This is a genomic window from Rhodopseudomonas sp. (genome assembly GCF_036404135.1).
In the GTDB taxonomy this organism is placed as follows: Bacteria; Pseudomonadota; Alphaproteobacteria; order Rhizobiales; family Xanthobacteraceae; genus Rhodopseudomonas_A.
In genome coordinates this window covers 1-56857 of sequence record NZ_DASWPE010000030.1, presented here as the reverse complement: position 1 = coordinate 56857, position 56857 = coordinate 1, and the positions used below count along the sequence as shown (strand labels likewise).

Sequence of the window (56857 nt, the reverse complement as noted above, 5' to 3'; positions counted from 1 at the left end):
GGCCCCGGGGCTCCGTCGCAGAAGCCGGCTCAACCAGGATCGGCGGCTATCGCCGTCCGCCGCAAGGCGGTAAGGTCAAAACCCCGCCGAGCCACCAGCCCAAGAGAGACCGGATGACCCAGAGTCGCGATCGCCACACCCCGCCTGCCGCCCCGGTGGCGCCGCGACGCCCGCATCAATTCACCACCCACGGGATCACGCTCACCGACGACTATGCCTGGCTGAAGGATCCGAACTGGCAGGAGGTGCTGCGGGATTCCTCCGTGCTCGATCCCGACATCAGGAGCTATCTCGAGGCCGAGAACGCCTATACCGAGAGCCTGCTCGGCCACACCGCCGGCCTGCAGAAGACCCTGGTCGCCGAGATGCGCGGGCGCATCAAGGAGGACGACTCCAGCGTGCCGTCGCCGGACGGTCCCTACGCCTATATGCGCAAGTTCCGCGAGGGCGGCCAGCACGAGATGATCGCGCGCACCCCGCGCGACGGCGGCGAGCCGCATGTGGTGCTGGACGGCGACGAACTCGCCAAGGCCTCGGACTATTTTCGCTTCGGCGGCGCGCGGCATTCGCCGGATCACAGGCTCGAAGCCTGGAGCGCCGACGCCAGCGGCTCGGAATATTTTTCGATAAGGGTGCGCGACTGGGCGAGCGGCCTCGACCACGCCGAGGTGGTCGAGGCTAGCGACGGCGGCGTGGTGTGGAGTCTGGACTCCTCGGCGTTCTTCTATGTGAAGCTCGACGACAACCACCGCCCGATGCAGGTCTGGCGCCACAAGCTCGGCACGCTGCAATCCGACGACGCGCTGGTCTATGAGGAGGTGGACTCCGGCTGGTTCACCCATATTCATGAGAGCTCCTCCGGCCGGTTCTGCGTGATCGCCGGCGGCGACCACGAGACCTCCGAGCACTGGCTGATCGATCTCGCCGATCCCGCCGTAAAACCGCGGCTGGTCGCTGCGCGGCAAAGCGGCGTGCAATATTCGGTCGCCGATCGCGGCGAGCAATTATACATCCTGACCAATGCCGACGACGCCATCGACTTCAAGGTGGTCGTTGCGCCGCTGGCAGCACCGGCGCGCGCCAACTGGCGCGACCTGATCCCGCACCGCGCCGGGATCTACATTCTCGACGTCGAACTCTATGCCGGACACATGGTGCGGCTGCAGCGCGAGGGCGCGCTGCCCTCGATCGTGATCCGCGATCTCGCCAATGGCGAAGAACACGCCATCGCCTTCGACGAGGCGGCCTATTCGCTCGACACCATGGGTTCCTACGAATTCGACACCAGCACTCTGCGGTTTTCCTATTCGTCGATGACCACGCCATCGGAGGTCTACGACTACGACATGGCGACGCGCGAGCGGGCGCTGCGCAAGCGCCAGGAGATTCCCTCCGGCCACAATCCGGCCGACTACGTCACCACCCGGATCATGGCGACGGCGCATGACGGCGCCGAAGTGCCGGTGTCGATCCTGCACCGCAAGGACCTTGCGCGCGACGGCAGCGCGCCGCTGCTGCTCTATGGTTATGGCTCATATGGCATGGCGATGCCGGCGTCGTTCTCCGCGAATAGATTATCGCTGGTCGATCGCGGCTTCGTCTATGCGATCGCGCATATCCGCGGCGGCGCCGACAAGGGCTGGGGCTGGTATCTCGACGGCAAGCGCGAGAAGAAGACCAATTCGTTCGACGATTTCGCCGCCAGCGCGAAGGCGCTGATCGCCGCCAACTACACATCGGAAAAACGCATCGTCGGCCATGGCGGCAGCGCCGGCGGCATGTTGATGGGCGCGATCGCCAACCGCGCCGGCGACTTGTTCACCGGCATCGTCGCCGAAGTGCCCTTTGTTGATGTGCTGAATACCATGCTCGACGACACGCTGCCGCTGACGCCGCCGGAATGGCCGGAGTGGGGCAACCCGATCGCCAGCCAAGCCGACTTCAAGACGATTCTGTCCTACTCGCCCTACGACAATGTCGCGGCGAAAATCTATCCGGCAATTCTGGCGATGGGCGGATTGAGCGATCCGCGCGTCACTTATTGGGAGCCGGCGAAATGGATCGCGCGATTGCGCGCCACCATGACCGGCGGCGGTCCGGTGCTGCTGCGCACCAATATGGGCGCCGGCCACGGCGGCGCGTCGGGGCGTTTCAACCGGCTCGACGAGGTCGCGATCGTCTACGGCTTCGCGTTGTGGGCGGTGGGATTGGCCGATCAGCCGGCGTAAACACTGCCCCAGGTTTGCCGCAAGTTTTTTTGCACGAGTTTTGCCGATGCCCGCACCCAAACCACCCGGTTTCGAGACCCTCAGCCTGCACGCCGGCCAGCGCCCCGACCCGCTCACCGGCTCGCGCGCCGTGCCGATCTATCAGACCACGTCCTATGTGTTTCAGGACGCCGATCACGCCGCGGCGCTGTTCAACCTCGAGCGCCCCGGTCACATCTACACCCGCATCTCCAATCCAACGACCGCAGTGCTAGAAGAAAGGCTCGCCGCGCTGGAAGCCGGCGTCGGCGCGGTCTGCACCGCGAGCGGCATGGCGGCGCTGCATCTGGCCATCGCCACGCTGCTCAATGCAGGCGATCACATCGTCGCCTCCTCATCGCTCTATGGCGGCACCATCAACCTGCTCGCGCATACGCTGCCGCGCTTCGGCATCACCACGACGTTCGTGAAGCCGCGCGACCTCGACGGCCTCGCCGCGGCGATCAAACCGAATACCAGGCTCGTGATCGGCGAGACCATCGGCAATCCCGGCCTTGAAGTGCTGGACATTCCGCGCGTGTCCGCGATCGCGCATGAGGTGAAGATCCCGCTACTCATCGACAACACTTTCGCCACGCCCTATCTGTGCCGGCCGATCGAGCACGGCGCCGACATCGTGATGAACTCCGCGACCAAATGGATCGGCGGCCACGGCATCGCGATCGGCGGCGCGATCGTCGACGGCGGCCGCTTCGACTGGCACGGCTCCGGCAAATTCCCGACGTTGACCGAGCCTTATGCCGGCTATCACGACATCGTCTTTGACGAGCAGTTCGGCCCGCCGGCCTTCATCATGCGGGCGCGGATGGAAGGGCTGCGCGATTTCGGCGCGTGCCTGTCGCCGACCAACGCCTTTCAATTGCTGCAGGGCGTCGAAACGCTGGGACTGCGGATGGATCGCCACATCGCCAACACCCAAGCGGTGATTGCGTTTCTTGCCGCGCACAAGGCGGTCGACTGGGTGCTGCATCCCTCGCTCGACACTCACCCCGATTACGAACTGGCGAAGCAATTGCTGCCGAACGGCGCCGGCTCGATCGTGTCGTTCGGCATCAAGGGCGGCCGCGCCGCCGGCAAGAAGTTCATCGAGGCGCTGCGGCTGACCAGCCACCTCGCCAATGTCGGCGACGCCAAGACGCTGGTGATTCATCCGGCCTCGACCACTCACCAGCAGATGAGTGCCGAGCAGTTGCAAGCCGCCGGCGTCGGCGAGGAGTTAGTTCGGCTGTCGGTCGGGCTGGAGTCGGCGGCCGACATCACCGACGACCTCGGCCAGGCGCTGCGCGCCTCGCAGAAAGGTTGAGCGATGCGGATTGAGGTCAACGGCATCGACACTTTCGTGGCCACCGGCGGCGCGCCGTTCGATGCCGCGTTGCCCGCGGTGGTGCTGCTGCACGGCGCCGGCTTCGATCATTCGGTGTGGGCGCTGCACAGCCGCTGGTTCGCGCATCACGGCTTCAGCGTGCTGGCGCCCGACCTGCCCGGCCACGGCCGCTCGGCCGGCGCGGCGCTGACCAGCATCGGCGAGATGGCGGACTGGACCGCGGCGCTGATCGCCGCCGCTGGTGCGACGACCGCCGAACTGATCGGCCACTCGATGGGCTCGCTGATCGCGCTCGACACCGCGGCGCGGCACCCGGCGCGGGTCTCGGCGCTGGCGCTGATCAGCACCACCAGCGCGATGACGGTCGGACCCGATCTGTTGAAGGCCGCCGAAGCCGACAGCCGCGACGCCATCGCCATGATGACGATCTGGGGGCTCGGCTATGCCGCCGAGCTCGGCGGCAATCTCGCGCCCGGGCTGTGGATGCATGGCGGCGCGCTGCGCGTATTAGAAAACAACAAGCCTGGCGTGCTGTTCGCCGATCTGTCGGCCTGCAACAATTATCACGGCGCGCTCGAGGCGGCGGCCAAAGTCAGCGTTCCGGTCACGCTGATTCTCGGCGAACGCGACATGATGACGCCGCTCAAGTACGGCAAGGCGCTGGCGGCGGCATTGCCGCAGGCGCGCGTGGAAGTGCTGCGCGGCGCCGGGCATTCGATGATGGTCGAGCGACCGGACGAGGTGCTGATGGCGCTGCGGGGCTGACGCGCGAAACCCGCATTTCTGCAGTGAGTCCGAATTGGTCATTCCGGGGCGCGCGTGGCGAAGCTGGAAGCGGACCCGGAATCTTGCTCCGGGTGTTTGAGTTAAGCGTGCGTTGCAGATTCCGGGTTCGCTCGGGCTGCCGCCCTTGCGCCCCGGAATGACAGCGTATGGCGCGGGGCTCGGCATGTGGTGCGGGCTGAGCTTACGTCTCCCCCATGCCCTTCTCGAACACCCGGCTCGCCAGCACGTCGGAAGCCTCCAGCGTCATGATGTCGTCGGCGGTGAGCACGCGATCGAGATCGGAGACCAGCCGGTTGGCCTGGCGCAGGCGGATCCGGTCGAGCGCGTTGCGGATCGAGCGGGCGTTGGAGAACAACGGCTGGGTTTTGCGCAGGGCGATGTAGCGCACGAACGCCGCCTCAGCGTCGGCAGAGAACTTGTAGTTCTGCTCGGTCAGCATCAGTTCGGCGATCGACAACAGTTCGTCGTCGGAATAATCCGGGAAATCGATGTGATGCGCGATCCGCGAGCGAAAGCCGGGATTGGAGGCGAAGAATTTGTCCATCCGGTCGCCGTAACCGGCGAGAATCACGACAAGATCGTCGCGCTGGTTTTCCATCACCTGCAGCAGGATCTCGATCGCTTCCTGACCGTAGTCGCGCTCGTTGTCGGGGCGATACAGATAATACGCCTCGTCGATGAACAGCACGCCGCCCATCGCCTTTTTCAGCACCTCCTTGGTCTTCGGCGCGGTGTGGCCGATATATTGCCCGACCAATTCGTCGCGCGTCACCGACACCACATGGCCGCGGCGCACGAAGCCGAGCTTGTGCAGGATCGCCGCGATGCGCAGCGCCACCGTGGTCTTGCCGGTGCCGGGATTGCCGGTGAACGACATGTGCAGCGTCGGATTGCCGGTCGCCAACCCCATCCGCTTGCGCAGCCGCTCGATCAACAACAGCGCGGCGATCTCGCGAATTCGCGTCTTCACCGGCTTCAGCCCGATCAATTCGCGATCGAGCTGATCGAGCACCTCGCCGATGCCGACCTCGTTGAATTCCTTTCGGAGATCGACCGCGGTTTGCACCGCGGCCGTAGTGTCGGGGATCGCGGCCTCGTTCATGATCCACCGTAGCGTCGGCCCTCGGGACGATCGACTGCGTAGGCCTTGGTGGTGTAGCGCATGTTGCGGCCGTCGGATTCCTGGCGCTCGAGCCGGAAGCCCGGCTCTTCCTTCGGCCGGTTGACGATGAACGACAGCCGCACCGATTCCCAGCCGTGGCTGGAATCGAACGCTGACAGCCGGATGTAACGGTCGCCATAGATCTTGCGGCACTCGTTCAATTCCATCAGCACGCCGGCGGCGTCCTGCAAGTCGAACATCGGCAGCCCCCACATTTCCCAATAGGTGTTGCGGGGGTGCGGATCGTCGGTGAATTCGATGTTCACCGCCCAGCCCTTGCCGAGCGCGTATTGCACCTGCGCGGTGATCTGCTCATCGGTGAGATCGGGCAGGAACGAAAAACAACCCTGGGTCACTCGCATGGTCCTGCTCCTTACATCGAGACGCTGGGGGTGGGCGCGTAGTCGGGCATGTCGGTGGATTCGTAGTTGAAAGTGACGTTCTTCCAGGTCTCCAGCGCCGCCTTCAGCGGCGTGCAAGTCTGCGCCGCCTTGGCCAGAATCTCCGGGCCCTCGTGCAGATAATCGCGGCCTTCGTTGCGGGCGAGGATCATCGCTTCCAACGCCACGCGGTTGGCGGTGGCCCCCGCCTGAATGCCCATCGGATGGCCGATGGTGCCGCCGCCGAACTGCAGCACCACGTCCTCGCCGAGATGATCGAGCAGCTGGTGCATCTGGCCGGCATGGATGCCGCCCGAGGCCACCGGCATCAGCTTGTTCAGGCTCGCCCAGTTCTGGTCGAAGAACACGCCGTGTTCGAGCTGCGCCGGATTGAAGTCCTCGCGGCAGATGTCGTAATAGCCGCGGGTGGTCGCCGGATCGCCTTCCAGCTTGCCGACCACGGTGCCGGCGTGGATGTGATCGACGCCCGCGAGCCGCATCCATTTGGCGATGATGCGGAACGAGACGCCGTGGTTGCGCTGCCGCGTGTAGGTCGAGTGGCCGGCGCGGTGCAGGTGCAGGATCATGTCGTTCTTGCGCGCCCATTTCGCCATCGACTGGATCGCGGTGTAGCCGATCACCAGGTCGATCATGATGATCACCGAGCCGAGCTGCTTGGCGAATTCGGCGCGCTCGTACATGTCCTCCATGGTGCCGGCGGTGACGTTGAGATAGGTGCCCTTGATCTCGCCGGACGCCGCCTGCGCCTTGTTGACGGCTTCCATGCAATACAGGAAGCGCTCGCGCCAATGCATGAACGGCTGCGAATTGATGTTCTCGTCGTCCTTGGTGAAGTCGAGACCACCTTTGAGCGCCTCGTACACCACGCGGCCGTAATTGCGCCCGGACAGCCCGAGCTTCGGCTTCACGGTGGCGCCGAGCAGCGGCCGGCCGAACTTGTCCATGCGCTCGCGCTCGACCACGATGCCGGTGGCCGGGCCCTGAAACGTCTTCACGTAGGCAACCGGCAGCCGCATGTCTTCGAGCCGCAGCGCCTTCAGCGGCTTGAAGCCGAACACGTTGCCGATGATCGAGGCCGACAGATTGGCGATCGAGCCGTTCTCGAACAGATCGAGGTCATAGGCGATGTAGGCGAAATACTGCCCGGGCGAATTCGGCACCGGATCGACGCGATAGCATTTGGCGCGATATTTTTCCGCCGCGGTCAGCCGGTCGGTCCACACCACTGTCCAGGTCGCGGTGGAGGATTCGCCGGCGACCGCCGCGGACGCCTCGATCGGATCGACGCCGTCCTGCGGCGTGACCCGGAACAGCGCGATGATGTCGGTGTCCTTCGGCTCGTAGTCGGGCTCCCAATAGCCCATTTTCTTGTATTCCATCACCCCGGACTTGTAGCGGTCCTTGCCACGTATCGTGACTGACTCGTTCATGGCGCTCTCCTCTGTGGCGTTTCTGGCGGTCCTGCGGATCGGGGATCGTCGTCGCGGTGGGCTGCCGCGACGGCGGTTGCAATCCGGCGGGATGGGTTGGGAGGAGATTGACGCGCTCCGCTAAATAAGGGAAATTTCTTTATCTTCGGCTTCGTGAAAGTTTATCTTATGGCAAAGCTGTTCCGCACGGTTTCCATCCGGCAGTTGCGGGCGCTGGCGGCGCTGGCCGGCAGCGGCAGCATCACCGCCGCCGCCAACAAGCTGCACCTCACCCAGCCGGCGGTGACGCTGCAGCTGCGCAACCTGCAGGCGCTGGCCGGGCTGCCGCTGATCCAGCGCAAGAGCGACGGCATGAGTTTGACCGACGCCGGGGTCGAGGTGCTGGCGTTGTGCGACCGCATCGAGGCGGCGATCGCCGCCTGCGAAACCTCGCTCGACATGATCGCCGGCAAGACCGCCGGGCGGATCTCGATCGGCGCGGTCTCCACCGCGAAGTACTTCGTGCCGTTCGCGATCTCCGGGTTTCAGAAGCTGCACCCGCATATCGACGTCAAGCTGTCGATCGGCAACCGCCAGGAGATCGGCAACGCGCTGAAGGGCTATGAGCTCGACATCGCGATCATGGGCCGGCCGCCGATCGGCATCGACATGGACGTGCATCTGATCGGCGACCATCCGCACGTCATCATCGCGCCGACCGCGCATCGGCTGGCGCGCAAGCATCGCATCGAACTCGCCGAGTTGGCCAAGGAGACCTTCCTGACCCGCGAGCCGGGCTCGGGCACCCGCAGCCTGATGGAGCAATTGTTCGAATCCGCCGGCATTCGTCCCACCATCGGCATGGAGATGAGCAGCAACGAGACCATCAAGCAGGCGGTGATCGCCGGGCTCGGCATCGCCTTCCTATCGGCGCACACCGTGGCCACCGAACTCGACGAGCGCCGGCTGGTGATCCTCGACGTGGTCGGGCTGCCGGTGGTGCGGCAATGGTTCGTGCTCAGCCGCAAGGACAAGGTGCTGCTGCCTCCGGCGCGCGCGATGCAGGAGTTCCTCAGCGCCAAGGGCGCGCAGTTTCTGCCGCGCACCCAGGGCCGGATGCGGCTGACCCGAACCTCAGCCAAGCCGAAGCGGGGTTGAAGCCGCGCGGCAAGGTCCCGTCTGAGCATATGACCGCACGCAAAAACAAGCGTCCCCGACAGCGGCGGCTGTCGGGGACGCTTTTGCTTGACGACGGGCGGCGCCGCAGCGCCGCGCGAAAAAACTTACGCGGCTTTGGCGAGCCCGAGTTCGGCCCAGATTTCGGTCAGCGCCTGCACCAGATTCTCAATGTCAGCGTCGGTGTGATGCGGCGACGGCGTGATCCGCAGCCGCTCGGTGCCGCGCGGCACGGTCGGATAATTGATCGGCTGCACATAGATGCGGTAACGGCTGATCAGGGTGTCACTGATCTGCTTGCAGCGCACCGCGTCGCCGACCATCACCGGGACGATGTGGCTGGGATTGGCGATATGCGCCACGCCGGCCTGGTCGAGCCGCTTGCGCAGCCGCGCCACGCGGTCCTGGTGCCGCTCGCGCTCCGCCGAGCTCGCCTTGAGATGGCGGATGCTGGCCAAGGCGCCCGCCGCCACCGACGGCGGCAGCGAGGTGGTGAAGATGAAGCCGGAGGCGAAGCTGCGGATGAAATCGCAAATCGTCGCGGAGCCGGCGACGTAGCCGCCGACCACGCCGAACGCCTTCGCCAGCGTGCCTTCGATCACGGTGAGCCGATCGCTGAGGCCCTCGCGGTCGGAGACGCCGCCGCCGCGCGGGCCATAAAGCCCGACGCCGTGGACTTCGTCGAGATAGGTCATGGCGTGATATTTGTCGGCGACGTCGCAGATGTCGGCGATCGGCGCGATGTCGCCGTCCATCGAATACACCGACTCGAAGGCCACCAGTTTCGGCGCCTGCGGATCGAGCTCGGCGAGCTTGCGCTCGAGGTCCTTGACGTCGTTATGGGCGAAGATCTTGGTTTCGGCGCGGCTGTGCCGGATGCCCTCGATCATCGAGGCGTGGTTGAGCTCGTCCGAAAGGATCACGCAGCCCGGCATCCGCGACGCCAGCGTCGACAGCGAGGCCATGTTGGAGACGTAGCCGGAGGTGAACAGCAGCGCCGATTCCTTGTGGTGCAGGTCGGCGAGCTCGCGCTCCAACAGCACGTGGTAGTGGTTGGTGCCGGCGATGTTGCGCGTGCCGCCGGCGCCGGCGCCGCATTGCTCGAGCGCCTCGTGCATCGCGGCCAGCACCGCCGGGTGCTGCCCCATGCCGAGGTAGTCGTTCGAACACCACACCGTCACATCGCCGACGCCGTCATGGCCGTGATGCTTGGCGTGCGGAAAATTGCCGGCCTCGCGTTCGAGGTCGGCGAACACCCGATACCGCCCCTCGCGGTGCAGGCCGTCGAGCTGCCGGCGGAAATACGCTTCGTAATTCATGAAGTCCTCCCGTTGACCGTTACCGCTGGCTCCGTGGCAAGCCCGATGCGCGCCGTCGCCAGCTCGCCGCGGGGATGTTGCTCCAGAAAGGTCTGGCGGAACTGATCCTCGAGGCGCTGTCGGGCGCAGGCGCTCTTGGCCTTGGCCGGAAGCTCTTCTTTTCTGACGTTGGGAACCACCACCAGTTGCGGCTGGCCCGTCCTGCTCTCGGGGCTGGCCTGCGGCACCTCCGCGACCTCCACGGCGGCGCGATGAACGGGCGGGACGGCAGTGTTATTGACGGGATTCGGTTCCATGATGTTGTTCTCCGGCGGAAAACTCGACCGCATGCCCCAGCCCCACAGCGTCATCGCAGGCAGCGGCAGCAGCATAAACCAATGCTCGACAACGCCGAGCGCGAACAGCGTGGACACCAGCGTCAGGCCGACGACGTCGGCGGGCGTCGTCGACACTTCGACGATCCGCTGGATCATGATCACCAGCACGGCGGTGGACAGCGTGACGGAGATCGGGAAGAACGCACTCACCGGCTTGCGCGCAAAATAGGTTCGCAAGAACTGCACGGCATCCGGCATCAACTCCGCATTGGTGACCGGAACCCCGAGAAACAGATTGATCTTGGCGCTCTGCCGCAGCACCAGAAGTGCGGCATAGGTCCACAGCCCGACCTGGTTCGGCGCGCTCCAGGTGATCGCCAGCACCAGACCGCCGCAGGTCAGCAACGACACTTCGTGATAGATGATGGCCTGCAGCGCGCGGCCGAACCGATGCAGGCCGGTGGCGCCGGCCGGACAGGGTTCAGGCCGCGGCCCGGTCAGCCAGCCCGACAAGAACACGATCTCCTGCGCCGCCCACAGGCAGATGATGCAGCTGAAGGCCATATAGGCCGCAGCGACGCTGGTATCGGTCGCGGTCACCGAGAGCCCGCACAGGCCGATGGTCAAGAGGCCGCCGGCGCAGACCCCGCGCAAACTCCGGGAATTTCCCAGGCTGCCGACGAGCAGCAACACGGCCCCAGTGCTGAACCACCAGACAAACGCCGCGAAAACTGGTGGACCAAGGTACAGAGCCATGTCCGCGCTCCCTCACCAAGCCGGCCGCAGGCCGATTTCGCGAGGCAATTCGTTCCGCTTGGCCGGCAGCAGGAACATCCGGCCGAAAGTCAAGGCCGCCGCTGCCGCCAACAGCGGCCGCTTCAGCCTGCCGATCAGCCCGCGCTGCGCCCGGCTGTCTTCGATCTTGGTCGCAATCCGGTACAGCCGGTCGAGTCCCGCCATGAACCGCGGATCGTCGAGATTGAGCGTCACCGGGAACACCTGCCGGGAGATCTCGGTGGTGATACGGAACACCTGCATGTCGTAGTCCGACGGCTCCATGCCGAGCGCCTCGTGGAACGCCGGGCGCATGTGATCGCGCACATACATCGTGGCGAACACCGCCAACACGAAGAACCGGATCCACAGCTTGTTGACGCCGCGCAGCAGCGACGGATCGGCGCGCATCAACAGTGCGAAGGCTTCGCCGTGGCGGAACTCGTCGTTGCACCAGCTTTCGAACCAGCGGAAGATCGGATGGAACTGGCGTTCTGGATGCCGCTCCATCTGCCGGAAGATGGTGATGTAGCGGGCGTAGCCGATCTTCTCCGACAGATAGGTGGCGTAGAAGATGAACTTCGGGCGGAAGTAGGTGTACTTCTTCACCTTGGTGAGGAAGCTGAGATCGACGCCGATGCCGTGATCTTTCAGGATCTCGTTGATGAAGCCGGCGTGGCGCGCCTCGTCGCGGCTGAGATAGCCGAACAGCTCCTGGATTTCCTTGTTCTTGATGCGCTTCTTGATTTCCGAATACAAAACGCAGCCGGAGAATTCCGCGGTCAGCGAGGAGACCAGAAAGTCCTTGAATTCCTTGCGCAGTTCCGGCGGCAGCCGGTCCAGATCGTAGTTGAACTCGTCCTGCTTCTTGAAGTGCGATTTGTTGTAGTCGGCGCGCAGCTCCTTGATCATCGCGTTCCACTCGGAACGCACCAGGCTGACGTCGAGGCGGTCCATCGCCTTGTAATCGGTGGTGTAGAATCGCGGCGTCAGGATGGTGTCTTCGCGCGCGATGTTGAGGCTGTCTTCGCTGCCTTTGATCGCCGGCCGGGAGCTGGGTCGGAGACCGCCTTGGGTGCCGCCTTCCATTGGAATCATCAAACCCTCCCGTTTGAAAAACTGACTTCGTATAACTCGGTCAATTCCAGGTAGCCTTCGAGTCGCGCGCGCAGACCTTCGAACAAGCCGGCGCGAACCACCGTCGCCGTGCGTCGCACGACGATGCGTTCGCCGAATCCGATGGCGGTCGGCGCGTCATGCACGGTGACCTCGTCACCGGGCCGAATCTCGATGTCGCCGTCAAGAATGACGTGGGCATGCAGCGATTCCGACGTCTGCTCGATTTCCACCGTGCAGGGAACCTCGAAGCTTGTGCGTTTCCCGAACAGGCTCATTTCGAGCCTTCCTTTTTATTCATTAAGCGCGCGAAGGCGGCCAGATTGCTGGAGCCGAACGCGTTGAGATCGATCTGCTTGTTGTTGGAAGTATCGGTCAAAGTGATCTGGCCGTTGACGTGGCGGGCCAGCTGAAACGGCGGCTGCCGGCCGACATTGGCCAGATGCCGCTCGCGGGCCAACCCGCGCATCACCACGCGGACGAAGCCGTTGCTGCCCGGCGGAAGCGAGTCGAGCAGCTGGTGATCGGCCGCGTTGTAGACCAGGACGGAGCCGTCCTGGCCGTCTTCGAACTGCAGATCGAGGCTCTCCACAATCGCCGGAGGCGTCATCTGGACCCGGCCGATCCCGGTGACGCGCGATGCCGTCGCGGCAAACAGCGCAAACACCACGAGTGCGCCGGCTGCGACCAGCGCCCCCTTCGGAATTTTCAGATCGTGAGCGGCGTCGTCCATGGGCGTCTCCGGTTCAGGCCGCCACGGGGGCGGTCGGATTTCCCAGCGGATCTTTCGACGTTCCGCTGTTAGCAACTTGAACGAGAGATTTGACTGACGGACCAGGCTGGCCGGCCAGCGCTTCGGCGAGCTTGGCCGCAACTTGGGCGGCCTCCGGCACCGAATTCAGCATCGGCTCCGGCGCGCGCGTCCGCCACGGGCGAATGTGCGGCCACAGCAGCAGATAGGAAACCCGTTTGGTATCGGCGAGCTGCAGCGGGATGTCGCCGGTGCCATCGCGATGGGTTTTCAGATCGACGTTGGCGATCTTGCTCAGGGGAATGTTCATCGACATCGGCAGCGCGACGCCGAATTGAACCAGGACGCGTTTACTGGTGATGGTGTAGGTCGTCGCACGGCGGAATAGCCATGCCAGCAGGGCAAGCAGAGCGATGCCCCCCAGGCAGGGGACGAGGAGCACCACGGCGGATCCCACCGCGTCGCTCGCCGCCATTCCATTGGCCCAATACGACCAGAGCTTCCAGGCCAGGAAGAGGCCGACATAAATGCCGGCCTCCCTGATATGGAAAGACCTCACAGCAAGCCCTTTGAACGACGGCTTGCCTTGCCAGATCACGCGCTCCCCCTCCGCTAACGAAGAGGGAAGTTCATGACGCTGACTGGGGTCTTGGTTCATACGATCGGCTCCTGGCGGTCCGGGGTGGCGTACAGCGTACCGGCGCCGAAGTAGCCGACGATGCGGTCTTCCTCGCGCTTGGTGACCTGGTCCGGCTTGGCCAGGGTCGGCGCGTCGGCGAACTGGCTGCCGAGGATGGCGTCGACCGACACATAGCCCTTCGGACGATCGACCAGAGCGAACGGCAGCGGCAGCAAGATGCGCTTGGTGCCCCGGGCGCCCTTCACTTCGACTTCCAGATAGCGGATCAGCGCTTCGGCGCGGTCCACCCAGGCTTCGACCACGGTGCCGGCGACCTCGCGGTCGGCGCCGATCACCTTCATGCCGCGCGGATCCGGGTCACGCGGATCGAGCGTGATGCCCTTGGCGACGCGCAGCGGAACGATGACGGGAAGGTCGTCCAGCGTCAGCTCCGGAACGTCTTCGCGATCCGCATAGGAGCCGGGGCCGACGCCGTCGAGGAACGGATTGCCGGTCGGAACGAACGGCGCACCGGGCCACGGCGCGGTGGAGGCGACCGCCGGGTTCGGACGATCGTTCTTGTGGTTGGGAACGGTGGCGACCTTGCCGCCGCGCAGCAGATATTTTTTGTCTTCCGGCGGATGCGGAATGCCGTAACCGGGACGACGTCCGCCGCTGTCGGAGACCAGCGGATATCCCTCACGTTTGTCTTCGCGGCGGAGATAGAAGATCAACGCGGCAAAGAAGATCCAAAATACGTAGAGAGTGACTTGTGCTACGTCCAAATAGGCACCGGCTTGCATGGGACCGACCTCGCTCTAGTTAGTTAACCTGGAAATTCGGCTAAGCCGAATTTTGATGAAGATTGCGAGAAATTCGTTCGTGCTGAACGCACGAGCGGACCGATCGCAATCAGAGTAGCGAACAGCAGCGCAATTTCGATTTGATATACGACGCTGTATCCTGTCGACGCACTCGTCAGAGTGTTGCCGAACATTCCGTTGGCGGCCAAGGACGACACCGCATCGCGAATGCCGCCGGCCACCGCAATTCCGCCGCCGGCCGCGGTCGCCTGAACGGCGCCCCAGGTGCCGAGCGCCAATCCGCTCTCGCCGTCCTTGGCGATCGCCATCGCCGCGGTCAGCGTGCCGGCCGCAAACAGCCCGCCGCCGAATCCGATCAGCGCGGTACCGAACCGCAGCAGCATCGCCGACTGCGCCGGCCCGGCGATGATCACCGCGGCGAACGCGAACATGCCGGCGACGACGCCAAAGCCGGCGACGCGATAGGGATCCGCATTGCGGCCGAGCCTGCGCGCCGCAAGGCCGAAGCCGGCCAGCGTGCCGAGCGCGAAGAACGCCGTCAGCGCCGTGGTCTGGCCGACGGTGAGCCGCAGCACCTCGGCGCCGTAAGGCTCCAGCAGAATGTCCTGCATCGAGAACGCCGCGGTGCCGAGCCCGACCGCGGCCAGCATTCGGGTCGAGCCGCCGGCCTCGCGGAATTTGGCCCAGGATTCCTGGAACTGGGGCCGCTCGCGGCTCGCCGAGGTCAGGCTCGGGTTGCGGACCTCCTGCTTCCACAGCGCGATCACGTTGAGCGCGAACTGCACCACCGCGACGCCCTGGATCACCTGGATCAGCCGCATCTCGCTGAAGTCCTTCAGCAGCTGGCTGAACACCAAGGCGCTGCCGACCATCCCGACCAGCAGCATGACATAGAGGAACGCCACCACGCGGGGCCGCGAATGCTCCGGCGCGATATCGGTGGCCAGCGCCAGCCCGGCGGTCTGGGTGGTGTGCAACCCGGCGCCGACCAGCAGGAACGCCAAGGCGGCGCCGAACTGACCGTACACCGCCGGCGCCTCGCCGGTGCCGGACAGCACCAACAGCGCGAACGGCATGATCGCGAGACCGCCGAACTGCAGCAGCGTTCCCATCCAGATATACGGCACCCGACGCCAGCCGAGCACCGAACGGTGATTGTCCGACTTGAAGCCAATCAGCACGCGGAACGGCGCGAACACCAGCGGCAGCGACACCATCAGCGACACCAGCAAGGTGGAGACGCCGAGTTCGACGATCATCACCCGGTTCAGCGTGCCGTTCAGCAGCACGATGGCGATGCCGACCGAGACCTGGAACAGCGACAGCCGCAACAAGCGGCCGAGCGGCAATTCCTTGGTGGCGGCGTCGGCGAACGGCAGAAAACGGCTGCCGAGCCGCATCCACCCCTTCACCAATGTCGCCGCCATCTGGCTCATCGACGAATCATCTCCAAAGCCTGCGAGGTGTAGAAGCCGCGGGCGACGCGATGGGTGCGGCCGATCTGCCATTGCTGCAGCGCCTGATCCGCCGTCAGCAGCTTGCGGAGTTTCTGCTCGGCGACCGGCTCGATCGCCGGCGCCCGATCGCCGCGCGGGAAGAAGCCGCCGACGAAATGCATCAGCGCCAGCGCCGGGGTCTTCGGCGCAAACGTCACCAGCAGCCCCTGGCTGGTGCGCGCGGCGAGCCCGGCCATGATCTTGCAGATGTCGTGCGGCAGGTAGTGGATCAGCGAATCCATCGCCACCACGAAATCGAATTCGCCGGCCTTCGGGTCGAGCATGTCGCCGGAACGGAAATCGATCGCGGCGGGATCGATATCGGCGGGAATCCGTTCGCGCGCCACATCGACCAGGGTTGGCGACAGATCGATGGCGACGACATGGGCGCCGCGCCGCGCCACTTCGATCGACAGCGCGCCGGTGCCGCAGCCGGCATCGAGCAGGCGCATCCCGGTCATGTCCGCGGGAAGCCATGATAGCAAGGTGTTGCGCATCTCGTCGCGGCCCGCCCGCACCGTGGCGCGGATGCCGCTCACCGGCGCATCGGAGGTGAGACGAGCCCAATTATCGGCCGCGGTGCGGTCGAAATAGGTCTTCAGTTCTCCACGCCGTTCGAGATAATTGGCCACGGGCATCAATCAAATCCCAGCAGGTCAAAGATATCGCGGTCCTTAAGCGGCTTGCCGTCAATCGGCGGCTCCTTGCCCTCGAGCATTTCGGTAGCAAGCCGAAGATACTCTTGTTGCACGGCTAGAATTTCGTCGGTGTGATCCATCTCAAAAAGTGTCATCTTTTTCAGACGGCTCTTGCGAATGACATCGAGATCGGGGAGATGCGCGATCCGCCGGATCCCGGTGCGTTCGCCGAATTTATCGATCTGATCGGTCTCGCGGGAGCGGTTGGCGATGATACCGCCGAGCCGCACGCCGTAATTCTTCGACTTCGCGGCGATCGCGGCGGCGATGCGGTTGGCCGCGAAGATCGAATCGAAATCATTGGCGGCGACGATCATCGCCCGTTCGGAATGCTGCAACGGTGCGGCAAATCCGCCGCACACCACGTCGCCGAGCACGTCGAAGATCACCACGTCGGTATCTTCGAGCAGGTGATGCTCCTTCAACAGCTTCACGGTCTGGCCGACCACGTAGCCGCCGCAGCCGGTGCCGGCCGGCGGGCCGCCCGCCTCCAGGCACATCACGCCGTTGTAGCCTTCGAACACGAAGTCTTCCGGACGCAGCTCCTCGGAGTGGAAGTTCACCGATTCCAGCACGTCGATCACGGTCGGCACCAGCCGCTTGGTCAGCGTGAAGGTGGAATCGTGCTTCGGATCGCAGCCGATCTGCAGCACCCGCTTGCCGAGCTTGGAAAACGCCACCGACAGGTTCGACGAGGTGGTGCTCTTGCCGATGCCGCCCTTGCCGTAGATCGAGAACACCTTGGCGGTGCCGATCTTCAGGTTGGGATCGAGCTGCACCTGGACGCTGCCCTCGCCGTCGCCCTCGCTGCATTTCGACGCGTTGGTGTCGGCGCAACCGGCGGTCTTCAGCTTGGAAGGATCGGTCAGAATGTTCATGCGGCAACTCCTACGCCTTCGAGGCGATCCTCAAGCTCTTCGCCTGCCTTGCGCAGGACTTCGAGCATTTCCGGGTCGGGAGACCAGTAATTGCGTTCGTGTGCCTCGATCAGGCGGTTGGCGACTTTCGCCGACGCCACCGGATTGAGGGCCGCAAGACGCGCGCGCATTTCGGGGTCGAGAACGAAGGTTTCGGTGAGCTGGCGATACACCCAGGGCGCCACTTCGCCGGTGGTCGCCGACCAGCCCATGGTGTTGGTGACGTGCTCCTCGATCTGCCGCACGCCTTCATAGCCGTGCTTCAGCATGCCTTCGTACCATTTCGGATTGAGCATGCGGGTGCGCGTTTCCAGCGCCACCTGCTCCGACAAGGTGCGCACCGTGCCGGCGCCGCGGGTCTGGTCGCCGATATAGACCGGCGCCGCGGTGCCGCCCTTGGCGCGGCGCACCGCGCGGCTGATGCCGCCCAGCGTGTCGAAATAGTGATCGACCGTGGTGACGCCGAGCTCGACCGAGTCGAGATTCTGATACGCCAGATCGACGTCGGCCAGCGCGCTCTTCAAGAGGTCGGCCTGCTGCACCGGCTGACCCTTCATGCCGTAAGCAAAGCTCTTGCGGCGGGTGTAGGTCTCGGCGAGTTCGTCCTCGTCTTCCCAGCGGCTGTTCTCAACCAGATGGTTGACGTTGGAGCCGTAAGCGCCGTCGGCGTTGCCGAACACCCGCAGCGACGCGGTCTCCATGTCGCATTTGTGCTGTTCCATGTAGGCCAGCGAATGCCTCCGCACGAAGTTGAAGTCGGAGGGCTCGTCGGCCGACGCCGCGAGGAAGCAGGCCTCCGCCAACAGCTTGATCTGCAGCGGCAACAGGTCGCGGAAGATGCCCGACATGGTGATGATGACGTCGATGCGCGGGCGGCCGAGTTCGCCGAGCGGGATCAGTTCGGCGCCGGTGAGGCGGCCGTAGCTGTCGAATTTCGGCTTGGCGCCGAGCAAGGCCAAAGCCTGGCCGATCGGCGCGCCTTCATTCTTCAGGTTGTCGGTGCCCCACAACACGATGGCGACCGATTCCGGCAGGCCGTTGCCGCCCGCCATGTGCTTTTCGATCAGCCGCTGCGCCTGCGCAGCACCATCCTGCACCGCGAAGGCCGAGGGAATCCGGAACGGATCGAAGCCGTGCAGGTTGCGGCCGGTCGGCAGGATCGCCGGCGTCCGCAGCAGGTCGCCGCCGGGCGCCGGACGGATGAATTTGCCGTCGAGCGCGTGGATCAGGCTGGGGATCTCGTGATCCTCGGCCAGCAGCCGGTCGGTGGCGGCCAGTTCCTTGTAGATCGCGATATTGGCTTCGGCTTCCGGACCCGAGCCCACCACGACGTGTTCAGGCCGTTCGCCGCGCACCAGCCCTTCGAGCACCGCCTGTTCGGGGCGAACGCCGTGCGAAGCATCGGCGACCGCCTGCAGCATTTCCACCCGCTGTTCGAACGACGGCACTTCGCCGACCACGTGCAGGCCGTGCGGGATCAGCGCGTATTCCATCTCGAGCACGTCGTCGGACAATTTGGCGATGGTGGCGACGGCGGCATCGCCCCAGGCCGGCTCCGCGGCCGCAAGGTCGAGCGCGCTGGCCTGCGCCTGGATCAGCACCGCAAGATCGGCGCGCTCCAATTCCTCATCCGGCGACAGGCCGCGCCAGCGCTCGATCGACGACTTCAGTTCGACCAGCCCGCGATACAGGCCGGCATGCGCCACCGGCGGGGTCAGGTAGCTGATCAAGGTCGCCGCGGAGCGCCGCTTGGCGATCGCGCCTTCCGACGGATTGTTCGAGGCATAGAGATAGACGTTTGGCAGATCGCCGATCATGCGGTCGGGCCAGCAGGCGCCGGACAGGCCGGTCTGCTTGCCGGGCATGAATTCCAGCGCGCCGTGAGTGCCGAAATGCAGCACCGCGTGGGCGCCGAAATCTTCCTTCAGCCAGCGATAGAACGCCGAGAACGCGTGTGTGGGCGCAAAGCCCTTTTCGAACAATAGGCGCATCGGGTCGCCTTCGTAGCCGAACGCCGGCTGCACGCCGACGAACACGTTGCCGAAGCGCTCGCCGAGCACGAAGATCGAGCTGCCGTCGCTCTGCTGCTTGCCCGGTGCCGGACCCCACTGGCCTTCGATCTCGCGCAGCCAGCGCTCGTTCTTGACGTGATCGCCGGCCATCACCCGCGCGTGCACGTTGGCGTCGGCGCCGAACCGCTGCGCGTTGCCGGTGATGATCCGCTCGCGCAATTCGTCGACGGTCTCCGGCACCTCGACCTGGTAGCCCTCGCGCTTCATCGCCTGCAGCGTGCGATGCAGCGATTCGAACACGCCGAGGAACGCGGCGGTGCCGGTGTTGCCGGCATTCGGCGGGAAGTTGAACAGCACCACCGCGACCTTGCGGTCCTTGCGCTCGCTGCGCCGCAACGCCACCAGCTTGGCGGTGCGCGCCGCCAGCACTTCGGCGCGTTCGCTGCAGGTGTACATGTCGCCGCCGTTTTCCGAGCGGGTGAATTTGCAGGCGCGATCGCAGCCCGCGCACGGCACCTCGCCGGCGTCGGAGCGACCGCCATAGACCATCGGGCCGGTGCAGCCGTCGAGCTCGGGGATCGCCACCATGATGGTGCTCTCCACCGGCATCAGGCCGCGGTCGGACGCGCCCCATTGTTCGAGGGTCTGGAATTCCACCGGATGCGCCGACAAATAAGGCACGTCAAGCGTCGCCAAAATATCTTCCGCGGCCTTGGAGTCGTTGTAGGCCGGGCCGCCGACCAGCGAGAATCCGGTCAGCGACACCACCGCGTCGACGGCGCTGCGGCCGTCTTTCATGAAGAACTTTTCGATCGCCGGGCGCTGATCGAGACCGCTGGCGAACGCCGCGATGACGCGCAGCCCCTTGGCCTCGAACGCCTCGATCATGCCGTCATAGTGCCCGGAATTGCCGGCCAGCAAATAGGAGCGCAACAGCAGCACGCCGACCGTGCCCTGCTGATCGGGCACGCTCGCCGGCAATTTGTCGACCGATTCGGCGATCCTTCCCTTCATCCGCGGGTGATAGACGCCGATATCGGCGTATTCGACCGGCGGTTCGGCCTTTGCGAGGCCGCGCAGGCCCTTGCGCGGACCGCTGGCATAGCGGTCGACCAAGAGGCGCACCATATTGGCGATGTTCTGCTCGGACCCGGCCAGCCAATATTGCAGCGTCAGGAAATAGGCGCGCATGTCCTGCGCGGTGCCGGGAATGAAGCGCAGCAGCTTCGGCAGCTGCCGCAGCATCTTCATCTCGCCCTTGCCGGCCGGACCGGATTCCTTCTTGCCGCGCAGCTTCTTCAGCCAACTGATCGCGCCGAGTGCCTCGGCGCTCATATCGAACTTGCCGACCCGGGTCAGCTTCACCACCTCGGCCGCCGACATGCAGCAGATCATGGCATCGCAATCCAGGCGGCGGGCCAACAGCGCCGGCATCACCGCGCGGACGTGATCGTCGAGGAACAGCATGGTGGCGATGACGATGTCGCCGCTGGCGATATCGGCGTAGCAGCGGCCAAGCGCGCCCTCGTCGGTGCCCCACTCGTCGGCGGAATGCACCGTCAGCTCGATCCCGGGATAATCCCGCCGCAACAGATTACGCGCGCGGGCGGCTGCGCCGGACAGATGACTGTCCATCGTAACGATGACGACACGTAACGGCGTAGCGTCAGCGGGAGAAGTGCGCTTTGGCATCGTACAATGTCTCGACGGTTATGGTGGCGACGCCATTTTCGTTGGCGAATCGCTCGGTATTACGGCGGGCCTTTCCGCGAACAAAGAACGGGATCTTGCGGAGTTCTTTTTCCGCATCGGCAGCCCAGACCGCCGTGGTCTCTGACGCCGCGGTGGTCGAGGTCTCGACGGCGGATGGCTCGGGCTCGGCCGGCGCCAACTGCACCGCGGGCGCCGCATGGCCGACGCCGAGATGCGACGGCACCGCGCCGTCCTTGAATTCGAAATCGTCCTTGAACATCGCCAGCAGATGCTCTTCCAGACCCATCATCAACGGATGCACCCAGGTATCGAAGATCACATTGGCGCCTTCGAAACCCATCTGCGGCGCGTAGCGCGCGGGGTAATCCTGGATATGCACCGGCGCCGAAATCACCGCGCAGGGAATCCCCAGGCGCTTGGAAATATGCCGTTCCATCTGCGTGCCGAGCACCAGCTCGACCTGCAGCTCGGCGATATGCGCCTCGACCTCGAGGTAATCGTCGGTGACCAGCGGCTCGACGTCATAGAGCTTGGCGGCCTCGCGGATCTCGCGGCCGAATTCGCGGCTGTAAGTGCCGATGCCGACCACCTTGAAGCCGATTTCATCCGACGCAATCCGCGCCGCGGCGACGACATGGGTGGCGTCGCCGAAGATGAACACCCGCTTGCCGGTGAGGTAGGTGGAGTCGACCGAATGCGAGAACCAGGTCAGCCGGCTGGAATTGGCTTTCAGCACCGGCGCCGCGTCGACGCCGGCCAGCGCGGCGACTTCCGTGATGAATTCGCGGGTCGCGGAAACGCCGATCGGAATCGTCTTGGTAAACGGCTGATGGAAGATCCGATGCAGCCAGGACGCCGCCTGCGAGGCGATTTCCGGATACAGCACGACGTTGAAATCGGCGTCGCCGAGCCGGGTCAGATCGGCCGGCGTCGCGCCCATCGGCGCGGTGACGTTGACGTCGATGCCGAGCTTGCCAAGCAGCGCGGTGATTTCGATGACGTCATCGCGATGCCGGAAGCCGAGCGCGGTCGGTCCGAGAATGTTGCACCTCGGCCGCACGCCGGGCGCGCGCTCGGCACGCTTGCTGCCGGGCGGCGGCGCCGACGGGCCGGCCAGAGCGCGCACCAGCTGATAGAAGGTCTCGGCAGCGCCCCAGTTCTCTTTGCGCTGATAGGCCGGCAGATCGATGGTGATCACCGGGACCGGCAGCCCCATCCCCTTCGCCAACCCGCCCGGATCATCCTGGATCAACGAGCCGGTGCAGGACGCGCCGACGATCATCGCCTGCGGCTGGAAGCGCTCATAGGCGTTCTGCACCGCCGTCTTGAACAGCTCCGCGGTGTCGCCGCCGAGGTCGCGCGCGGCAAAGGTGGTGTAGGTCACCGGCGGACGGCGGTCGCGGCGCTCGATCATGGTGAACAGCAGATCGGCGTAGGTGTCGCCCTGCGGCGCATGCAGCACGTAGTGCAGGCCTTCCATACCCGTGGCGACGCGCATCGCGCCGACATGGGGAGGCCCCTCATATGTCCAAACTGTCAGCTGCATCTCAGGCCACCAGTTTCGCGCGCCGCACCAGCGGACGCGCAAACAATTCCGCAAGGTCAGATGCCTGTTCGTACCCCTGGATCGGCGTGAACACGAGTTCGATCGCCCATTTCGTCGTCATACCTTCGGCTTCCAACGGATTGGCTAGGCCGAGTCCGCAAACCACCAGATCGGGACGAGCAAGGCGGCAACGATCGAGCTGCAGATCGACGTCCTGGCCTTCGGTGAGCTGAACGTCGGGCGGCAGCAGCTTGAGCTCTTCCGCGAGATGCTCGCGGTGCAGATAGGGCGTCCCCACCTCGACGAGCTGCATGCCCAATTCGCGCGACAGGAATCGCGCCAGCGGAATTTCCAGCTGAGAATCCGGGAACAGGAAGATGCGGCGGCCGGACAACTCCTTGCGGTAATTGTCGAGCGCGCGTTCGGCGCGCAGCCGCGCCGGCTGCGTCACCTGGTCGAACAATGCAGTGTCGATGCCGAACGCATCGGCCGCGGCGCGCAACCACGCCGTGGTGCCTTCGACGCCGAGCGGGAACGGCGCCACCAGTCGCCGCGCGCCGCGATTTTCCAGCTCGCGCGCGGTCTCGGCGAGGAAGGGTTGCGCCAGCAGAAACCTGGTGTTGGGGCCGACCGTCGGCATGGTGTTGGAATTTCGCGGCGGCAGGAATTGCACCGGACCGATGCCGAGCGCGTCGAACATGCGGACGAACTGATCTTCGACCACGTCGGCCATCGATCCCACCACCAACAGCGAGGCTTCCTTGCGCTGGTCGACGGGCAGCCCTGGCACCAGCGAGGCCAAACAGGCGTCCTCGCCCTGGGTGAAGGTGGTTTCGATGCCGCTGCCGGTATAGCTGAGGATGCGAACTCCCGGCGAGAAGGTCTGCGACAGCCGCAATGCGGCACGCGACAGATCGAGCTTGATCACTTCCGAGGGGCAGGAGCCGACCAGAAACAGCAGCTTGATATCCGGACGCCGGGTCAGCAATTGCGTGACGATGCGATCGAGTTCGGTATTGGCATCGGTCAGACCGGCAAGGTCTTTCTCTTCCATGATCGCGGTGGCAAAGCGCGGCTCGGCGAAGATCATCACCCCCGCGGCCGACTGGATCAGATGCGCGCAGGTTCGCGACCCGACCACCAGGAAGAACGCGTCCTGAATCTTGCGATGCAACCAGACGATTCCGGTGAGCCCGCAAAACACTTCGCGCTGGCCGCTCTCGCGACGCACCGACCGGGTCAGATTGTTCGACGGGGCAACGTCGCAGCCCTGAACCTGCACGGTCATGCGCGGCTCCCGGAAATGCTGGACACCGCCAGGGCTCTGTTGCGCTCGTCGAGGCGCGCGGCACGAAGCTTCAGAATGAACTGGGTGGCATTGATGACGTAGGAGGCGTAAGCGGCCAGCGCCACGAACATCTGCTGCTGCGGATCGCCGAGGCCGCCGAACAGCATCACCAGATAGGTGGTGTGCAGCGCCAGCACCAAGAAGCTGAACACGTCTTCCCAAAAGAACGCCGGCGCAAACAGATAGCAGCCGAACACTTCACGTTCCCAAATCGCGCCCGTGATCATGATTGTGTAAAGCACCAGTGTTTTAATGACGACCGAAGCGGTCGCGACCGCAAAGCCGTCGCCACTAACTAGGTAGCGGATCACCAAGCCGAGACTTATGAGGAAGATCAAAAACTGGACGGGAGCGAGAATCCCTTGAACTAAAGTCCATTTCGTTGCATCACGACGGATCCGCTGCTCTGGCGTGTAGAGCGACTTAAATGCTTGGTCCGCTACAGAAATGTGCGAAGGCGCAACGCCGTCAGCAGGCGTTTTTGCGCTTACTGACGCAATCACCGAACCGCTTGCGTCGGAGTTCGAGTTGTAAAGAGTGTTTGACAGAGAAGCATCACGGTGATGCGATACCGAGCCTGCGGACAATAACGGGCGCTCACCGCCCCCAGCTTGATCCTGTTCTGAATCGTCTCGACGGTGCACCGCGCCACTCCTACTGCGGCTAATGCGAGGAAAACTAGACTCCGATCCAGCGACTGTCAACCAAACCATACGTAAATTAAACTTGACGGTTCGCGCCATGTCGACGCGAATAAGTGTTCGGGAGGGGTATCCAGATGGGTAACGGAAACGAACATCAACTCTCGACGAGCTCCCGCAACGACGTCCTCGGTCCTGCTTATCAGCCGGACCGCCCCCCGCCGGCCCCGATCTGGCGGTTCCGGCCCGCTGAGCCGCCGCTCAGCATGGTTCGCGCCATCAAGGCCCAGATCATCCCGCGGATCGCCTGGGCATTCAGAGCGACGCCGCCGCCGAAGGTCGCGCCGCCGGCGGTAAAGCCCGCCGAGCTGGAGAAATTCGTCGCGCTGCTCCAGTGCAATGACGAGGCCGCGCCGTTGCTATTCGTCGATGCGCTGCTCGCCAACGGCGCCTCGGTCGACACCATCTTCTTGCAGTGGTTCGCCCCGGCCGCCCGGCAACTCGGCGACATGTGGGAGAAGGATACTACCGACTTCGCCTGCGTGACGCTGGCCGTGGGGCGGATGCAGCGGATCATGCGCCACCTCGGCGAGAGATTTGCCAAGGGCGGCTGGCGGGGCGCCGGAGAGTCCGCACTGCTGACTACCCTTCCGGGCGAGCAGCACAGCTTCGGACTCGCGATGGTCGCTGAATTCTTCCGGCGCGGCGGCTGGAATCTGGCGACCGGCCCGTTTCAGTCTGCGACGGAATTGACCGAACTGGTGCGGGAGCGCTGGTTCGACATCGTCGGCTTTTCGGTAATGTCGGATCGCAAGCTGGATGAACTGGAACGAAACATCCGCGACGTCCGTCGCGACTCCCGCAACCGGCGGGTGGTCATCATCCTGGGCGGACCGATGCTGCAAAGCCTCCCCGGGCTTGCGAGGACGGTCAAAGCCGATATGGTGGTCGGCGATGTCATCGCCGCGCCCCATCAGGCCCGCACGCTCGTCCAGTCGATGAAGCGCCACGGCTGACGGGACAGAGCCTCGTCGACTTTCAGCTTCCTCGTGGTGCTGACCCGCAGGAGACAGCAACATGACGGCTGCAGTGCCGACCGGCTCCGTCCCGTTCGACATCACCACTTCACTGTATCACCGCACCCGAACCCTGCACCTCGAGGCCGAAAAATCCGGCATCATCGCCGCACTGCTGCGTGGACAGGCGACGCGAGACGGCTATGCGCTGTTGCTCCGCAACCTGTTTCCCGCCTATCGCGAACTCGAGAACGGTCTCGATCGCCACCAGGGCAGCGGCGGTCTCGATCAACTGAAGCCGTTCAGGCTTGCCCGCGCGCCGGCCATCGAATCCGATCTCGTCGCCTTGTGCGGCCGCGACTGGGCCACCGCCATCCCGTGGCTTGCGGCCGGCCAAGCCTACGCGAACAGGATCGCGCAAGCCGCCGAGGGCGACGGGATGCTGCTGATCGCTCACGCCTATACCCGCTATCTCGGCGACCTCAATGGCGGCCAGATCGTGCGGCGGCTGTTGGCGAATACATATCAGCTGCGGGCTTGCGAGCTGTCGCATTATGATTTTTCGGGTTTCCCGGACGCGGCCGCGCTGAAGCACAGCTATCGCGCGGCGCTGAATCGCGCCGCGGCGATGGCGCCCGCTCCCGATCGCATCATCGAGGAAGGCGCGACGGCCTTCTCGTTGAACATCGAGCTGTCGGTTGCCGTGCAGGATCACGTCGCCGACAGCGCGGCCATCGCCGGATAGAGCTATAGCGTTTTCGAGCGAAGTGGATCCCGGTTCGCGTGGAGAAAACGCATCAAAATAACAAGCTAGAGCTCCGATTCTGATCCTATCAGAACCGGAACGGCTCTAGTTGCGCACCGTCCCGCGGATCTCGTCGCTGATTTTTTCCGCGACCGGCTCAGCGTTGCGGATCATGTCCGCGACGCCGAACCTGCGATGCCGAACATGCCCCCGCGCCTGTCATTTCTCGTCGCTGGAGGTCCGCGACGAATGCCAGATCAGATGTTGCAGCACTTCGGCGGTTCGCAAGGTCGAATTGCGGACGCTTTCGAGCATGCCGGCGATACGGCTGGTCTCCACGCCGTAGGTAATTTCGAGCGCGGCGAGCTGCGCGTTCTCGACCACCGAGGACAGCAGGTTCTGGTAGATCAGATCGGTCTTGCTATCGAGCCGCACGCTGCCGACCCGGTGGCTCTTGATGATGCCTTCCTGCAGCCGGCTCCGCGCCGCCTCCGCCGCCTTGCGATCGGTCACGTCGACGAAGATCAGCACAAACCCCAAGACGCGGTCCTTGGAGGGAAACACCGGATCGGCGCGCACCAGCAGCGGCTTTGAATCGTTACCGGCGCCGCGCAACAGCATCTCGCCGCGCCAAGGCCGCCGATAGGTGACGAGGTCGTGGATGCGCTGCAGAAAGTCCTCCGGATCGCAGAACGCGCCCGCCAGATTGTCGAGCCGCTGCGACGGCACGTGATCCTGCGGCAACAGCGAACGAAACGCGTCGTTGATCAACAGAATCTTGCCTTCGATGTCGGCGATGATCACCGGCTGATCCGAGATGCCGACCTGGCTGCTGAATTTCTCCAGCTGGTCCTGCGCGATCAAGGTCCGCACCGCGCGAAACTGCAGCACGATGTCGGCGACGGCAGCACCGATCGCGCGCGCCGCGGCGACGTCGGCGGGGCCCCACGGCTCCGACGTGCCTTCTACCAGCTGATGCCACTGCGCAAAGGAGCGGCGCGGCGACAGATCCGAGGGATTGTCGCCGATCACAAACGGCTTCAGCGGATCGCCGCCCCAGGTCACGGTGCGAATCCGCTCCGGGCGAAACCAGATCAGATATTCGCCGGGATTGCTGGAGACCGGGATGGCGACGATGCCGCTGGCGACTTTGGTCAGCGGGGCGAATTCGGGGACGTCGATTCCCAGCGCCGCGGTGTAAATCACGGCGGCGCGGGGTTGGCGATCCAGCCAGCCGCCGATCTCGCGGACATCCTGGGTGCCCGGCACCTCGCCGGCGCTGGTGACCTGCCCCTCATAGATCAGCGCAGCGCCGCTGGCGGCGAGCGGTTGCAGGATGGACTGCGCGGTGTCGAACACGCCGGCGCGCCAGTCGCCCTCGCGCGAAATCGCCTCGATCATGCGCTGCTCGAGCCGCTGCACGAAGATTTCCGACTGGCTTTGCGCAAAGCTTTCCAGCGCCACGATTCGGGTGGCGATCGCCTCGGCCAAGAGCTCGCACACCGCCCGCGATTCGAAGTGGATGAAGCGCGGCTCGTAGTGATGGCAGGCAATCAGCCCCCACAGCTTTCCGCCGACCATCAGCGACACCACCAGCGTGGCGCGGACCCCCATGTTCTTGAGATATTGCAGATGAATCGGCGACATGCTGCGCAGGAAGCACAGCGACATGTCGAGTTCGCGCCCGGTCAAGGGCGATAACCTCGGCTGCAACGGCACCGGCTCGTAATTCACGTCAACCAGCACCCGGACGCGGGTCCGCTCGTAGAGCCGCCTTGCAATCTGCGGGATGTCGGAGGCCGGATAGCGATTGCCGAGATAGGCTTCCAGGTCCGATCTGCAGCGCTCCGAGAACACCTCGCCGTGGCCCTCGTCGTCGAACCGATAGACCATCACGCGGTCGTAGCCGGTGCGCTCACGGTATAAACTTGCCGCCTGATCGCACAACGCGCCGAGCGAGGTCGCCGAGCGAATCGCCTCGAGCGCGGTCGCGATCTGGTCCAACAGATCCAGCGAAGGGCCGGCGCGTTCGAGTTCGATGATCAATCCGCCTTCGGCCGGCCGGTGCAGCAGGCAATCGTATTCCGCCGCGGGATTGCCGAGACGGCAGCGCACCGCAATCGGCATGCCTTCCGCGGTCGGATCGAGATGCGGCAGGATTTGCATGAGAAGATCGCCGTCGAGGTCGGCCAACGGCATTCCCAGAACCTGCCGGAGGTTCAGGAACTCGGCGGCATTGGCGCTGGCCTGAATGACGCAATGGTCCGGCTCACTGACCACCAGCAACGCGCCATGCGGCTGAATCGAGCCCGCGAGATGAATTTCCTCCCGCTCGCAATTCGAAAGGTCCGCCTTTCCGAACGCAGTGGGCGCGTGGGCATAAACCAACTCAGTCCTCTGAGGTATCCTGTGAGTCCGTTTCCCGGTCGTCGAGACCGTAGCGATTCAGCTTTGCATAAAGGCTTTGCCGGCTCAATCCCAGAAGCTCGGCTGTCGCGGTCCGGTTGCCTCCGGCATGCTCCAGGGCCTCCTTGACGTAGTGCTGTTCGACGATGCTAACGGTATCCTTGACCAGCTTGCGCAGTGACGATCTGCCGAGTTGCTCGCTGATCGGGCCGAGCGCCAGCCGCAAGGCGTCGCCTTCCAACGGCTCGTTGAAACGGCGCGAGACGTTGCGCAGCAGCACGCCGATGTAGCTTTGCTGATCGCTATCGACGTCGACCGCCGAAATTTCCACCTCGGTCTCGGTTCCAAGTTCGCCACGCAGCGTGGTCCGGAACAATCTGACCGATTTGTAGCGCCGCAACTGCGACAGCAACGCGCTCCAGTCCGCGCCGGGCTGCGACAGCCAGCGCCGCAAGGATTCACCGATCACCGGCCCCTTCGAACCGACCTGCACCAGATCGAGAAACGCCTGGTTGGCGTGTTGGATCACGCCGTCGGCATCGAGCGCCACGAAGCCGTCGGGAACGCGATCGATCAGTTCCTTGATCGCCGAATGCTCGAGCTGCTCGGGGCTCGGCGCGGCGATCGTCGCGGGCGTAAAATGCAAGAGCAGGATCTGGTCCGGCTCCGACGGCATCAAGGCGCCGCGCAGCATCCAGGGCTGCGCCGAGGAGCCGAGATGCACCAGAATGCTCAACGCCTTGCCGCGCTCGCTGACCCGGGCCAGCAGCGCGCGGACCGCCTCGCGGTCCTTCGGCGCGATATCGAGCAGGAATTCCCGGCCGGCGAGATCTTCATTGCCACGCCGCAGTCCGGTCAGCGCCTGAACCGCGGCGGCGTTGGCCTCGACGATCCGGAGCTCGGTGGCGGAGACGATCAGCACGGCTTCGTTCGATGCGTCGAACACCAGCCGATAGCGGGTTTCGACCTCGCGCAGCCTCCAATAGTCGCGCTCCATGGTCTGCTGGGCGGCGATCAGCCGCGCATGCAGTTCGGCGACGGCCTGCAGGTTCTTGCCGAGAACCAGCATGCCGGTCCGGTCGCCGAGCAGCATCGTCGTGAATTCCATGGGAATTTCAACGCCGCTGGGAAATCTCTGATTGATCTGGCGGAATGCGGAGAACCCGCTGGAACGGGCGTCCTCGACCATCCTCTTGATCTTGTCACCGCCGGACTCGCCGGACACCTCGGTCCAAGGCCGCCCGAGCCAACTATCAATGCGCTCATTGGCCATCGCAGCAGACAGGGTGGCATCGCGGATAATGCCGTCCATATCCAGCAACAGGGTCAGATCAGGCTGCCCCGTCGGTCTCGCGGCCATCTCGGCCACCACCTTGCCAGCTTCTGTCATTTCTGAACCAACCGACGCCAAGCGCTGTTCCAACGGAGTTGGAGATAGTGACAACGCTGCTTGACATCAAGGCACCATAAGGCCTCAAAACGAGAATGATTTGCGCCAAATCAATGGCAGAAGTCAAGAAATCTATCCCTTATTCCACAAAGTGACGTGTCCATTTGGCTTTACAGCCTGGAGATAACAGGTTTTTATGATTTCTATCGAGGGTGCATTTCTCTGCCGAATCGTTCGAAGAGCCAATGCGAGATCATGGAGAAAAACGTGGCTAAGAAGATTCTGACACTTATGGCACTTGCCGCGGCTGGGTCGCTGATGGCCGGTGGAGCCTCGGCGCAGGATGCGACAAAGGGCGAAGCGGTCTTCAAGCAGTGCATGACCTGCCATCGCATCGGTCCCGATGCCAAGAACCTGGTCGGCCCGGTGCTGACCGGCGTGATCGGCCGCCAGTCGGGCACCGCTCCGGGATTTGCCTATTCGCCGCTCAACAAGGCCGCCGGCGAAGCCGGCCTGGTCTGGACCAACGAATTGGTCATGCAGTACTTGCCCGATCCCAATGCCTTCCTGAAGAAGTTCCTGACCGATAAGGGTAAGCCGGAACTCGCGGTGGGAACCACCAAGATGACCTTCAAGCTGGCCGACGAGCAGCAGCGCAAGGACGTCATCGCCTATCTCGACACCTTCGCGAAGAAGTAATCGGCCGCAACGCCGAGGCGATAACTGAACTCAGGGCGGGATGACGTTTTTCGAAACGTCATCCCGCCCTGTTTTATTTCGAGGCCGCGCCTGTGAGATTTTCGAGCCGCGGGCGATGCGCTTCCCCGGTGCCCGGCCTGACCAAAATGCTCTGAGAGTCTGGCCGAAAAAAAAGCGATGAATGAAATCGGACCTTCAACCCGTCATTGCGAGGAACTCTCGCGACGAAGCAATCCAGGGGCCACGCATGAGGCCCCTGGGTTGCTTCGCTTCTCAGGCGGCGCTGCGCGCCGCCATCGGCTCGCAATTACAAAGAGCCCCCTGATCTTGCTTGCTGCTTTTCGGTCAGGCCTGAGCCGGGATCGACTTCGGGCGCTAGCCATTCCGCCAGCGTCGGACGATGTCGTACAGGTGCGCGACGCCGGCTAACGACAGGCAGGCGGTGGCGATCTGCCAGCCATATCCGGCCAACGTCAGGCGCAGCGCCAACAGCATCAGCGCCCCCGAAATCAGATTGGGCAGGAAATCGCCCGGCGGTACGCCGCGTCGCATCAAGCGCCACAGGCCGATCAACACCACGGCCTCCAGCGCCACCACGATCAGCACCAGATCGACGAAGTGTCCGTTGGCAAATAGGTCAGCCATGCTTGACGATCTCGCGACGTGGGGGGCGGGCCGGATGCTGCGGCATCAGCCGAACGGCGCGTTCAATTGCACCACGGTGAGATTGAGGAATGCCGCGAACGCCACCCATAACAGGTAGGGGACGAGATAGAAGCTCGCGGTCTTCGACCGGCGCCAGAACACCAGGATCGGCAGCAGCACCGACAACCACAGCAGCACCACCTCGAGCACCGCCCAGTCCGGCCGCTTCACCACGAAGAATAACGTGCTCCACAGCAGGTTGAGAAGCCCGTTCAGCGCGAACAGCGCCACCACCCAGCGCCGCTGCGACGGATCCTGCGCGCTACGCCAGGCGTAGATCGCCGATATCGCGGCCAGCGCGAAGATCAAGGTCCACGCCGGTCCGAACAGCCAGTCGGGCGGCTGCCAGGACGGCTTGACCAGGGCTTGATACCAAATGCCGGTGTTGGTCAAAAGACCGCCGACCGTTCCGATGCAGGTCGCGGCCGCGGCCGCGATCAGGACCGGGGTCCAGAACCTCTTGCGCGTCGCCATTATGCCGAGGCCAGACCCGTCATATGCGCCAGATTCTTGAAGAAGATCCGGACATGCGCGATCGGTTTGGCGCGCACCAGTTTCTTGTTCATGTAGGCATCCCAGGTCAGCTTCTGGACATCGCGGTCGCGACAGATGCTGACGAACTGCTCCCGGCGCTTGTCGCTGGAGTACCAGTATTTCTGCATCAGCCCGAGAATCCAGAACACCGTGCCGTTGGCGCGCATGAACCGCTTGCGCGCGGTGGCGAGCGCGGTAACGTCGCCGGTTTCCAGGAACTGATCGATCGCATCGGCGGCCAGCCGGCCGCCGAGCATCGCGTAGTAGATGCCTTCGCCGGAGGCCGGCGCCACGACGCCCGCGGCGTCGCCCGCCAGCAGCACGTTGCGGCCGTCGTCCCAGCGCGGCAACGGATGCAGCGGGATCGGCGCGCCCTCCTTGCGGATGGTCTCGACCTCGCTGAGCCCGGCGGATTCCCGCAAAGCGCCGACGGATTCGCGCAATGAAAAGCCCTTATGGGCCGAGCCGGTGCCGACGCTGACCGTGTCGCCATGCGGAAACACCCAGCCGTAGAAATCCGGCGACACCGTGCCGCGGTAATAGACGTCGCACCGCTCCGCATCATACAGCCCGTCGGCGGTCTTCGGGGCCTTCACGATCTCGTGGTAGGCAAACACGAACGGCATTTTGTCGGCATCGGGAATGCACTGCCGCGCCACCGCCGACAGCGCGCCGTCGGCGCCGATCACCGCGCGGGTGAGCACGGTCTTCTCGACCATCGTGCCATCCGGCGCTCGCTCGTCGTAACGCACCAGCGTGGTGCCGCCGTCCTGATGTTCGAGCCGCTTGTAGAGCCCGGTGCGCCGCTGCGCGCCGGCGTCGGCGGCGCGCTTGCGCAGCCACTCGTCGAACACCGCGCGATCTACCATCCCGACATAGCCGCCGTCGATCGGCATATCGACGTGGTGATCGGACGGCGACACCATCCGCGCCGAACTGATCTTGGCGACGATCATGTGCTCGGGGATGTTGAAATCACGGATCAGCCGCGGCGGGATCGCCCCGCCGCACGGCTTGATGCGGCCGGCGCGATCGAGCAGCACCACCTTGCGGCCATCCTTGGCCAGATCATGCGCCGCTGTCGCCCCGGCGGGGCCACCGCCGACCACGACGACATCATAGACTTCCTGGTTATCCGTCATGTCAGTCCCCCGGCGACTGCCGCTGTGGAGAGATTGCCAACGTCGCCGTGACGTTGCGCGGCTTTGGCCTGCGCCCGATGCACCCACACCGCCATCAGTGCGGACAGGATGAAAAGCCCGGCTTCGCTGGTGAATACGGTGGAATAAGACAGCGCCGGCGAGGCCAGCAGATAGCGCGCGACATCGCTGGCCAGCGTGCCGGCGAAACCGCCGAGACCGAACGCCAGCGCCTGCGCCGCGCCCCACAGGCCCATGCGCACGCCCTCGCGATGCTCGCCGCCGGCGCTGACCAGCGCCATCATCGAGCCGATCGCGGCCACCGCATAGGCGCCGTTGGTGACGCCGAGCGCGAACACCGTCTCGCGCAACGGCCAGGCCGGACCGACGATCGCCGCCGCGGCCAGCCCGAGCAGCGCGACCGCGGAGGCCAGGCAGCCGCCGATGGTCCAGACCTGCAAATTGCCGCGCGATTTCGGAAACACCGCGCCGATCAGCGGCACTAGCGCCATGCCGAGCAAGGTGCCGCCATGCTGGACGCTCGACAGCTTGGTGGTTTCACCAGGCGTGAAGCCGAACACCACGCCCGCGAACGGCTCCAGGATCAGATCCTGAGCGCTGTAGGCCAGCATCGAGACGAAAACAAAGATCGCGAAACGGCGGGCCTGCGGCTCGGCCCAGACTTCGGCGAACGCGGCGCGGAACGAGGTCTTCGCCGCGACGGCAACCGGCGGCGCGGCCGCGGGCCGCTGAGCGTGCCGTCCCTCGATGCCCCAAACCCCGGCGATGGTCAGCACCATGGCGGCGACCGAGACGCAGCCCGACACGATCACCAGCCGCAGCGGCGAGAACGGATCGAGCATCTGCCCGACGACCGCCGTGGTCACGATGAAGCCCGCGATCATCATCACCCAGACGATGGTCGCTGCGGCGGCGCGGCGGCGTTCGTCGGTGCGCTTGGCGAGCAGCACCAGCAGCGAGGTGCCGGCGGCGCCGACGCCGGCGCCGATCAGACAGAACGCCACGATCGACAGGGCCACCCCGAACAGCGGCTGGCTGGCCATCCAGGCCGTCGCCACCGCGGCCAGGAATCCGCCAAACGCCAACACCGCCATGCCGCCGACGATCCACGGCGTGCGCCTTGCGCCGACGTCGGAGCCGTGTCCCCAGGCCGGGCGGAACACCTGCAACGCATAGTGGATGGCGACCAGCGCACCGGGCAGGATCGCCGGCATCGCCAGTTCGACCACCATCACCCGGTTGAGGGTCGAGGTGGTGAGCACGACGATGGCGCCGAGCCCGGTCTGGACCAGCCCCATCCTTACAATGCCGAACCAGGACAGCGGGCGCATCATGATTGCGCTCCTCCGATCGCGACGACAGAAATCATGCCGCAACTCCGAACGACGACGCCGCGACCGCGCTGGCCATCATGCCGATGACATAAAGAGCGACGCCGAGGCCGCTGAACCAGGTGGCCCGCTCGACCGGTGCGCGCAGGAAGCGCACCATCAGCACGCACTGCAACGCCAGCACCAGGCCGACGATGCCAGCCTGGATCGGCCGATCCCAGGAGGCCAGCAGCGCGATCACGATCAGCTGCGGGATCGCCATCACGGCGCAGGCGACGCGCGCGGCATTGTCGACCCCGAGCTTGACCGGCAGCGAGCCCACGCCGGTCTTGATATCGCCCTCGATCGACTTGAAGTCGTTGAGCGTCATGATGCCGTGGGCGCCGGCGCTGTAGAGCAGCGCCAGCGTCACGATCGGCCAGGACGGCAGGCCGCCGATCATCACGGCGGCGCCGGTGAACCAGGCGAAGCCTTCATAGCTGATGGCGCAGGCGCCGTTGCCGAGCCAGCCGTTCTGCTTTAGCCGGAACGGCGGCATCGAATAGATCCATGCCAGCACCAGACCGACCACGGCAGCGCCCAACACCCAGACGCCGAGCTGGCTCGCCAGCAACAGCGACGCCGCGGTCCACAGCAACGACAAATAGAGGCCCCAGCGGCCCGGGATCCGGCCCGAGGGAATCGGGCGGTTGGGCTCGTTGATGGCGTCGACGTCGCGATCGAACCAGTCGTTGACGACCTGGCTGGTGGCGACCAGCAGCGGCCCGCACAGCACGATGCCGGCGATCACTTCCAGCCAGCGCGAGGAGATCGGCACACCCGACGACACCACGCCGCAGGCGAACGCCCACATCGGCGGAAACCAGGTGATCGGGTGCAGCACCTCGAGCACCGCCGAGGGCGCAAGACGCAGCGCCACCGTGCGGTTGATCGGCGTGCTGCCGATCGGCGCGTTGTCGATCGGGGCGTTGTTGCTCGGCGCGTTAGTCATTGGCGCCCTCACCTTCCGGCGCGTGTTCGGCCAGACCGTAACGGCGCAGTTTCACATACAGGCTCTGGCGGCTCAGTCCGAGCATATCGGCCGCCGAGGCGCGGTTGTCGCCGGTCAGTTCCAGCGCCGCCTCGATCGAGAGCTTCTCGATCACGTCGGTGGTCTCGCGCACCAGATCGCGTAGCGGCACCCGGCCGATCAGCTCGGTCAGCTGCGCCACCGAACGCGGCAATTCGCGCTTCGAGCTGGTCGCCGCCGACAGCCGCTTTTCGATGTTGCGGATCGCGAAGCCGAAACTCGGCTTGTCCTCGCTATCGGTGAGCGACATCGCCGACACCTCGACCTCGGCGGTGGCACCGTATTCGCCGCGCAACACCGTGGTAAACAGCTTGATCGACCCGCTCTGGCGCAGATTGGCCAGCGCCACGCTGAAATCGACGCCGGTGCGGCCGAGCCAGCGATCCAGCGATTCGCCGCGGGACTGTTCGGCGGTGCCGAGCTGCGCCATCTCCAGAAACGCCAGATTGGCCTTCACGATGCGGCCGTCATATTGGGTGACGACGAGACCATCGGCTGCGGATTCGAAGAAATTCGCCAGCATCGCAGTGGCCTTCAGGCCGCCGGCTTCCGGCATCGTCGAATAGGACGACAGCCGGATCAGGAACAGCGCCGCGTTTTCCTGGCGGAACAGCGACACCGAGACGTCGCAGTCGCGCGGGCCGCTGGCGGCGTGCACGCGGACCCGATTGTCCCGGCCGGTGGCCCGGACGTCGGCCAACAAGTTGGAGATCGCCTGCGCGCTGGCGCCGTTGAAATGGCTGGGGAACGAGGAATTCAGCATCTGCGGCGCGTTCTGGTCGAACAGCGCCAGCGCCGCCGGATTGGCGTCGATGATCGTCTCGCTGCTAGAGTCAACGATCATGACCGCCTCCGAGGACACCTGAAACAGCAGGCGATAGCGGGTTTCGGCGTGCCGCAGCTTGATATAGTCGCGTTCCATCGACTGTTGGGCGTTGACCAGCCGGCGCTGCATCATCGCCAATTGCCGCAGGTCGCGGCCGAACACCAGCAGGCGGTTTTCCCGCCCGTAATCCACCGCCGAATACAAAACCGGAACATCCTCGCCGCTCGGCGAGGGATGGTTGACCTGCCGCCCGCTCGACGCCCCGCGTTCCGCGGCATCCTGCAGCAGTTCGCGGATCTTCATCTGGGTGTCGGAGGTGACAACGTCGGCCAGTTTCGCGCCCAGCCATCGGCCCTGGCCGTCCAGTTCGAGCGACAGTTCTTCCTTGTTGAACGCCACATCCAGGATCACGCCGTGCCCGTCGAGCACCAGCGCGACGTCGGTCGCGGCGGCGATCAACTTTGCTGCGGACAGTGCACCGAGATCTCCCAGCGACTCCTTCGGAGATTTGAACACTTGCGCCAGGGCAAATATCCTCCAACAAGAAGTGACCCTCCGCTCGTGCGTGTTTTCGCCGCGTTGGAATTCACAGACCCAACCAGTCTTGCTGGAGCGGCGAACGAAGAGCAAGAGGTTGCGCGCGCCTGACCAGCAACTTGCAAGTTAGGCGCGCGCTTTTCGAGTTCGCAGGGTCGTTATGCACTTTTACCGTGCCGGCGCCAGTCCATGCTTGACACCCCAGTCGAACCAATTGTCGACCACGGGGCCGGTCAGGATGATGCCGATGCCGCCCGTCAAGGTGACCAGAACCGCAAACCACCAGGCCCAGCGATGGATCGACTCGGCGGTGGCGTTGAAGCCCATCGTCCAGCGCCAGAACAACGCCGCACGCTCAAGCGCGGTCCCGCGGTCGACCGCCTGTTCGATTTCGCGCTCACCGCCGTAGCGGCTCACGGCCAGGATGGTCGCACCGTGCATGGCGAACAGCAGCGCCGAGCCATACAGGAACGCAATCGAAAGACAGTGGAACGGGTTGTAGTAGAGGTTGCCGTACTTGATCGAGAAGTTGTTGGTCCAGTCGAGATGCGGGAAGATCCCGAACGGCGGCGCTTCGCTGAAGCTGCCCATCAACACCGGCTGAATGAAGCCGAGCGAGAGGTAGAGGAAGATCGCCGAAGCGAACGCCCACGACACGTGCGTGCCCATGCCGAGCGCCCGAGCGCGGCGATAGGTCCGGACCCACCACAGAACGATCGAGGTGGTCAGGAAGAAGCCGGCCATCAACCACCAGCCGCCTTCCTTGAGCGGCGCGAAGCCAATGCCGTATTCCGGCTTCGGGGGCTCGAGGGCCAGCCAGCAGAAGTTCTTCAGGAACTCGATCGGGCTCCAGTCCACCGACGCCAACATGTTGAGGCCGATGATCTCGATCGCGACGAAGCCGCAGAGCAGCGACGCTACGCCGGTGTAGCCGAGATAAATCGGTCCCACCTGCGCGTCGCCGATCTTACCCAACCAGTAGTTGAACAGTGTCTTGGTCTCACGGGCCGAGCTCCCGGGCCGTAAGGGTACCCCATGATGTGCGGCGGTCTGCACCTGCACTTGTGAGAAAATATTCTGATAGGCCATGACAAGACTCTTTCTTGTGACCGGGTTAAGTTAGGCGTTCCAGATCGGCAGCCGACGCCACCATTCCCACCACTCGGGCCAGGAACCGCCTTCGGACAACACGGGGCCGGAGAGCAGCATGCAGACCGCGCTGAAGAACACGGCGGTTAATGCGATGAACAACCCCACGCGATGGATGCCGATGGTGCCGATCGAATAGCCGACCAGATCGCGGAACACGGTATTCTCGTGCTCGGGCGACTTAACCGGCTCGCCGCGGTCGGGATTGGTCGCGGACAGAACCAGGCCGCCATGCAAAGCCAGCGCGAGAGCCGTCGTGAAGAAGAAGGTGATGCCGAGCATATGGGCCGGGTTGTAGTGGAATTGGCCGTACTGATAGCCGGTGTTCGACACCCAATCGAGATGCGTGAAAATGCCGTAGGGGAAGCCGTAGCTCCAGGACCCCATCAGAATCGGGCGGATCACAACCAGGGTCGTATAGGCGAAGATCGCGAAGCTGAATGCGAAGGGGACGTGGAAGCCGATCCCGAGCTTACGGCAGATTTCCACCTCGCGCAGCGCCCACGACACGAACGCGCACCAAGCAAACATCGTCACCCACTGCCAGATACCGCCCTCGGCCAGTGGAGCAAATCCTAATCCGTATTTAACGTCCGGCGGGTTGACGCTGATCTGCCACAAATTCCAGGTGGGGCCGAGCGCGGTATTCCACAGGATCAGCGCGATGCCGAGAACTGCAAAGAAGACCGTCGTGATCCCAAAGAAACCGACATAGAAGGGACCAACCCAGAAGTCGAACAGGTCCCCCCCGATAAGCGTTCCGCCGCGAACGCGGTATTTTTTCTCAAAGCTGAGCATTGCCATCGATCGTTCCTCCGCGTGCGAGCCAGGGAATATCCATCGTTCTATCCATCGTCGTTGTCGTCGCCCCCGGAAACGGCCGAGCCCGGCAGCGCGGTCCGTTTCTCGGCCGTTCCGGTGAGCAGTACGTCATGCCATCAGGTGAGCATGCTGAGGGTGACCTCAGCCGTCTTCTTCGCGCCATCAAGCCAGTTGAACCGGCTGGTGCTCAGCAGGATGAAGTGGATGATGATGCCCAGGCCGAACAGGAACGTGAACAGCAGAACCAGCGCACGGCGCGGATCAAACAGAAGCCAAATTCGCCACATAGTTGCCTCCCTTTACGACAGATACGTTGCAAAATGCTGGATGCTATCCAGCGCGGTCTTGTAACCGCCAACGGGCGCGAGCCAGGGACGCCACATCCAAGCAAGAATGTGGGCAACCACAGCGACAACGATGAAGAGGAAGAAGCTCGTCACGAAGATCGAGTGGAATTCCTTAGCTTCCGCTTCGGAAAGTCCCGAGATGGAACCGTCACTCATTTGGTACACCTCCTAGTGATGGCCTTTCGGCCGCTCGCCGCCCGAGTGTGGGCGGCAATGAATGCCGTATCGTTTCCGAAACGACAGTGAATTACCGTTTCGTTTCCGAGACGGCGTGTTCCGTCCGGCACCGCCGGACGAAATTCTGAAATTACAAACCCATGAACGACGAGGTCACCAACACGCTGGCGGCGTTGCTGGCTTCACAAAACACCGACTCATGGCTCGCCGACTTCCTCGCGCGCCAAGGCATCGCCCGTGTCACCACGGCGCGGACCAGAAACAGCGCATAGCAGGCGCCGTAGATCACGCGCGATTCCTTGTCAGCACTTTCGGGAAGCAGTTTGAAGCGACGGCCGGTATGGACATATTCGGACATCGATCACTCTCCTGAACGTTGATTTGCGCATATGACACTGCGCAATTTCAGAAAGCATTGTTTTGCCTCAATCACCCTCATGCCGACTGACCTTCCATGAGGGCGCGGGCCTTGGTAACAAAATCCGTCGTCACCCGTTCTTCGCCGGCGCGGCGCGCGCTGCTCTCGGCGGCATCGCGCAGCCGCTTGGCGGCGGAAATGCGTACCAGCACCGGATGACTTTCCAGCACCTCGTCGAGCAGCGCCTTGGCTTCGTCGCTCCAGGCCAGCTCCTCGTGGCGGCGCGCCGGCGTCGGATCCACCCGATCGAGATCGGCGGCGAGCGGAAGAATATTGAACAGCGCGTCGAACAGCGCGTTGCAGACCTCCTGAACCAGGTAGGTCGCGCCGGAGTAGCCCATGAACGGCGTGCCGGTATGCCGGCGAATCACCGCGCCGGGGAACGACGCCGGAATGTAGATCGCGCGGCCGCCGGCCTCGGCCAAGTACATACGTTCGTTGTAGCTGCCGAACAGGATCAGCGGCGGCTTCTCGCGCACCGCGGCGCGCACCGCGGCGTTGTCGGTCTTCTTGCCGGACAGCCGCGACACCGCGAAGGTGCAGGGCAGTCCCATTTCGGTTTCGAGGAAATTGCGCACGCCGCGCGCATAGGTCTCATTGGCGACGATCGCAAAGCTCGCGGTGCCGAAAAAGTCCTGCGTCACCGAGCGCCACAGATCCCACAGCGGCTTGATGGTGGTGTGCTTTTCGCGCTCGATGAAGGGTTCGGGATCGAGCCCGAGCAATTCGCCGAGCTTGCGCAGGAATTTGGTGGTGGAATGCAGTCCGATCGGCGCCTGCAGATAGGGCCTCTCCAGCGCTTCGCACAGCAGGCGACCGAATTCCCGGTACATGCAGACGTTGACGTCGGCATTCACCAGCTTGGGGATGTCGGCGAGATGCGTGCCGAGCGGGAACACCATGTTGACGTCGGCGCCGATGCCTTCGATCAGCCGGCGAATCTCGTACAGATCCGACGGCATGTTGAAGGTGCCGTAGATCGGTCCGATGATGTTGACCCGCGGCTTGACGCCGTCGGCGCGCGGCTTGCGCTCCGGAATTTTCTTCGGGCCGTATTCCTTCCATAGCCAAACGATGGCGCGGTCGGCGCTCTGCCACTGATCCTCGTCGATGGTGCGCGGCAGGAAGCGCTTGATGTTGGTGCCTTCGGGAGTGACGCCGCCACCGATCATCTCGGCGATCGAGCCGGTCACCACCACCGCCGGCAGATAGGGGTCGAGCACGCGATGCGCGCGCTTCATCGCGCCTTCGGTGCCGGTCTGGCCGAGTTCTTCTTCACCGAGCCCGGTGACGACGATCGGCAATTCATGCGGCGGCAGCGCGTCGGTGTAATGCAGCACCGACGTCACCGGCAGGTTTTCGCAGCCGACCGGGCCGTCGATGATCACCTGCAGGCCCTTCAAGGCGGTGAAGGCGTACACCGCGCCCCAATAGCCGCCAGCGCGATCATGGTCGAGGACGAGCATCAGATCATCTCCTCCGACTTGCGCTTCTTGGCCATCGCCTCGATCTGCTTCTTGTATTTCTCGCGGAACGGGACGTTGTCCTTCGGCGTGTCTTCCCAGACGCCGGCGGCGTAGCCCTGGCCGACCTCGCCGAAGAAGTCCTTCATCTCGTCGAAGCGGGCCTGATTGCCGAGCGCGGCATTGACCACCTGCGCCAGCGAGCCGGCGCCGGCGACGCCGAACAGCGGCCGCGCCGAGATCAGGTTGGTGAAGTACAAAGCCGGGATCGCCATCTGCTTGGCCTTCTGCACCACCGGGGTGGTGCCGATGGCGAGCTGCGGCAGGAATTCGTCGATCGCCGCGTAGTCCTGCTCCAGCGAGGCGCGGTACTGCACCCGAGTGCCCTTGGCCTCCAGCCATTGCCGGTCGGCGTCCGACCATTCGGTGCGCGGACAGGCGGTGCCGACATAGGGCACCTGCGCGCCGCTCTCGATCAACAACCGCGCCACCAGCAGTTCGGAGCCTTCGTAGCCGGAAACGGTGATGCGGGCGTCGATCGGCTTGGCGGCCAGCGCCGATTTGATCATCGGCAGGAAGCGATTCTTGGCGGCGTCGATCTTGTCCCGCGACACGTTGCAGGCGGTGCCGATCGCTTCCAGCCAGGCCTCGGTGCCGTCGTGACCGACCGGCGCCGAGCCGACGATCTTGCGGCCGGCGAGATCGAACTGGCGGAAGCTGGCCCTGTAGAACGGGTGGATCGCCGCCACCACCGAGCAGTCCAGCGCGGCATAGAGCTCGCGCCATTCGCGGGTCGGCACCACCGGCCCGGCGGCGAGGCCGAGCGGCTCCAGCATCATGCCGATGCCGACCGGGTCAGCCGGAAACATCTCGCCGACCAGCGCCACCGTCGGGCGCTCGCTGCGGCCGCCGCGCGGCGCCTGCACCGGGCCCTGCTCGGCTTCCTTGCGGGCGTATTCCAGCATCGCCCCGGCCAACACGTCCTTGGCCTCGGCATGGGTCGGCACGCCGAATCCCGGCACGTCGATGCCGATAATGCGCACGCCGTTGATCTCGTTGGGCAACAGATCGAGCGGCACGCCCGACGCGGTCGGCACGCAGAGATTGGTGATGATAATCGTATCGTAATGCTCAGGGTCCGCGAGCTTGAACACCGCCTCGCGGATATCCTCGAACAGCTTGCCGGTGACCAGCGTTTCGGAATTGAACGGCACGTAGCCGACGGTGCGGCGCGCGCCGTAGAAATGCGACACGAAGGTCAGGCCATAGACGCAGCAGGCCGAGCCGGACAGGATCGTCGCGGTGCGCCGCATCCGCAAGCCGACGCGCAGGCTGCCGAACGCCGGACACATGCTCTGCGGCTGGTCGTGCGGCCCCTTCGGATAGTCGGCGGCGTAGCGATCGAGAATATCGCTCTTGCCGGCGGCCTGCGCCGCCGCGGTCATTTCCGCCGCCCCGGCATGACAGCCGAGGCCGTCGGCCTTGGTCGCCGCGACATTGATCGCCGACGCCGCGGCGCCCTGCGCATCGGCGGCGACATCGACCTCGGCCGGATCGTTGACGACCGAATCGGCGATCGCTCCGGCATAGCGTGGCAAAACGACGGTCATGTCGAACTCCGCATCATGGGTGTGTTCACGCTGCGTCGTAGACGACTTCGAGGGACGGCTTCTCCAGCACGGCGGTGCCGCACATATCTTCCATGGTGGCGGGTTCGAGCACCACATCGCGGCCGGTGACGTCGCTGGTGAACAGCCCGAGCAGGCCGTCCTGGCTGAGCGGCGTCGGGCGCACCGGCGGCGCCAGCCCGACATTCTTGGCGAGTTCTTCGAACAGCGGCCCCCATTCGCCGCCCGGCAGGCCGATGATTTCGTAGTTGGCGCTCTTCTTGCGGATGCCGTCGTCGGCCGGGATCGCCGCCAGCACCGGGATTCCGGCGGCCTTGGCGAAGGCCTGCGCCTCTCCGGTGTTGTCATCCTTGTTGATGACCATGCCGGCGACGCCGACATTGCCGCCGAGCTTGCGGAAATATTCCACCGCCGAGCAGACATTGTTGGCGACGTAGAGCGACTGCAGATCGTTGGAGCCGACCACGATCACCTTCTGGCACATGTCGCGGGCGATCGGCAGGCCGAACCCGCCGCACACCACGTCGCCCAGGAAGTCGAGCAGCACGTAGTCGAAGCCCCATTCGTGGAAGCCGAGCTTCTCGAGCAGTTCGAAGCCATGGATGATGCCGCGGCCGCCGCAGCCACGCCCGACTTCCGGGCCGCCGAGCTCCATGGCGTAGACGCCGTCGCGCTTGAAGCAGACGTCGCCGATCTTGACCTCTTCGCCGGCGAGCTTCTTCTTCGACGAGGTTTCGATGATGGTCGGACAGGCCTTGCCGCCGAACAGCAGCGAGGTGGTGTCGCTCTTGGGATCGCAGCCGATCAGCAGCACTTTCTTGCCCTGCTGCGCCATCATGTAGGACAGGTTGGCGAGCGTGAAGCTCTTACCGATGCCGCCCTTGCCGTAGATCGCGATGATCTGGGTTTCCTTGGTCACAGGAGTGGTCACCGGAGCATCCGGCTCGACCGCCGCTTCAGCTCGGAGCGCATCTTTCATGGTGGCCTGGGGGACGACGTTCATCAGCTCAATCTCCAGTTCAGAACCATCTTCAGACATGCAGCATCTTCAAAAGCGATCCGGTAGGCATCGGGCGCGGCTTTCGCGTCGTGGTGATGCGTAATCAGTCCATCGAGCGAAAGCCGCCCCGTTTCAATCAAGTCCTTAGTCGCGGCGATATCCGGCGGCTGCCATTCCGCGGCGACCCTGATCCTTGCCTCGCGCATGAATGCCGGCGGAAAGGCGAACGACAAAGGCTCGCTGTAAAAACCAGCCAGCACGATTTCTCCGCCGGCCGCGATGCGCGAAATCAAAGAGTCCAGCAGTGTGGGATCGCCACTAACGTCGTAGATGCTCTGGTAATCGCGCCGGGCGTCGTCCGCCGGATCGATCACGCGGTAACCGTCGGCGCCGCCGGCGCGCAGCGGGTTCTTCTCCCACACCACGGGCGGCGGATTGCCCAGCGCCACGGCGATCCGCGCCAACAAACGGCCGAGCACGCCGTGGCCGACGATGCATTCGGGAGCCCGCCCGCCCCACGCCGCGATGGCGTGATAGGCGGTCGCAGCCAGCGCCAGCAAAATGCCGCGCTCGCCGAGGCTTTGCTCGAGCGGGATCACGCGCTTGGCAGGCACCACCAACCGCGACGCCGACGCGCCGAACAGGCCGCGGACTTCGCCAAAGCATTTCGCGCCGGGCACGAACACCATCTGGCCGGGCCGCAGGTCAGTCGCCGAACCTGCTTCGACCACCTCGCCGACCGACTCGTAGCCGGGGACAAGCGGGTAGCCCATTCCGGGAAATTGCGGCATCCTGCCGGACCACAGCAAACGCTCGGTGCCGGTGCTGACGCCGCTCCAGGCAACATCGACGACGACATCGTCGACGGTCGGAGCCGTTAAAGCCAGCCGATTGACTTCAACATGTTTCGGCTGCTTCAGCACTACCGCGATGGTTTCCATCGCTTACTCCGATTCCATAGGAGCATAGCCGCCCCCTACCCTGCACTGTCATGCTAACGTGACGTGAGATAGTGTCAAGTCAGATTAACACATTTTCGGAACGCAGCGCCCGGTAATGACGCTGGTCACCAGCGGCATAGCGCCTGGCAGCAGTCTGATACCGTCGAAGCCAGCGGCCTCGAGCATTTGGCGGAATTGTACAAAGGTGCGGGGTTTGCCGCTGCCCATCGCCAGCAGGTAGAACGCGAAATAGGCGTCGCCGATGGCCTCGGTGCCGCGGACGCCAGTAATCGGCTCGGCCACCACCACCGTACCGTTGTCGGGAAGTGCGGCGCGGACCGCACGCAACAGCGTCATCGCCGCGGCGTCGTCGTGGTCGTGGATCACCCGGACCAGCGAAATCACGTCGGCGCCTTGCGGCAGCGGGTCGGTGAGGAAGCTGCCGCCGACCGCAGCCGCGCGCGACGCCAGGCCGGAGGCGGCAAACCGCGCGTCGGCTTTGGCTGCAACCGCCGGCAGATCGAACAGCACGCAGCGCAATTGCGGCGCCGCGTCCGCCACCGCGGCGATGAAGGCGCCGTCGCCACCGCCGACGTCGAGCAGGCAGCGATGCTCGCGGAACGAATAAGTGTGCAGCAACTGCTGGGTGATCATCGGCTGCGAGGCCGCCATCAGCGCGGTGTAGGGCGCCACCGCGTCGCTGGACAATTCGGCGGTGGCGCCGCCCTTGGCATAGGGCCAATAGCCGGCGAGCCTGCCGGCGCTGCACTCGCCGCGCAGCAGCGCCACCGGATCCTGCAGGTCGCCATACAGCATGGCATGATGCTCGATCATCGCGCTGACGCTGGGATTGCCGTGGAGCTCGGCGCCGAGCTTGCCGAGGCCGTAGCGCTGCCGGCTGCGGCGCTGCACCAGTTCGAGCGCCATCGCGGCGTCGAGCAACAGTTGCATCGAAGTAACCGGCAGCTTCAGCCGCGATGCCAATTCGGCGACGCCGATCGGACCGGCGGCGAGCTGATCGAGCAGCCGCAGCCGCACGCAGGCCAACAGGATCTGCGAATAGACGAAGCCGGCGCACAGGTCGAACAGCGCGCCGGCGCGCTTGCGCGCAATCGGACGGGTCAGCGGAAACACCGCCGCGAATCGTTGAAACCCCGGATTCGACAACACCGAATCGCGGAATCCCAGCAGCCGGTCGCGCAAACTCATTGCAATCCAGACGGGCGCCGCCGGCAAGCGTAACGGGCTTGCCATGGCGATTTGCGGTTAGGCCGCGGACTGCGCGAGCTTGGCCGGGACCAGACGCTTGGCCTCCGACATGATCAGCGAGCGCAGCTCGTGGCCGTTCTCGCACGGCGGCATCGCTTCGATCGCGCCGCGCACCAAACCCTGCAGGCGGAAGATCGCGCCGTCAATGCCGAGTTCGGTCACCGCACTGGGGCGGCCATTGGCGACGTCCTGACCGACCGGCTTGCCGATCTCGTCCTCATCGGCGGCGGCGTCGCGCAGGTCGTCGGCGACCTGATAGGCCTCGCCGATCTTCTCGCCGACCAAACGCCACGGCTCCGGATCGGCGCCGGCCGAGGCCGCACCGGCCGCGGTCGCGGCGACGAAGAGCGCGCCGGTCTTGGAGCGGTGATAGTGCGCGAGATTGATTTCGGATTCGCATTCCCAGGCTTGCCCCGCGACGATGCCGAACGGCACGCCGACCGCCTGCCCGATCGTCATGGTCAGTGCGGCGAGCCGATCCGGCGCGCAGGTGACGCGGGCGATGGTCTGGAACGCCAGCACGATCAGCGCGTCGCCGGTCAACACCGCCAGCGGTTCGCCGAACGCCTTGTGCACCGAGGGCCGGCCGCGACGGGTGGCGGCGCCGTCGAAGCACGGCAGATCGTCATGCACCAGCGAGGCGCAATGCATCAGTTCGAGGGCGGCGCCGGCGGCCTCGGTGGCGGCCGGATTGTCCTCGCCGCAAGCCGCTGCAACGCTGTGGCAAAGTCGTGGCCGAACCCGGGCACCGCGCGGGAATACGGCATAGCGCATTGCCTCGGCCAACCGCGGCGGGCACCCTGTCACCGCAGCCAGACCAATCGCGTCGGTCAGCGCCCGTTCGATCCGGTTGGTGACGTCCATGGAAGGCGCCCGTCGGGTGGCAGCGAAGTGTCAATTTGACTTGTCACGCGCGAGTGTAAATATTCATAGACACTTGTCAATGAGATCGGGGAGACTCAAGACCAAATGCTCAGTCCGCGCCTTGCGAAGGATCAAGTGGTCATTGTCGGCGCCGGGATCGCCGGGCTCACCGCCGCGATGGCGCTGTCCGCGCGCGGCCTGGCAGTGACCGTGCTCGAGCAGGGTGCGGCCCCCGGCGGCAAGATGCGGCAGATCGGGATCGGCGGTTCGCGGATCGATTCCGGGCCGACCGTCTTCACGATGCGCTGGGTGTTCGAGGAATTGTTCGCAGCCGCCGGCAAGAATTTTTCCGACCACGTCCGGCTGCGGCCGCTGGAGGTGCTCGCCCGCCACGCCTGGGACGAGCAGGGCCATCTCGACCTGTTCGCCGACGAGGCGCGCTCCGCGGACGCGATCGGCGACTTCGCCGGCGCGGCCGAGGCCAAGCGGTTTCAGCAGTTCTGCGCCGACAGCCGGCGGATCTACCAGATCCTCGAGCAGCCGTTCCTGCGCGCCGAAAAGCCCAGCCTCGGCGGGCTGATCGCCGCCGACGGCTTTCGCGGATTGATCGACCTGCCGAAGATCCGCCCCTTCACCACGATGTGGAGCGCGCTCGGCGACTATTTCCACGATTCCCGGCTGCGCCAGATGTTCGGGCGCTACGCCACCTATTGCGGCTCCTCGCCCTATCTGGCGCCGGCCACCCTGATGCTGGTCGCCCATGTCGAACGCGAAGGGGTCTGGGTGCTGGAGGGCGGCATGCATTCGCTGGCGGTGGCGCTGGCCGATTGCGCCAGCGAATTCGGCGCCAGCATCCGCTATGAGCAGACGGTTCGCGAGATATCGACCTCGGGCGGCCGCGCCTGCGGCGTGGTGCTGGCCGACGGCGACGAGATCGCAGCCGACCACGTCATCGTCAGCGCCGATGTCGCGGCGCTCGGCGGCGGGCTGTTCGGCAAACCCGCCGGCCGCGCCGCCAGGCCGATCGCGCCCGGCAAACGCTCATTGTCGGCGATCACCTGGAGCATGGTGGCGAAGACCGAAGGCTTTCCGCTGAGCCGGCATTCGGTGTTCTTTTCCCGCGACTATCAGGCCGAGTTCGAGGACATCTTCGGCCGCGGCGCGGTGCCGGCCGAGCCCACCGTCTATGTCTGCGCCCAAGACCGCACCGACGACCAGGCTGTGCTGCGCGAAGACGGCGCCGACGAATTGCTGGTGCTGATCAACGCGCCGGCGATCGGCGACCGCTACGCCTTCGGCGAGGCGCAGGTCGAGCGCTATGCCGAACGCGCCTTCGGCGTGCTCGCGCGCTGCGGACTGCAGGTCGAACGCAACGCCGAGGCCATGCAGGTGACCACGCCGTCGGATTTCAACCGGATGTTTCCGGCCACCGGCGGCGCGCTGTACGGCCGCGCCTCGCATGGCTGGACCGCCTCGTTCCAGCGCCCCGGCGCCCGCACCAAGATCGCCGGGCTGTATCTGGCCGGCGGCAGCACCCACCCCGGACCCGGCGTGCCGATGGCGGCGCTGTCCGGCCGTTCCGCCGCCGCGAGCCTGTTCGCGGACCTGCAACGCGCGCCCGGCGGCAAGCCGGTGTTGCGCCCGATCACTCCCTGACCTGAACCATACGGACTCCGTGATGCTGCACTGGCCCAACCGACCCACCATGGATGCAACGCGCGCCGGCTTCAGCCTGCCGGTGCCGGACGACGGCTATGCCTGGTGGTACATCGACGCGCTCAGCGACGACGGCCAGGAGGGCCTCACCATCATCGCCTTCGTCGGCTCGGTGTTCTCGCCGTATTATCGCTTCGCGCGGCACCGCGGCCCGGCCGATCCGCTCAATCATTGCGCGCTCAATGTCGCGCTGTATCGCAATAGCGGCAATCGCTGGACCATGACCGAGCGCGGCCGCCGCAAAGTGTCGCGCAGCGCGCAGGCGCTGGCGATCGGTCCCAGCGACCTTTCGTGGGACGGCAACGCGCTGACCATCACCATCAACGAAGTCACCGCGCCGATCCCGGGCCGGATCCGCGGCCGGGTCCGCGTCCTCCCGCGCGCGGTGACGCAGCAGGCGTTCACGCTGAACCCCGAGGGCAATCATCGTTGGTGGCCGATCGCCCCCAGCGCCCGGGTCGAGGTCGAGATGGCGTCGCCTGGCCTCACCTGGCAGGGCGAAGGCTATTTCGACATGAATGCCGGCGACGTGCCGCTAGAACAGGGCTTCACGGTGTGGGAGTGGTCGCGCGCCACGCTGCGCGACGGTACCGCGATTTTGTACGAGGCGCAGCGCCGCGACGGCAGCCGGCACGACCTCGCGATCAAGTTCGACGGTCATGGCGAGATGCAGACCTTCGAGGCGCCGGCGCTGGCCAAATTGCAGCGCACGCCGTGGCGGGTCGATCGCTCGGCGCGCAGCGAGCACGGCGCCCGCGTGGTCAGGACGCTGGAGGATTCGCCGTTCTATGCCCGCTCGGTGATCGCCACCCGGCTGTTCGGCGAACCCGCCACCTTGATGCATGAAAGTCTGTCGCTCGACCGCTTCACCATGCCGGTGGTGCAGGCGATGCTGCCGTTCCGGATGCCGCGGCGGGGATAGCGGTTGATACTTGTTGATACTTGGAGCCTGACGCAGCCGCACGGAAAATGCGCGGCCGCTTGCGCGAACGCTGCGGCCCGCTTTCCCCGCTTGCGAAGATGGCGCGACAAGCGATAGCGTGTCGGCTCGGGCGAAGCGGCGTGTGCGCAGCGCGCGCCGAGGGGCATTGGGTGGCGTGAGCGACATCGTCAGCACAGCCGGACAAACAGCGGCGCCGATCGGCCCCGGCCGCTTTATCGCGGTGGTCGGTCCGAGCGGCGCCGGCAAGGACACGCTGATCGCGCTGGCGCATCAGGCGTGTGGCCCCGAGGTGCTATTCCCGCGCCGCGTGGTGACCCGCGCGGCTTCGGTCTTTGAGGAGAACGACACGCTGACCCGCGAGGCGTTCGACGCGGCGCTGGCGCGCGGCGGCTTCGCACTCAATTGGGACGCCCACGGGCTGCGCTACGGCCTGCCGGCGGCGATCGATGATGCAATCCGCGGCGGCCGCAGCGTGGTGATCAATGTCTCCCGCGCGGTCGTTCCTACGATCCGCAAGAATTACGCGCATGTCACCGTGGTGCTGATCACCGCTCCGGCGGAGGTGCTGGCGGCGCGGCTGGCGGCGCGGGCGCGGCCCAGCGACGGTCCACTCGCGGAGCGGCTGCACCGCGCGATCAACGTTGCCGACGTCGCGGCCGACCTGACCATCAGCAATGTCGGTGCTCCCGAGCAGCATGCGCGGCAACTACTGCAGGTGATCAGGCGGGGGTGACGCGAGACCCTCGCGATTGCAGTCCGAGAACATCGGGGGTTAGTTGCGTCATTGCGCGGTAGGTCGTCCCGTCCCATGCGAGCACGGACCTCACCTCTCCCCGCTTGCGACAGGGCAATCGCATATGACGATGTCGGCCATGCATCGCATAGCAGCGATTGAGCATCGGGCAGGGTCTCTCCAGGGGTCGTCCCTGCGCACGCAGGGACCCATAAGCCCTGACTTCCCAGATGAGGGCATAACCTCGGTCACAAAGCAAAACGACCCTGCGTGCGCAGGGACGACCCGCTGAAATGCCGAGGCTGCTTCGCAATCGAAGTGCGCGCTGCACACTCCGCACGGCCATATGCGATCGCCATGCCGCAACCGGAACCGAGCATGGACCTCGTTCCACCGCGCTCCCTGTTCCCCTCTGTCATCCAAGCTTCAAATCCCTCGGTCATTGATGGCCACTCATTCGCAGATGAGGGCGTTGGCATGACCGATTTCACACTCAATCCAGCTACCGACCCTGGCGGCCCGGTGCAGCCGGCGGCGCGGCCCAATCTCGACAAGGGTTTCAATCCGCTGACCCTGATCCTGTTTTTCGGCGTGCTCGCCGCCGGCCTGGTGTTCGTCGGCTACAGCATCTATGCCGACGTTGAGGCCACCGGCGTCAGGGTCACCACCTACCTGCCCTATGTGCTGCTGCTGGTCGCGCTCTTGATCGCGCTCGGATTCGAATTCGTCAACGGCTTCCACGACACCGCCAACGCGGTGGCCACCGTGATCTACACCCATTCGCTGCAGCCGGAACTGGCGGTGATGTGGTCGGGCTGCTTCAATTTCCTCGGCGTGCTGTTTTCCACCGGCGCGGTGGCGTTCGGCATCGTCTCACTGTTGCCGGTCGAACTGATCCTGCAGGTCGGCTCAAGCGCCGGCTTCGCCATGGTGTTCGCGCTATTGATCGCCGCGATCCTGTGGAATCTCGGCACCTGGTATTTCGGCCTGCCGGCCTCGAGCTCGCACACTTTGATCGGCTCGATCATCGGCGTCGGCGTCGCCAACGCGCTGTTGCGCGGCCGCGACGGCACCTCCGGGGTCGACTGGGGCAAGGCCACCGAGATCGGCTACGCGCTATTGCTGTCGCCGCTGGTCGGCTTCGTCTGCGCCGCGGTGCTGCTGCTGCTGCTGAAATTCGTGGTGCGCAACCCGAAGCTCTACACCGCGCCGGAAGGCAACAAGGCGCCGCCGCTGTGGATCCGCGGGCTGTTGATCGCCACCTGCACCGGCGTCAGTTTCGCCCACGGCTCCAATGACGGCCAGAAGGGCATGGGCCTGATCATGCTGATCCTGATCGGCACCGTGCCGACCGCCTATGCGCTGAACCGCGCGCTGCCGGATTCCCAGGTAGCGCAGTTTCAGCAGGCCTCCGCGGCCGCGGCCGGCGTGATCGGCGGCAAGGGTGCCGGCTACGCCATCATCGGCGATCCGCGCCCGGCGGTGACGCAATACGTCTCGCAGCACAAGATCGCCGAAGCCACCTATCCGGCACTGGCGGTGCTGGTGAAGGACGTCGGCGACCAGGTCGAGCGTTACGGCTCGATCAGCAAGCTGCCGGCCGAGGCGGTCGGCAACACCCGCAACGACATGTATCTCGCCTCCGAGGCGATCCGCTTCCTGATGAAGGACAAGGAGAACGATCTCAACAGCGACGATATCGCCACGCTGAATGCCTACAAGGGCTGGCTCGACGCCGCCACCAAGTTCATCCCGACCTGGGTGAAGATCGCGGTGGCGATCGCGCTCGGGCTCGGCACCATGATCGGCTGGAAGCGCATCGTCATCACCGTCGGCGAGAAGATCGGCAAGTCGCATCTGACCTATGCGCAAGGCGCCTCCGCCGAACTGGTCGCCGCCGCCACGATCGGTGCCGCCGACATGTTCGGGCTGCCGGTGTCGACCACCCATGTGCTGTCGTCCGGGGTGGCCGGCACCATGGCCGCGAATGGTTCGGGACTGCAGATGGCGACGATCCGCAACCTGCTGATGGCCTGGGTGCTGACGCTGCCGGCGGCGATTCTGTTGTCCGGCGGGCTCTACTTCGTGTTCTCGCGGCTGTTCTGAGCGAGCGGCGCGCGACGCAGTCAGCGCTTGAGTTCGTCATTGCGAAGAGCTCTTGCGACGAAGCAATCCAGGGCAACGCGAAAAGCCCCTGGATTGCTTCGCTGTTCGGCCGGCGCTGTGCGCCGTCCTCGGCTCGCAATGACGCATCGCTGACACACGGCCGTTACATAAAGGTCATTTCATAGCCGGGATGGCCGTTTCCGCGGCCGGAGTAGTTCGATGACCGCAGCACCATGACGTCCGACGCTTTCGCCGCGCACAGCCCGACCGACCCTGAGGTCCCGCGGTTGGCGCCGCCGCTGCCGATCCCGGGGCTGGTGTGGGCGTTCCGGATCGGCGGCGACGGCCGCCCGCAAGCCCTGCCGGTCGACCGGCCGATCGAGCCGCAGCACGACGCGCTATTGTGGCTGCATTTCAACCTGACCGACGCCCGCGCGCTGCAATGGCTCGGCGCCGCGGCGCTGCCGATCCCCGACGAAGCCCGCGCGCTGCTGTTGTCCAAGGACACCTATCAGCAATTGCACGCCAGCGACGACGGCGCCTATGGGGTGATCGCCGACCTGTTGCGCGACATCGGCGGCGCCACCGAAGACACCGGCTATCTGCGCTTCGTGATGACCGAGCATCTGTTGCTCAGCGGCCGGCATCGCGCGCTGTGCGCCGCCGACGCCACCCGGCGGGCGCTGGAAAACGGCTACCGGATCGGCAACGTCGCGGCCTTGTTCGAAACCATCGTCGAGAACGTCGCCGCCACCATGGAGCGGGTGATCGACCGGCTGGCCGAGACGCTCGACGACATCGAGGAGCAGGTACTGTCAGACCAAGAAGCCGATCTGCGCAAGAGCCTCGGCCAGGTGCGGCGGACCTGCGTGCGGCTGCACCGCCAATTGTCCGGCCTACAACTGGTGTTTCACCGGCTGGAAGAGAAGGACACCTCGGAGCTGAAACCGGCGCTGCAGATCGCCGCGGGCAAGCTCGCGCAGCGGCTCGACGGGCTCGACCGCACCATCATCGAGATGCGCGAACGCAGCCGGCTATTGCAGGAAGAGCTGCAATTGAAGATCGAGGAACAGGGCAACAACAGCCTGCGGGTGCTGTCGGTGCTGACCGCGCTGCTGATGCCGCCGACGCTGATCACCGGGATCTTCGGCATGAACACCAAGGCGCTGCCGTTCGCCGACAGCGACGCCGGATTCTGGTGGGCGGCGGCGCTGATCTGCCTGGCGTCGCTGTTAGCCTATCTGGTGCTGCGGCGGATCGGCATCATCCGCTAGCGCATATGGGTTACGCCGCGAGGTCCCATAGCGACGGCGAGCCGCGCAGCAGCACGCTGCGCCCGGTCGGGGTGATGCGCGGGCCGTCGTCGCCCTGCGCCGCGAGCCCGAGCGCGATCAATTCCGCCAGCGCGGCGGGATTCAGCGGCAACCGCTGCACCGCCGGCAACCGCAAGAAGCGCAGCGTCTGCCAGTGATCCGGGGCGAGGCTGCATCCGATGTCCGTCGTCATGTCGTTCGCCTTCAGTCCGAGGAGTGCTGCCGGCTTGATAAAGGCGGTACATGTATAGGGTGCGACCGCATTGCGGCGGGACGTTGAATTCGGCGCCGCGGATTGTGATCAAGCTGCGCGGAATTTAATGAACCTCATCGATCGGCAGCACCTGCCGGGCGTCACGCCGAGGAATTCAACTTCAGCCCGACCATCCCGGCGACGATCAGCAGCAGACACAACAGCCGCACTGGGTCGGCGGATTCGCCGAACAGCAGCATGCCGACCACGATGCTGCCGGCGGCGCCGATCCCGGTCCACACCGCGTAGGCGGTGCCGAACGGCAGCGATTTCAGCGCGATCGCCATCAGCGCGAAGCTGGCGAGGATCGCCAGCGCGGTGGCGGCGCTGGGCCAGAACCGGGTCAGCCCGTCGGAATATTTCAGCCCCATCGCCCAGGCGATTTCGAGAAGCCCGGCGGCGAACAGCGCCAGCCAGCCGTTCAAAGCGCGCGCGGTCCCGGCGGCAGGCTGATCACGGCGTATTGCGCGTAGCCGCGGTACGGCCGCTCGAAGCGGAGCGTGGCGCCGCGCGCCTCGGCGAAACGCTGCAGCGTGCGCGGCAGATCATCGCGCGGGGTGACGTCGAACAGCGCCAGCCAGCGCCGCAGCGCGCTGCGGGCCCAGCGCGGCAGGCCGTGCTGGTCGCCGAAATCGACGATGTGCAGGCTGCCGCCCGGCGCCAGATGATGCGCCGCGGCCTCCAGCACGCGTTGCCAGTCCGGGATCATCGACAGGCAATAGGAAATCATCACGTGATCGAAGGCGCGGACGCCGAACATCCGCCGCGGATCGAACGCGGTGGCGTCGCCATGCGCCACCCGCACCCGGTCGGCGCGGCCGTCGCGGGCAATCGCTGCGATCGCCGAGGTGAGCATTTCGGTTGAGACGTCGAGGCCGAAGAATTTGGCTTCCGGATAGTGCCGCGAGGCGACCACCAGATTGCGGCCGGTACCGCAGCCGATCTCCAGCACGCGCGCGCGGGGCGCGGGCTTAAGTCCCTCGATCATGCGGTCGCGGCCGAGCAGGTAGTAACGCCGCGTCGCATCGTAGATGTGGCGCTGCCAGCGATACATCCGGTTCATGCGCTGCGTGGCGTCGACCGGCCAGGAGCCGTTGACGCCCAAGCCGTTGACGCCCAGTTCGGGCTGAAATGCGGACATCGTTGCACCTCATCAGGTGTGGGGTTGGACATCCTTGCGATGTTTGCGCGACAGCGGTGTGACAGGAGATGCTGTGAAGATCGCCCGGTTGTCGCAAAACTGCATTGCGCGGTGGATAGTTTCTGCAGATTGCCGATTCGAGGACCGCATGAACACGCACTTGATCGCGGACGCCGTCCGCAACAGCCGCAGCCGCGACGAGTCGACCGTGTGGGATCGGTTGTTTGCAGTCTGGTTTCGCCGCCTGGTCTACACCCAGATCTGGGAGGACCCCGAAGCCGACCTCGCCGCGCTGCAATTGCCGGTCGGCTCGACTATCGTGACGATTTCCTCCGGCGGCTGCAACGCGCTGTCCTACCTCACCGCGCGGCCGGCGCAGGTGTTCGCGGTCGATCTCAACGAGGCGCATCTGTCGCTGTTGAAGCTGAAACTCGCGGGCCTGCGCGCGTTCTCGCGCTACGCGGATTTCTGGCAGTTCTTCGGCGAAGGCGCGACGGAAGCCAACGCCGAATTGTATCGCGCCAAGCTGCGGCCGCTGCTCGACGCCGAGGCCCGCGAGTTCTGGGACAAGCGCAATCTCTTGGGCCGGCCGCGCCACGCTTACTTCACCGACGGCTTCTATCGCCACGGCGTGCTCGGCCGCTTCATCGGCGTGGCGCACATCCTGGCGAAGCTGGCGCGGATCGATCTGGTGGCGCTGCTCGACGACAACCGCGCGGCGCCGAAACGGGTCGAGGCGCTGGCGCGGCTCGACCGGCTGTTTCATTCGGCGCTGGCGCGGTTCATCACCAGGACCCCGGCGCTGTTGTTCAGCCTCGGCATTCCGCCGCAGCAGCGCGATCTGCTCGGCGGCAATTCGCCGCTCAACGAAGTGTTGCACGAGCGATTGCTCAAGCTGATCAACGTGCACCCCAATACCAGCAATTACTTCGCCTGGCAGGCGCTGAGCCGCTGTTATCCGGGCCCCGGGGATTCCTGCCTACCGCCCTATCTGCAGGCCGGCCAGTTCGCCCGGATGCGCGATGGCGCGGGCCTGGTGATCCCGGTGCACGGCAATCTGCGGGTGTTTCTGGAAAGCCTGCCGGCCAACCAGATCGACGCCGTGGTGTTGCTCGACTCGCAGGACTGGATGGCGGCGGACGAAATCCGCGCGCTGTGGAATGCGATCGACCGCACCGGCAGCGAGCGGGTGCGGGTGATTTTCCGCACCGCCGGAGCGGAGTCACCACTGGAGGGCGAGGAACTCGGCTCGCTGCGCGAGGTCTGGCAGCGCGACGAGGCGCGCAGCGCGCTCGGCTTTGCCCGCGATCGCTCCGGGATCTATGGCGGCTTCCACTGCTACGGCAGGGTGTGAGCGCGGAAAGCCACTTGTTGCGCGGTTAGCTTGGTTGCACGCCCCCTCCGCGGGTCGTCCCTGCGCACGCACTAAGGCATGCACACATCTCTGAGGCTCCATCCTGCGGCGATGGCGGAGAAGCGTTCGAGGCCGTGCTTGAAGGTGATGGGGCCGGGAGGTTTGGACGATGGATAGCCGTCCCAG

General features: G+C 65.0%; 52 protein-coding genes. 13 read left to right on the top strand and 39 right to left on the bottom strand.

Annotated features, from left to right (window positions below; genetic code table 11):
* Nucleotides 1-113 precede the first annotated feature (113 nt).
* The 3 genes from VGC77_RS03820 to VGC77_RS03810 are packed head-to-tail and all read left to right on the top strand — an operon-like array spanning nucleotide 114 to nucleotide 4356.
* Entirely contained in the window at nucleotides 114-2228 is a 2115-nt protein-coding gene (locus VGC77_RS03820) for a S9 family peptidase (protein WP_331170239.1), read from the top strand.
* A 46-nt stretch (nucleotides 2229-2274) separates the two neighbouring features.
* Complete coding sequence (locus tag VGC77_RS03815; protein WP_331170238.1) at nucleotides 2275-3570, top strand: O-acetylhomoserine aminocarboxypropyltransferase; 1296 nt, start codon at nucleotides 2275-2277, stop codon at nucleotides 3568-3570.
* Between the two features lie 3 nt (nucleotides 3571-3573).
* Entirely contained in the window at nucleotides 3574-4356 is a 783-nt protein-coding gene (locus VGC77_RS03810) for an alpha/beta hydrolase (protein ID WP_331170237.1), read from the top strand.
* 202 nt (nucleotides 4357-4558) lie between these two features.
* Here the strand turns inward: VGC77_RS03810 and cbbX are convergent, their stop codons facing one another.
* Genes cbbX through VGC77_RS03795 form a run of 3 tightly spaced genes read right to left on the bottom strand, consistent with a single transcriptional unit; the run spans nucleotide 4559 to nucleotide 7370 of the window.
* Nucleotides 4559-5479 (bottom strand): CbbX protein, encoded by a 921-nt coding sequence (gene cbbX, locus VGC77_RS03805; protein WP_331170236.1) that lies wholly within the window; start codon nucleotides 5477-5479, stop codon nucleotides 4559-4561.
* Entirely contained in the window at nucleotides 5476-5901 is a 426-nt protein-coding gene (locus VGC77_RS03800; protein ID WP_331170235.1) for a ribulose bisphosphate carboxylase small subunit, read from the bottom strand. The genes cbbX and VGC77_RS03800 overlap by 4 nt, the downstream gene beginning before the upstream one ends.
* Before the next feature lie 11 nt (nucleotides 5902-5912).
* Complete coding sequence (locus tag VGC77_RS03795) at nucleotides 5913-7370, bottom strand: form I ribulose bisphosphate carboxylase large subunit (protein ID WP_331170234.1); 1458 nt, start codon at nucleotides 7368-7370, stop codon at nucleotides 5913-5915.
* Between the two features lie 168 nt (nucleotides 7371-7538).
* Between VGC77_RS03795 and VGC77_RS03790 the strand changes: the two genes are divergently transcribed.
* Entirely contained in the window at nucleotides 7539-8507 is a 969-nt protein-coding gene (locus tag VGC77_RS03790; RefSeq protein ID WP_331170233.1) for a LysR family transcriptional regulator, read from the top strand.
* A 125-nt stretch (nucleotides 8508-8632) separates the two neighbouring features.
* On the opposite strand, the gene hemA is transcribed toward VGC77_RS03790, so the two are convergent.
* The 14 genes from hemA to bchF are packed head-to-tail and all read right to left on the bottom strand — an operon-like array spanning nucleotide 8633 to nucleotide 24619.
* Complete coding sequence (hemA, locus tag VGC77_RS03785; protein WP_331170232.1) at nucleotides 8633-9844, bottom strand: 5-aminolevulinate synthase; 1212 nt, start codon at nucleotides 9842-9844, stop codon at nucleotides 8633-8635.
* Complete coding sequence (gene puhE / locus VGC77_RS03780) at nucleotides 9841-10917, bottom strand: putative photosynthetic complex assembly protein PuhE (RefSeq protein ID WP_331170231.1); 1077 nt, start codon at nucleotides 10915-10917, stop codon at nucleotides 9841-9843. Before puhE ends, hemA begins: the two co-directional genes overlap by 4 nt.
* 12 nt (nucleotides 10918-10929) lie before the next feature.
* Nucleotides 10930-12033, bottom strand: coding sequence for a magnesium-protoporphyrin IX monomethyl ester (oxidative) cyclase (acsF, locus tag VGC77_RS03775; protein WP_331170230.1), 1104 nt, complete (start codon nucleotides 12031-12033; stop codon nucleotides 10930-10932).
* Entirely contained in the window at nucleotides 12033-12329 is a 297-nt protein-coding gene (locus tag VGC77_RS03770; RefSeq protein ID WP_331170229.1) for a hypothetical protein, read from the bottom strand. The genes acsF and VGC77_RS03770 overlap by 1 nt, the downstream gene beginning before the upstream one ends.
* On the bottom strand, nucleotides 12326-12784 hold the full coding sequence (gene puhC / locus VGC77_RS03765; protein ID WP_331170228.1) for a photosynthetic complex assembly protein PuhC: 459 nt from the start codon (nucleotides 12782-12784) through the stop codon (nucleotides 12326-12328). The genes VGC77_RS03770 and puhC overlap by 4 nt, the downstream gene beginning before the upstream one ends.
* 13 nt (nucleotides 12785-12797) lie before the next feature.
* Nucleotides 12798-13460, bottom strand: coding sequence for a photosynthetic complex putative assembly protein PuhB (gene puhB / locus VGC77_RS03760; protein ID WP_331170227.1), 663 nt, complete (start codon nucleotides 13458-13460; stop codon nucleotides 12798-12800).
* Nucleotides 13457-14224: a photosynthetic reaction center subunit H gene (gene puhA / locus VGC77_RS03755; protein WP_331170226.1), complete on the bottom strand. Its 768-nt coding sequence runs from the start codon at nucleotides 14222-14224 to the stop codon at nucleotides 13457-13459. The genes puhB and puhA overlap by 4 nt, the downstream gene beginning before the upstream one ends.
* 23 nt (nucleotides 14225-14247) lie before the next feature.
* On the bottom strand, nucleotides 14248-15681 hold the full coding sequence (locus VGC77_RS03750) for a BCD family MFS transporter (RefSeq protein WP_331170225.1): 1434 nt from the start codon (nucleotides 15679-15681) through the stop codon (nucleotides 14248-14250).
* Nucleotides 15678-16379, bottom strand: a complete 702-nt coding sequence (bchM, locus tag VGC77_RS03745; RefSeq protein ID WP_331170224.1) for a magnesium protoporphyrin IX methyltransferase — start codon at nucleotides 16377-16379, stop codon at nucleotides 15678-15680. Before bchM ends, VGC77_RS03750 begins: the two co-directional genes overlap by 4 nt.
* Nucleotides 16379-17317, bottom strand: a complete 939-nt coding sequence (bchL, locus tag VGC77_RS03740) for a ferredoxin:protochlorophyllide reductase (ATP-dependent) iron-sulfur ATP-binding protein (protein WP_331170223.1) — start codon at nucleotides 17315-17317, stop codon at nucleotides 16379-16381. The genes bchM and bchL overlap by 1 nt, the downstream gene beginning before the upstream one ends.
* The gene (locus VGC77_RS03735) at nucleotides 17314-21060 is read right to left on the bottom strand and encodes a magnesium chelatase subunit H (protein WP_331170222.1); all 3747 of its coding nucleotides are present in this window, start codon (nucleotides 21058-21060) and stop codon (nucleotides 17314-17316) included. The genes bchL and VGC77_RS03735 overlap by 4 nt, the downstream gene beginning before the upstream one ends.
* On the bottom strand, nucleotides 21035-22627 hold the full coding sequence (gene bchB, locus VGC77_RS03730) for a ferredoxin:protochlorophyllide reductase (ATP-dependent) subunit B (RefSeq protein ID WP_331170221.1): 1593 nt from the start codon (nucleotides 22625-22627) through the stop codon (nucleotides 21035-21037). The genes VGC77_RS03735 and bchB overlap by 26 nt, the downstream gene beginning before the upstream one ends.
* A 1-nt stretch (nucleotide 22628) precedes the next feature.
* Complete coding sequence (locus VGC77_RS03725) at nucleotides 22629-23915, bottom strand: ferredoxin:protochlorophyllide reductase (ATP-dependent) subunit N (protein ID WP_331170220.1); 1287 nt, start codon at nucleotides 23913-23915, stop codon at nucleotides 22629-22631.
* Nucleotides 23912-24619 carry a 2-vinyl bacteriochlorophyllide hydratase gene (gene bchF, locus VGC77_RS03720; RefSeq protein ID WP_414709604.1) on the bottom strand — a complete coding sequence of 236 codons (708 nt, stop codon included), beginning with the start codon at nucleotides 24617-24619 and terminating at the stop codon, nucleotides 23912-23914. Before bchF ends, VGC77_RS03725 begins: the two co-directional genes overlap by 4 nt.
* Before the next feature lie 134 nt (nucleotides 24620-24753).
* Between bchF and VGC77_RS03715 the strand changes: the two genes are divergently transcribed.
* Nucleotides 24754-25632 carry a cobalamin B12-binding domain-containing protein gene (locus VGC77_RS03715; RefSeq protein WP_331170219.1) on the top strand — a complete coding sequence of 293 codons (879 nt, stop codon included), beginning with the start codon at nucleotides 24754-24756 and terminating at the stop codon, nucleotides 25630-25632.
* Between the two features lie 61 nt (nucleotides 25633-25693).
* A complete protein-coding gene (locus VGC77_RS03710; protein ID WP_331170218.1) occupies nucleotides 25694-26377 on the top strand; it encodes a biliverdin-producing heme oxygenase in 684 nt (227 codons plus the stop codon).
* Nucleotides 26378-26596: 219 nt separating this feature from the next.
* Here the strand turns inward: VGC77_RS03710 and VGC77_RS03705 are convergent, their stop codons facing one another.
* A complete protein-coding gene (locus tag VGC77_RS03705) occupies nucleotides 26597-28765 on the bottom strand; it encodes a GAF domain-containing protein (RefSeq protein ID WP_331170217.1) in 2169 nt (722 codons plus the stop codon).
* A 1-nt stretch (nucleotide 28766) separates the two neighbouring features.
* Nucleotides 28767-30173, bottom strand: a complete 1407-nt coding sequence (ppsR, locus tag VGC77_RS03700; protein ID WP_414709603.1) for a transcriptional regulator PpsR — start codon at nucleotides 30171-30173, stop codon at nucleotides 28767-28769.
* 267 nt (nucleotides 30174-30440) lie between these two features.
* Here ppsR (VGC77_RS03700) and VGC77_RS03695 point away from each other — a divergent pair, with 267 nt between their 5' ends.
* The gene (locus VGC77_RS03695) at nucleotides 30441-30872 is read left to right on the top strand and encodes a c-type cytochrome (protein ID WP_331170216.1); all 432 of its coding nucleotides are present in this window, start codon (nucleotides 30441-30443) and stop codon (nucleotides 30870-30872) included.
* A gap of 375 nt (nucleotides 30873-31247) precedes the next feature.
* Here the strand turns inward: VGC77_RS03695 and VGC77_RS03690 are convergent, their stop codons facing one another.
* From VGC77_RS03690 to VGC77_RS03610, 17 genes are all read right to left on the bottom strand, one after another.
* Nucleotides 31248-31517 carry a hypothetical protein gene (locus VGC77_RS03690; RefSeq protein ID WP_331170215.1) on the bottom strand — a complete coding sequence of 90 codons (270 nt, stop codon included), beginning with the start codon at nucleotides 31515-31517 and terminating at the stop codon, nucleotides 31248-31250.
* Nucleotides 31518-31562: 45 nt separating this feature from the next.
* On the bottom strand, nucleotides 31563-32051 hold the full coding sequence (locus tag VGC77_RS03685; RefSeq protein WP_331170214.1) for a TspO/MBR family protein: 489 nt from the start codon (nucleotides 32049-32051) through the stop codon (nucleotides 31563-31565).
* Nucleotides 32051-33253 (bottom strand): geranylgeranyl diphosphate reductase, encoded by a 1203-nt coding sequence (locus tag VGC77_RS03680; protein WP_331170213.1) that lies wholly within the window; start codon nucleotides 33251-33253, stop codon nucleotides 32051-32053. Before VGC77_RS03680 ends, VGC77_RS03685 begins: the two co-directional genes overlap by 1 nt.
* Complete coding sequence (locus VGC77_RS03675) at nucleotides 33250-34605, bottom strand: BCD family MFS transporter (RefSeq protein WP_331170212.1); 1356 nt, start codon at nucleotides 34603-34605, stop codon at nucleotides 33250-33252. Before VGC77_RS03675 ends, VGC77_RS03680 begins: the two co-directional genes overlap by 4 nt.
* 31 nt (nucleotides 34606-34636) lie before the next feature.
* Entirely contained in the window at nucleotides 34637-35593 is a 957-nt protein-coding gene (gene chlG, locus VGC77_RS03670; protein WP_414709602.1) for a chlorophyll synthase ChlG, read from the bottom strand.
* A complete protein-coding gene (gene ppsR / locus VGC77_RS03665) occupies nucleotides 35586-37013 on the bottom strand; it encodes a transcriptional regulator PpsR (protein ID WP_331170211.1) in 1428 nt (475 codons plus the stop codon). Before ppsR (VGC77_RS03665) ends, chlG begins: the two co-directional genes overlap by 8 nt.
* A 189-nt stretch (nucleotides 37014-37202) precedes the next feature.
* Nucleotides 37203-38123: a photosynthetic reaction center subunit M gene (pufM, locus tag VGC77_RS03660; RefSeq protein WP_331170210.1), complete on the bottom strand. Its 921-nt coding sequence runs from the start codon at nucleotides 38121-38123 to the stop codon at nucleotides 37203-37205.
* 30 nt (nucleotides 38124-38153) lie between these two features.
* Nucleotides 38154-38987 (bottom strand): photosynthetic reaction center subunit L, encoded by an 834-nt coding sequence (gene pufL / locus VGC77_RS03655; protein WP_331170209.1) that lies wholly within the window; start codon nucleotides 38985-38987, stop codon nucleotides 38154-38156.
* 134 nt (nucleotides 38988-39121) lie between these two features.
* On the bottom strand, nucleotides 39122-39292 hold the full coding sequence (gene pufA / locus VGC77_RS03650; RefSeq protein WP_331170208.1) for a light-harvesting antenna LH1, alpha subunit: 171 nt from the start codon (nucleotides 39290-39292) through the stop codon (nucleotides 39122-39124).
* A 12-nt stretch (nucleotides 39293-39304) separates the two neighbouring features.
* Nucleotides 39305-39508: a light-harvesting antenna LH1, beta subunit gene (gene pufB / locus VGC77_RS03645; RefSeq protein WP_041801471.1), complete on the bottom strand. Its 204-nt coding sequence runs from the start codon at nucleotides 39506-39508 to the stop codon at nucleotides 39305-39307.
* 151 nt (nucleotides 39509-39659) lie between these two features.
* Complete coding sequence (locus VGC77_RS03640; protein WP_011471763.1) at nucleotides 39660-39887, bottom strand: hypothetical protein; 228 nt, start codon at nucleotides 39885-39887, stop codon at nucleotides 39660-39662.
* Between the two features lie 77 nt (nucleotides 39888-39964).
* The gene (gene bchZ / locus VGC77_RS03635) at nucleotides 39965-41413 is read right to left on the bottom strand and encodes a chlorophyllide a reductase subunit Z (RefSeq protein WP_331170207.1); all 1449 of its coding nucleotides are present in this window, start codon (nucleotides 41411-41413) and stop codon (nucleotides 39965-39967) included.
* Nucleotides 41413-43020: a chlorophyllide a reductase subunit Y gene (bchY, locus tag VGC77_RS03630; RefSeq protein ID WP_331170206.1), complete on the bottom strand. Its 1608-nt coding sequence runs from the start codon at nucleotides 43018-43020 to the stop codon at nucleotides 41413-41415. Before bchY ends, bchZ begins: the two co-directional genes overlap by 1 nt.
* A gap of 25 nt (nucleotides 43021-43045) precedes the next feature.
* Complete coding sequence (locus VGC77_RS03625; RefSeq protein WP_331170205.1) at nucleotides 43046-44041, bottom strand: chlorophyllide a reductase iron protein subunit X; 996 nt, start codon at nucleotides 44039-44041, stop codon at nucleotides 43046-43048.
* Entirely contained in the window at nucleotides 44041-44979 is a 939-nt protein-coding gene (gene bchC, locus VGC77_RS03620; RefSeq protein ID WP_331170204.1) for a chlorophyll synthesis pathway protein BchC, read from the bottom strand. Before bchC ends, VGC77_RS03625 begins: the two co-directional genes overlap by 1 nt.
* An 84-nt stretch (nucleotides 44980-45063) precedes the next feature.
* Nucleotides 45064-46188, bottom strand: a complete 1125-nt coding sequence (locus VGC77_RS03615) for a methyltransferase (RefSeq protein WP_331170203.1) — start codon at nucleotides 46186-46188, stop codon at nucleotides 45064-45066.
* Nucleotides 46189-46245: 57 nt separating this feature from the next.
* Entirely contained in the window at nucleotides 46246-47112 is an 867-nt protein-coding gene (locus VGC77_RS03610) for a polyprenyl synthetase family protein (RefSeq protein WP_331170202.1), read from the bottom strand.
* A gap of 105 nt (nucleotides 47113-47217) precedes the next feature.
* On the opposite strand from VGC77_RS03610, the gene crtD reads away from it, so the two are divergent.
* The 5 genes from crtD (at nucleotide 47218) to VGC77_RS03585 (ending at nucleotide 53884) form a co-directional block, all read left to right on the top strand.
* The gene (gene crtD, locus VGC77_RS03605) at nucleotides 47218-48768 is read left to right on the top strand and encodes a 1-hydroxycarotenoid 3,4-desaturase CrtD (protein ID WP_331170201.1); all 1551 of its coding nucleotides are present in this window, start codon (nucleotides 47218-47220) and stop codon (nucleotides 48766-48768) included.
* Between the two features lie 22 nt (nucleotides 48769-48790).
* Nucleotides 48791-49750 (top strand): carotenoid 1,2-hydratase, encoded by a 960-nt coding sequence (locus tag VGC77_RS03600; RefSeq protein ID WP_331170200.1) that lies wholly within the window; start codon nucleotides 48791-48793, stop codon nucleotides 49748-49750.
* Between the two features lie 175 nt (nucleotides 49751-49925).
* The gene (gene phnN / locus VGC77_RS03595) at nucleotides 49926-50504 is read left to right on the top strand and encodes a phosphonate metabolism protein/1,5-bisphosphokinase (PRPP-forming) PhnN (protein WP_331170199.1); all 579 of its coding nucleotides are present in this window, start codon (nucleotides 49926-49928) and stop codon (nucleotides 50502-50504) included.
* Between the two features lie 477 nt (nucleotides 50505-50981).
* Nucleotides 50982-52610, top strand: a complete 1629-nt coding sequence (locus tag VGC77_RS03590; RefSeq protein WP_331170198.1) for an inorganic phosphate transporter — start codon at nucleotides 50982-50984, stop codon at nucleotides 52608-52610.
* A gap of 233 nt (nucleotides 52611-52843) precedes the next feature.
* Nucleotides 52844-53884 carry a transporter gene (locus tag VGC77_RS03585; RefSeq protein ID WP_331170197.1) on the top strand — a complete coding sequence of 347 codons (1041 nt, stop codon included), beginning with the start codon at nucleotides 52844-52846 and terminating at the stop codon, nucleotides 53882-53884.
* 10 nt (nucleotides 53885-53894) lie between these two features.
* Here the strand turns inward: VGC77_RS03585 and VGC77_RS03580 are convergent, their stop codons facing one another.
* From VGC77_RS03580 to VGC77_RS03570, 3 genes are all read right to left on the bottom strand, one after another.
* The gene (locus VGC77_RS03580; RefSeq protein WP_331170196.1) at nucleotides 53895-54116 is read right to left on the bottom strand and encodes a hypothetical protein; all 222 of its coding nucleotides are present in this window, start codon (nucleotides 54114-54116) and stop codon (nucleotides 53895-53897) included.
* 161 nt (nucleotides 54117-54277) lie between these two features.
* Complete coding sequence (locus VGC77_RS03575) at nucleotides 54278-54601, bottom strand: DMT family transporter (protein WP_331170195.1); 324 nt, start codon at nucleotides 54599-54601, stop codon at nucleotides 54278-54280.
* Nucleotides 54598-55317: a class I SAM-dependent methyltransferase gene (locus VGC77_RS03570; RefSeq protein ID WP_331170194.1), complete on the bottom strand. Its 720-nt coding sequence runs from the start codon at nucleotides 55315-55317 to the stop codon at nucleotides 54598-54600. Before VGC77_RS03570 ends, VGC77_RS03575 begins: the two co-directional genes overlap by 4 nt.
* A 148-nt stretch (nucleotides 55318-55465) precedes the next feature.
* Here VGC77_RS03570 and VGC77_RS03565 point away from each other — a divergent pair, with 148 nt between their 5' ends.
* Nucleotides 55466-56671 (top strand): BtaA family protein, encoded by a 1206-nt coding sequence (locus VGC77_RS03565; protein ID WP_331170193.1) that lies wholly within the window; start codon nucleotides 55466-55468, stop codon nucleotides 56669-56671.
* The last annotated feature ends 186 nt before the right edge of the window (nucleotides 56672-56857 follow it).

What these genes read in the sequence shown, in the direction of transcription:
- VGC77_RS03820 (WP_331170239.1), top strand. Translation starts at nt 114, where the DNA reads ATGACCCAGAGTCGCGATCGCCACACCCCGCCTGCCGCCCCGGTGGCG.
- VGC77_RS03815 (WP_331170238.1), top strand. Translation starts at nt 2,275, where the DNA reads ATGCCCGCACCCAAACCACCCGGTTTCGAGACCCTCAGCCTGCACGCC.
- VGC77_RS03810 (WP_331170237.1), top strand. Translation starts at nt 3,574, where the DNA reads ATGCGGATTGAGGTCAACGGCATCGACACTTTCGTGGCCACCGGCGGC.
- cbbX (WP_331170236.1), bottom strand. Translation starts at nt 5,479, where the DNA reads ATGAACGAGGCCGCGATCCCCGACACTACGGCCGCGGTGCAAACCGCG.
- VGC77_RS03800 (WP_331170235.1), bottom strand. Translation starts at nt 5,901, where the DNA reads ATGCGAGTGACCCAGGGTTGTTTTTCGTTCCTGCCCGATCTCACCGAT.
- VGC77_RS03795 (WP_331170234.1), bottom strand. Translation starts at nt 7,370, where the DNA reads ATGAACGAGTCAGTCACGATACGTGGCAAGGACCGCTACAAGTCCGGG.
- VGC77_RS03790 (WP_331170233.1), top strand. Translation starts at nt 7,539, where the DNA reads ATGGCAAAGCTGTTCCGCACGGTTTCCATCCGGCAGTTGCGGGCGCTG.
- hemA (WP_331170232.1), bottom strand. Translation starts at nt 9,844, where the DNA reads ATGAATTACGAAGCGTATTTCCGCCGGCAGCTCGACGGCCTGCACCGC.
- puhE (WP_331170231.1), bottom strand. Translation starts at nt 10,917, where the DNA reads ATGGCTCTGTACCTTGGTCCACCAGTTTTCGCGGCGTTTGTCTGGTGG.
- acsF (WP_331170230.1), bottom strand. Translation starts at nt 12,033, where the DNA reads ATGATTCCAATGGAAGGCGGCACCCAAGGCGGTCTCCGACCCAGCTCC.
- VGC77_RS03770 (WP_331170229.1), bottom strand. Translation starts at nt 12,329, where the DNA reads ATGAGCCTGTTCGGGAAACGCACAAGCTTCGAGGTTCCCTGCACGGTG.
- puhC (WP_331170228.1), bottom strand. Translation starts at nt 12,784, where the DNA reads ATGGACGACGCCGCTCACGATCTGAAAATTCCGAAGGGGGCGCTGGTC.
- puhB (WP_331170227.1), bottom strand. Translation starts at nt 13,460, where the DNA reads ATGAACCAAGACCCCAGTCAGCGTCATGAACTTCCCTCTTCGTTAGCG.
- puhA (WP_331170226.1), bottom strand. Translation starts at nt 14,224, where the DNA reads ATGCAAGCCGGTGCCTATTTGGACGTAGCACAAGTCACTCTCTACGTA.
- VGC77_RS03750 (WP_331170225.1), bottom strand. Translation starts at nt 15,681, where the DNA reads ATGAGCCAGATGGCGGCGACATTGGTGAAGGGGTGGATGCGGCTCGGC.
- bchM (WP_331170224.1), bottom strand. Translation starts at nt 16,379, where the DNA reads ATGCCCGTGGCCAATTATCTCGAACGGCGTGGAGAACTGAAGACCTAT.
- bchL (WP_331170223.1), bottom strand. Translation starts at nt 17,317, where the DNA reads ATGAACATTCTGACCGATCCTTCCAAGCTGAAGACCGCCGGTTGCGCC.
- VGC77_RS03735 (WP_331170222.1), bottom strand. Translation starts at nt 21,060, where the DNA reads ATGCCAAAGCGCACTTCTCCCGCTGACGCTACGCCGTTACGTGTCGTC.
- bchB (WP_331170221.1), bottom strand. Translation starts at nt 22,627, where the DNA reads ATGCAGCTGACAGTTTGGACATATGAGGGGCCTCCCCATGTCGGCGCG.
- VGC77_RS03725 (WP_331170220.1), bottom strand. Translation starts at nt 23,915, where the DNA reads ATGACCGTGCAGGTTCAGGGCTGCGACGTTGCCCCGTCGAACAATCTG.
- VGC77_RS03715 (WP_331170219.1), top strand. Translation starts at nt 24,754, where the DNA reads ATGGGTAACGGAAACGAACATCAACTCTCGACGAGCTCCCGCAACGAC.
- VGC77_RS03710 (WP_331170218.1), top strand. Translation starts at nt 25,694, where the DNA reads ATGACGGCTGCAGTGCCGACCGGCTCCGTCCCGTTCGACATCACCACT.
- ppsR (WP_414709603.1), bottom strand. Translation starts at nt 30,173, where the DNA reads ATGACAGAAGCTGGCAAGGTGGTGGCCGAGATGGCCGCGAGACCGACG.
- VGC77_RS03690 (WP_331170215.1), bottom strand. Translation starts at nt 31,517, where the DNA reads ATGGCTGACCTATTTGCCAACGGACACTTCGTCGATCTGGTGCTGATC.
- VGC77_RS03685 (WP_331170214.1), bottom strand. Translation starts at nt 32,051, where the DNA reads ATGGCGACGCGCAAGAGGTTCTGGACCCCGGTCCTGATCGCGGCCGCG.
- VGC77_RS03680 (WP_331170213.1), bottom strand. Translation starts at nt 33,253, where the DNA reads ATGACGGATAACCAGGAAGTCTATGATGTCGTCGTGGTCGGCGGTGGC.
- VGC77_RS03675 (WP_331170212.1), bottom strand. Translation starts at nt 34,605, where the DNA reads ATGATGCGCCCGCTGTCCTGGTTCGGCATTGTAAGGATGGGGCTGGTC.
- chlG (WP_414709602.1), bottom strand. Translation starts at nt 35,593, where the DNA reads ATGACTAACGCGCCGAGCAACAACGCCCCGATCGACAACGCGCCGATC.
- pufM (WP_331170210.1), bottom strand. Translation starts at nt 38,123, where the DNA reads ATGGCCTATCAGAATATTTTCTCACAAGTGCAGGTGCAGACCGCCGCA.
- pufL (WP_331170209.1), bottom strand. Translation starts at nt 38,987, where the DNA reads ATGGCAATGCTCAGCTTTGAGAAAAAATACCGCGTTCGCGGCGGAACG.
- pufA (WP_331170208.1), bottom strand. Translation starts at nt 39,292, where the DNA reads ATGTGGCGAATTTGGCTTCTGTTTGATCCGCGCCGTGCGCTGGTTCTG.
- pufB (WP_041801471.1), bottom strand. Translation starts at nt 39,508, where the DNA reads ATGAGTGACGGTTCCATCTCGGGACTTTCCGAAGCGGAAGCTAAGGAA.
- VGC77_RS03640 (WP_011471763.1), bottom strand. Translation starts at nt 39,887, where the DNA reads ATGTCCGAATATGTCCATACCGGCCGTCGCTTCAAACTGCTTCCCGAA.
- bchZ (WP_331170207.1), bottom strand. Translation starts at nt 41,413, where the DNA reads ATGCTCGTCCTCGACCATGATCGCGCTGGCGGCTATTGGGGCGCGGTG.
- bchY (WP_331170206.1), bottom strand. Translation starts at nt 43,020, where the DNA reads ATGACCGTCGTTTTGCCACGCTATGCCGGAGCGATCGCCGATTCGGTC.
- VGC77_RS03625 (WP_331170205.1), bottom strand. Translation starts at nt 44,041, where the DNA reads ATGAACGTCGTCCCCCAGGCCACCATGAAAGATGCGCTCCGAGCTGAA.
- bchC (WP_331170204.1), bottom strand. Translation starts at nt 44,979, where the DNA reads ATGGAAACCATCGCGGTAGTGCTGAAGCAGCCGAAACATGTTGAAGTC.
- VGC77_RS03615 (WP_331170203.1), bottom strand. Translation starts at nt 46,188, where the DNA reads ATGAGTTTGCGCGACCGGCTGCTGGGATTCCGCGATTCGGTGTTGTCG.
- VGC77_RS03610 (WP_331170202.1), bottom strand. Translation starts at nt 47,112, where the DNA reads ATGGACGTCACCAACCGGATCGAACGGGCGCTGACCGACGCGATTGGT.
- crtD (WP_331170201.1), top strand. Translation starts at nt 47,218, where the DNA reads ATGCTCAGTCCGCGCCTTGCGAAGGATCAAGTGGTCATTGTCGGCGCC.
- VGC77_RS03600 (WP_331170200.1), top strand. Translation starts at nt 48,791, where the DNA reads ATGCTGCACTGGCCCAACCGACCCACCATGGATGCAACGCGCGCCGGC.
- VGC77_RS03590 (WP_331170198.1), top strand. Translation starts at nt 50,982, where the DNA reads ATGACCGATTTCACACTCAATCCAGCTACCGACCCTGGCGGCCCGGTG.
- VGC77_RS03585 (WP_331170197.1), top strand. Translation starts at nt 52,844, where the DNA reads ATGACGTCCGACGCTTTCGCCGCGCACAGCCCGACCGACCCTGAGGTC.
- VGC77_RS03580 (WP_331170196.1), bottom strand. Translation starts at nt 54,116, where the DNA reads ATGACGACGGACATCGGATGCAGCCTCGCCCCGGATCACTGGCAGACG.
- VGC77_RS03570 (WP_331170194.1), bottom strand. Translation starts at nt 55,317, where the DNA reads ATGTCCGCATTTCAGCCCGAACTGGGCGTCAACGGCTTGGGCGTCAAC.
- VGC77_RS03565 (WP_331170193.1), top strand. Translation starts at nt 55,466, where the DNA reads ATGAACACGCACTTGATCGCGGACGCCGTCCGCAACAGCCGCAGCCGC.